46 protein-coding genes and 6 pseudogenes (2 of these 52 cut by a window edge) are annotated in these 57,671 nt (G+C 61.3%); 36 read left to right on the top strand and 16 right to left on the bottom strand.

Going from position 1 to position 57,671, the window contains the following annotated elements; translation table 11 throughout:
• Positions 1-2,530, top strand: the 3' portion of a protein-coding gene (gene dnaE, locus ACOYW1_RS12565; protein ID WP_482423058.1) for a DNA polymerase III subunit alpha. It extends 1,022 nt beyond the left edge of the window; 2,530 of the gene's 3,552 nt are visible here — the last part of the coding sequence; the start codon falls outside the window, past its left edge; its stop codon occupies positions 2,528-2,530.
• A 110-nt stretch (positions 2,531-2,640) separates the two neighbouring features.
• On the opposite strand, the gene ACOYW1_RS12560 is transcribed toward dnaE, so the two are convergent.
• From ACOYW1_RS12560 to ACOYW1_RS12535, 6 genes are all read right to left on the bottom strand, one after another.
• Positions 2,641-4,119 (bottom strand): hypothetical protein, encoded by a 1,479-nt coding sequence (locus ACOYW1_RS12560; RefSeq protein WP_482423057.1) that lies wholly within the window; start codon positions 4,117-4,119, stop codon positions 2,641-2,643.
• Between the two features lies 1 nt (position 4,120).
• A complete protein-coding gene (locus ACOYW1_RS12555; protein ID WP_482423056.1) occupies positions 4,121-5,827 on the bottom strand; it encodes a hypothetical protein in 1,707 nt (568 codons plus the stop codon).
• Positions 5,824-7,908: a hypothetical protein gene (locus ACOYW1_RS12550; protein WP_482423055.1), complete on the bottom strand. Its 2,085-nt coding sequence runs from the start codon at positions 7,906-7,908 to the stop codon at positions 5,824-5,826. The genes ACOYW1_RS12555 and ACOYW1_RS12550 overlap by 4 nt, the downstream gene beginning before the upstream one ends.
• A 70-nt stretch (positions 7,909-7,978) precedes the next feature.
• The gene (locus tag ACOYW1_RS12545; protein ID WP_482423054.1) at positions 7,979-9,313 is read right to left on the bottom strand and encodes a hypothetical protein; all 1,335 of its coding nucleotides are present in this window, start codon (positions 9,311-9,313) and stop codon (positions 7,979-7,981) included.
• Between the two features lie 63 nt (positions 9,314-9,376).
• Positions 9,377-9,838 (bottom strand): hypothetical protein, encoded by a 462-nt coding sequence (locus ACOYW1_RS12540; protein ID WP_482416199.1) that lies wholly within the window; start codon positions 9,836-9,838, stop codon positions 9,377-9,379.
• A 15-nt stretch (positions 9,839-9,853) separates the two neighbouring features.
• A complete protein-coding gene (locus ACOYW1_RS12535; protein WP_482423053.1) occupies positions 9,854-10,495 on the bottom strand; it encodes a MotA/TolQ/ExbB proton channel family protein in 642 nt (213 codons plus the stop codon).
• A 336-nt stretch (positions 10,496-10,831) separates the two neighbouring features.
• On the opposite strand from ACOYW1_RS12535, the gene ACOYW1_RS12530 reads away from it, so the two are divergent.
• The 5 genes and pseudogenes from ACOYW1_RS12530 (at position 10,832) to ACOYW1_RS12510 (ending at position 17,635) form a co-directional block, all read left to right on the top strand.
• Positions 10,832-11,371, top strand: coding sequence for an exodeoxyribonuclease V subunit gamma (locus ACOYW1_RS12530; RefSeq protein WP_482423052.1), 540 nt, complete (start codon positions 10,832-10,834; stop codon positions 11,369-11,371).
• Between the two features lie 37 nt (positions 11,372-11,408).
• Positions 11,409-14,081 (top strand): annotated as a pseudogene (gene recC, locus ACOYW1_RS12525) (exodeoxyribonuclease V subunit gamma); the annotation flags it as partial.
• Positions 14,078-14,989 (top strand): UvrD-helicase domain-containing protein, encoded by a 912-nt coding sequence (locus ACOYW1_RS12520; RefSeq protein WP_482423051.1) that lies wholly within the window; start codon positions 14,078-14,080, stop codon positions 14,987-14,989. The pseudogene recC and the gene ACOYW1_RS12520, both read left to right, overlap by 4 nt.
• On the top strand, positions 14,989-16,971 hold the full coding sequence (locus ACOYW1_RS12515) for a UvrD-helicase domain-containing protein (RefSeq protein WP_482423712.1): 1,983 nt from the start codon (positions 14,989-14,991) through the stop codon (positions 16,969-16,971). The genes ACOYW1_RS12520 and ACOYW1_RS12515 overlap by 1 nt, the downstream gene beginning before the upstream one ends.
• Positions 16,901-17,635, top strand: coding sequence for a PD-(D/E)XK nuclease family protein (locus ACOYW1_RS12510; RefSeq protein ID WP_482423050.1), 735 nt, complete (start codon positions 16,901-16,903; stop codon positions 17,633-17,635). The genes ACOYW1_RS12515 and ACOYW1_RS12510 overlap by 71 nt, the downstream gene beginning before the upstream one ends.
• Positions 17,636-17,657: 22 nt before the next feature.
• Here ACOYW1_RS12510 and ACOYW1_RS12505 read toward each other — a convergent pair whose 3' ends face one another.
• Positions 17,658-18,218, bottom strand: coding sequence for a DUF3334 family protein (locus ACOYW1_RS12505; protein ID WP_482416203.1), 561 nt, complete (start codon positions 18,216-18,218; stop codon positions 17,658-17,660).
• A 104-nt stretch (positions 18,219-18,322) separates the two neighbouring features.
• Between ACOYW1_RS12505 and ACOYW1_RS12500 the strand changes: the two genes are divergently transcribed.
• From ACOYW1_RS12500 to ACOYW1_RS12450, 11 genes and pseudogenes are all read left to right on the top strand, one after another.
• The gene (locus ACOYW1_RS12500; protein WP_482423049.1) at positions 18,323-19,753 is read left to right on the top strand and encodes an AAA family ATPase; all 1,431 of its coding nucleotides are present in this window, start codon (positions 18,323-18,325) and stop codon (positions 19,751-19,753) included.
• Positions 19,740-20,162 (top strand): ATP-binding domain-containing protein, encoded by a 423-nt coding sequence (locus ACOYW1_RS12495; RefSeq protein WP_482423048.1) that lies wholly within the window; start codon positions 19,740-19,742, stop codon positions 20,160-20,162. Before ACOYW1_RS12500 ends, ACOYW1_RS12495 begins: the two co-directional genes overlap by 14 nt.
• Positions 20,159-21,151 carry a hydantoinase/oxoprolinase N-terminal domain-containing protein gene (locus ACOYW1_RS12490; protein WP_482423047.1) on the top strand — a complete coding sequence of 331 codons (993 nt, stop codon included), beginning with the start codon at positions 20,159-20,161 and terminating at the stop codon, positions 21,149-21,151. Before ACOYW1_RS12495 ends, ACOYW1_RS12490 begins: the two co-directional genes overlap by 4 nt.
• A 7-nt stretch (positions 21,152-21,158) precedes the next feature.
• Complete coding sequence (locus tag ACOYW1_RS12485) at positions 21,159-22,142, top strand: hydantoinase/oxoprolinase family protein (protein ID WP_482423711.1); 984 nt, start codon at positions 21,159-21,161, stop codon at positions 22,140-22,142.
• A gap of 12 nt (positions 22,143-22,154) precedes the next feature.
• Complete coding sequence (locus tag ACOYW1_RS12480; protein WP_482423046.1) at positions 22,155-22,298, top strand: hypothetical protein; 144 nt, start codon at positions 22,155-22,157, stop codon at positions 22,296-22,298.
• Between the two features lie 37 nt (positions 22,299-22,335).
• Positions 22,336-22,641, top strand: a complete 306-nt coding sequence (locus ACOYW1_RS12475; protein ID WP_482423045.1) for a hydantoinase B/oxoprolinase family protein — start codon at positions 22,336-22,338, stop codon at positions 22,639-22,641.
• Positions 22,638-23,920: pseudogene (locus ACOYW1_RS12470) on the top strand (hydantoinase B/oxoprolinase family protein). The gene ACOYW1_RS12475 and the pseudogene ACOYW1_RS12470 overlap by 4 nt, the downstream one beginning before the upstream one ends.
• Before the next feature lie 110 nt (positions 23,921-24,030).
• Positions 24,031-25,575 (top strand): acetolactate synthase large subunit, encoded by a 1,545-nt coding sequence (locus ACOYW1_RS12465; protein ID WP_482423044.1) that lies wholly within the window; start codon positions 24,031-24,033, stop codon positions 25,573-25,575.
• 61 nt (positions 25,576-25,636) lie between these two features.
• On the top strand, positions 25,637-26,380 hold the full coding sequence (locus tag ACOYW1_RS12460; protein WP_482423043.1) for a dienelactone hydrolase family protein: 744 nt from the start codon (positions 25,637-25,639) through the stop codon (positions 26,378-26,380).
• Between the two features lie 157 nt (positions 26,381-26,537).
• The gene (locus tag ACOYW1_RS12455) at positions 26,538-27,122 is read left to right on the top strand and encodes a cache domain-containing protein (RefSeq protein WP_482423042.1); all 585 of its coding nucleotides are present in this window, start codon (positions 26,538-26,540) and stop codon (positions 27,120-27,122) included.
• 40 nt (positions 27,123-27,162) lie between these two features.
• Positions 27,163-28,251, top strand: a complete 1,089-nt coding sequence (locus ACOYW1_RS12450) for a methyl-accepting chemotaxis protein (protein ID WP_482423041.1) — start codon at positions 27,163-27,165, stop codon at positions 28,249-28,251.
• A gap of 232 nt (positions 28,252-28,483) precedes the next feature.
• Here the strand turns inward: ACOYW1_RS12450 and ACOYW1_RS12445 are convergent, their stop codons facing one another.
• The 5 genes and pseudogenes from ACOYW1_RS12445 to ACOYW1_RS12425 all read right to left on the bottom strand — a co-directional run bounded on the left by ACOYW1_RS12445 (position 28,484) and on the right by ACOYW1_RS12425 (position 32,318).
• Entirely contained in the window at positions 28,484-29,272 is a 789-nt protein-coding gene (locus ACOYW1_RS12445; RefSeq protein WP_482423040.1) for an alpha/beta hydrolase, read from the bottom strand.
• Positions 29,273-29,314: 42 nt separating this feature from the next.
• Positions 29,315-31,474: an acetate--CoA ligase family protein gene (locus tag ACOYW1_RS12440; RefSeq protein WP_482416210.1), complete on the bottom strand. Its 2,160-nt coding sequence runs from the start codon at positions 31,472-31,474 to the stop codon at positions 29,315-29,317.
• Between the two features lie 2 nt (positions 31,475-31,476).
• Entirely contained in the window at positions 31,477-31,740 is a 264-nt protein-coding gene (locus ACOYW1_RS12435; RefSeq protein WP_482423039.1) for an enoyl-CoA hydratase/isomerase family protein, read from the bottom strand.
• An 88-nt stretch (positions 31,741-31,828) separates the two neighbouring features.
• A pseudogene (locus ACOYW1_RS12430) lies at positions 31,829-32,128 on the bottom strand (enoyl-CoA hydratase/isomerase family protein); the annotation flags it as partial.
• Positions 32,115-32,318, bottom strand: a complete 204-nt coding sequence (locus tag ACOYW1_RS12425; RefSeq protein ID WP_482423038.1) for an enoyl-CoA hydratase/isomerase family protein — start codon at positions 32,316-32,318, stop codon at positions 32,115-32,117. The pseudogene ACOYW1_RS12430 and the gene ACOYW1_RS12425, both read right to left, overlap by 14 nt.
• A gap of 315 nt (positions 32,319-32,633) precedes the next feature.
• Here ACOYW1_RS12425 and ACOYW1_RS12420 point away from each other — a divergent pair, with 315 nt between their 5' ends.
• Positions 32,634-33,044 carry a hypothetical protein gene (locus ACOYW1_RS12420; RefSeq protein ID WP_482416212.1) on the top strand — a complete coding sequence of 137 codons (411 nt, stop codon included), beginning with the start codon at positions 32,634-32,636 and terminating at the stop codon, positions 33,042-33,044.
• A gap of 121 nt (positions 33,045-33,165) precedes the next feature.
• Here the strand turns inward: ACOYW1_RS12420 and ACOYW1_RS12415 are convergent, their stop codons facing one another.
• Entirely contained in the window at positions 33,166-34,449 is a 1,284-nt protein-coding gene (locus tag ACOYW1_RS12415; protein WP_482423037.1) for a UDP-glucose dehydrogenase family protein, read from the bottom strand.
• 356 nt (positions 34,450-34,805) lie between these two features.
• Between ACOYW1_RS12415 and mfd the strand changes: the two genes are divergently transcribed.
• From mfd to ACOYW1_RS12325, 18 genes and pseudogenes are all read left to right on the top strand, one after another.
• Positions 34,806-38,321: a transcription-repair coupling factor gene (gene mfd, locus ACOYW1_RS12410; protein ID WP_482423036.1), complete on the top strand. Its 3,516-nt coding sequence runs from the start codon at positions 34,806-34,808 to the stop codon at positions 38,319-38,321.
• Positions 38,299-38,583, top strand: coding sequence for a hypothetical protein (locus ACOYW1_RS12405; protein ID WP_482423035.1), 285 nt, complete (start codon positions 38,299-38,301; stop codon positions 38,581-38,583). Before mfd ends, ACOYW1_RS12405 begins: the two co-directional genes overlap by 23 nt.
• Complete coding sequence (locus ACOYW1_RS12400) at positions 38,583-38,972, top strand: hypothetical protein (protein ID WP_482423034.1); 390 nt, start codon at positions 38,583-38,585, stop codon at positions 38,970-38,972. The genes ACOYW1_RS12405 and ACOYW1_RS12400 overlap by 1 nt, the downstream gene beginning before the upstream one ends.
• A 120-nt stretch (positions 38,973-39,092) precedes the next feature.
• Complete coding sequence (locus ACOYW1_RS12395) at positions 39,093-39,776, top strand: SurA N-terminal domain-containing protein (protein WP_482416216.1); 684 nt, start codon at positions 39,093-39,095, stop codon at positions 39,774-39,776.
• A gap of 35 nt (positions 39,777-39,811) precedes the next feature.
• Positions 39,812-39,922: pseudogene (locus tag ACOYW1_RS12390) on the top strand (hypothetical protein); the annotation flags it as partial.
• A gap of 25 nt (positions 39,923-39,947) precedes the next feature.
• Complete coding sequence (locus ACOYW1_RS12385; protein WP_482423900.1) at positions 39,948-40,193, top strand: hypothetical protein; 246 nt, start codon at positions 39,948-39,950, stop codon at positions 40,191-40,193.
• A gap of 61 nt (positions 40,194-40,254) precedes the next feature.
• Positions 40,255-40,521, top strand: a complete 267-nt coding sequence (locus tag ACOYW1_RS12380; protein ID WP_180144811.1) for a RodZ domain-containing protein — start codon at positions 40,255-40,257, stop codon at positions 40,519-40,521.
• A gap of 269 nt (positions 40,522-40,790) precedes the next feature.
• Positions 40,791-42,155 (top strand): magnesium transporter, encoded by a 1,365-nt coding sequence (mgtE, locus tag ACOYW1_RS12375; RefSeq protein ID WP_482416218.1) that lies wholly within the window; start codon positions 40,791-40,793, stop codon positions 42,153-42,155.
• A gap of 6 nt (positions 42,156-42,161) precedes the next feature.
• Positions 42,162-42,650 (top strand): annotated as a pseudogene (gene recO / locus ACOYW1_RS12370) (DNA repair protein RecO); the annotation flags it as partial.
• Between the two features lie 100 nt (positions 42,651-42,750).
• On the top strand, positions 42,751-42,942 hold the full coding sequence (locus ACOYW1_RS12365; protein WP_482423710.1) for a DNA repair protein RecO C-terminal domain-containing protein: 192 nt from the start codon (positions 42,751-42,753) through the stop codon (positions 42,940-42,942).
• Between the two features lie 13 nt (positions 42,943-42,955).
• Positions 42,956-44,026 (top strand): GHMP family kinase ATP-binding protein, encoded by a 1,071-nt coding sequence (locus ACOYW1_RS12360; protein WP_482423033.1) that lies wholly within the window; start codon positions 42,956-42,958, stop codon positions 44,024-44,026.
• A 419-nt stretch (positions 44,027-44,445) separates the two neighbouring features.
• Complete coding sequence (gene glyQ, locus ACOYW1_RS12355) at positions 44,446-45,324, top strand: glycine--tRNA ligase subunit alpha (protein ID WP_180144824.1); 879 nt, start codon at positions 44,446-44,448, stop codon at positions 45,322-45,324.
• Positions 45,325-45,404: 80 nt separating this feature from the next.
• Positions 45,405-47,471: a glycine--tRNA ligase subunit beta gene (gene glyS, locus ACOYW1_RS12350; protein ID WP_482423032.1), complete on the top strand. Its 2,067-nt coding sequence runs from the start codon at positions 45,405-45,407 to the stop codon at positions 47,469-47,471.
• Between the two features lie 139 nt (positions 47,472-47,610).
• Positions 47,611-47,871, top strand: coding sequence for a hypothetical protein (locus ACOYW1_RS12345; protein WP_482416222.1), 261 nt, complete (start codon positions 47,611-47,613; stop codon positions 47,869-47,871).
• A 303-nt stretch (positions 47,872-48,174) separates the two neighbouring features.
• Complete coding sequence (locus ACOYW1_RS12340) at positions 48,175-48,906, top strand: nucleoside phosphorylase (protein WP_482416223.1); 732 nt, start codon at positions 48,175-48,177, stop codon at positions 48,904-48,906.
• A gap of 102 nt (positions 48,907-49,008) precedes the next feature.
• Entirely contained in the window at positions 49,009-50,847 is a 1,839-nt protein-coding gene (locus ACOYW1_RS12335) for a BRCT domain-containing protein (protein WP_482423031.1), read from the top strand.
• 225 nt (positions 50,848-51,072) lie between these two features.
• The gene (locus ACOYW1_RS12330) at positions 51,073-53,307 is read left to right on the top strand and encodes a dynamin family protein (protein WP_482423030.1); all 2,235 of its coding nucleotides are present in this window, start codon (positions 51,073-51,075) and stop codon (positions 53,305-53,307) included.
• 498 nt (positions 53,308-53,805) lie between these two features.
• On the top strand, positions 53,806-54,300 hold the full coding sequence (locus ACOYW1_RS12325; RefSeq protein ID WP_482423029.1) for a GNAT family N-acetyltransferase: 495 nt from the start codon (positions 53,806-53,808) through the stop codon (positions 54,298-54,300).
• Positions 54,301-54,376: 76 nt separating this feature from the next.
• Here the strand turns inward: ACOYW1_RS12325 and panF are convergent.
• The 3 genes and pseudogenes from panF to ACOYW1_RS12310 form a co-directional block, all read right to left on the bottom strand.
• Positions 54,377-55,712, bottom strand: a pseudogene (gene panF / locus ACOYW1_RS12320) (sodium/pantothenate symporter).
• Positions 55,713-55,861: 149 nt separating this feature from the next.
• Positions 55,862-56,149 (bottom strand): YhdT family protein, encoded by a 288-nt coding sequence (locus tag ACOYW1_RS12315; RefSeq protein ID WP_482416228.1) that lies wholly within the window; start codon positions 56,147-56,149, stop codon positions 55,862-55,864.
• Between the two features lie 570 nt (positions 56,150-56,719).
• Positions 56,720-57,671: the 3' portion of a hypothetical protein gene (locus tag ACOYW1_RS12310; RefSeq protein WP_482423028.1), read on the bottom strand. 644 nt of this gene lie beyond the right edge of the window; the window shows 952 of its 1,596 coding nt (coding positions 645-1,596); its start codon lies off the right edge, out of view; its stop codon occupies positions 56,720-56,722.

Genomic DNA, 57,671 nt, shown 5'->3' with positions numbered 1-57,671 from the left:
TACCATCATCACCATGGGTTTTCCGGGGTATTTCCTCATCGTGGCCGACTTTATCCAGTACGGAAAGGACAACGGGATTCCCGTGGGACCGGGCAGGGGCTCGGCCGCGGGCAGTATCGTGGCCTATGCCATGAACATTACCGACCTGGACCCCATTGAGCACGGGTTGATCTTCGAGCGATTCCTCAACCCTTCCCGAATCAGCATGCCGGATATCGACGTGGACTTCTGTATCCGTGGCCGGGAGAAGGTGTTCAACTATGTGGTTGGCCGTTACGGGGGCGGCGATTACGTGGCCCAGATCATCACCTTCGGGACCCTTAAGAGCAAGGCGGTGATCCGGGACGTGGGCCGAGCCCTCAATATTCCCCTGGGCGAGGTGGACCGCATCGCCAAGCTGGTGCCCGAAACCCTGGGGATCACCCTGGACAAGGCCCTCATCGAGGAGCCCGAGCTCAAGGAGCTTGTGGACTCCAGGCCCGATTACACCGAGCTGATGAACGTCTGCAAGGTCCTGGAAGGCCTCACCCGCCACGCCTCCACCCACGCAGCCGGCGTGGTGGTTTCGGACAAGCCCCTGGTGGAGTACCTGCCGCTGTTCAAGGGAAGAAACGACGAAACCATCACCCAGTTCGACATGAAGCGGGTGGAGCAGATCGGCCTCGTCAAGTTCGACTTCCTGGGCCTTCGAAACCTCACGGTCATCGACGACTGCCTGGGCATGATCGAAAAGCAGGGCATTGAGCGCCCCGACATGATCAACATCGATTTTGCGGACAAGGCCACCTTTGACCTGCTCTCCAGCGGCAACACCACGGGCGTTTTCCAGCTTGAAAGCTCGGGTATGAAGGACCTTCTCGTGCGGCTCAAGCCTGAAAAGTTCAGTGACATCACCGCCCTGGTGGCCCTGTATCGCCCTGGGCCCCTGGACTCCGGTATGGTGGATGCCTACGTCAACCGTAAGCACGGTCGCGAACCGGTGGAGTACCTGCTCCCCGGCCTTGACGGCATCCTGGAGGAGACCTACGGGGTTATCCTCTACCAGGAACAGGTCATGAAGATCGCCGGTGTCATTGCCAACTACACCATGGCCGACGCAGACGGCCTGCGAAAGGCCATGGGCAAGAAAATTGCCGCGGCCATGGCAGAGCACCGCACCCTGTTTATGAAGGGGGCCCTTGAAAACGGCCACCCGGAGGAGACGGCCGGTGAGCTCTTCGACCTCATGGAAAAGTTCGGCGGCTACGGCTTCAACAAATCCCACAGTGCCGCCTACGCCCTGGTGTGCTACCAGACCGCCTGGCTCAAGACCCACTTTCCCGTGGAGTTCATGGCCGGCCTTCTGACCAGTGAAATCGGTAACGCCGAGGGTATCGTCAAGTTCATTGCCGAGTGCAAGAACAACCACATTGAGGTGCTGCCACCGGACATCAACGAGAGCCAGGGCGTCTTCTCCGTTCTGGACGGAAAGATCCGTTTCGGCCTCACTGCGGTGAAAGGCGTGGGGGAAGGCCCCATTGAGGTAATTCTTGAAGAACGTGAGGCAAATGGTCAGTTTTCCACGATTTTTGAGTTTTGTGAGAGGGTGGATCTTCGCAAGGTGAACAAGCGGGTCCTGGAAGCGCTGATCAAGAGCGGTGCCCTGGACTCCACGGGCGCCACCCGAAGCCAGCTCACCGCGGCCATGGAAGACGCCCTGGACCACGGCGCCCGGGTTCAGAAAGAGAAAAAAGATCCCCAGCTCAGCCTCTTTGGCGACCCCTCCCAGGGCGGGGCACGCATCAACGTGCCGGTGCTGCCCGACATGCCGGAGTGGGAAGAGCGCCACCGCCTCACCCTGGAAAAGGAGGTGCTGGGCTTTTACATCTCCGGCCACCCCCTGCACCAGTACGAAGAGGTGATGAAGAGCTACGCCACCCTCACCGGCCTCAACAAGGAGAACGCGGTGGAGGGCTCTGCGGTCCGTTTCGGGGGCATGATCACCATGGTCAAGGTGATCCGCACCAAAAAAGGGGACCAGATGGCCTTTATCACCATAGAGGACCTCTACAGCGATATCGAGGTGGTGGTCTTTCCCTCCACCTTTACCGATGTCCGGGAGTTTTTGCACGCCGACTCCATTGTGATGGTGGAGGGCGTGGCCCAGGTGAAGGAGAACAACGTCACCATTGCGGCCGAGCGCCTGGTGCGCATGGACCAGGTGATCGGGCTCTGGACCGGGGGCATTGCCCTGCACCTGGACGCAGGGGAGATCCAGATGGAGCTGATCCCCCGCATTGACGCCGTGCTCAAGCGCTACCCCGGCCCCAGTACGGTGACCGTCCACCTGCTGCTTCGCGGCCACTCGGTGACCACCATCGAGCTTCCCGACTACGCCGGGGTGACGGTCTCTCCTCAGATTATCGATGACCTCAAGGCCCTGGTGGGTGACAAGAGGGTCCGCACCGTGGCCATGCCTCCCAAATTGAAAGAACGGAAAAAACCGGCCTGGATGAACCGGAAAAAGGCCAATGGAAACGGGAACGGATAGACATCGGCGCGGGTGCGCTGCAAAGAAAAAGTGATCGGGGATACAACGCAAACGGGTCCCGGGGCAAGATGCCCCGGGACCCGTTTTGGTTTCAGGCGAATTTGTGTTTTTTATCGCTTACCCGAGGCGCAGCCCCTGCCGATGTGGATCTCCGAGGCGTCGTCGCGGGTGATGTTTCGGGAGGTGCCGTACATACGCGTGTTCATGCGGATGTAATCGAGGGTGTCTTCGTAAAAGCTGAGCTCGTGGTTGTAGACCTTCACCTCGGTGACCGCCTTGTCCGGGTTCTGCTTGGCGCAGTGCTGGCCCTTGTAGCAGGGGACCAGCTCGATGAGGCCAAGGTATTCTCCCCCCTCGAAGAGCCGGTAGGTGCCGTAGCGTATGGGGCTCCCCGGCCTCAGCTCCCCGTTGGCCGGGACATTGCCGTAATAGGTCATGGCGTCGCTCTCCTCGGCGTCCACCGCCTTGGGGCTTTCCACCCGGGAGATGTAGAGCTCTTTTTCTTCGGTGGTGCTGTCCGTGATGTTTTCTTTCTCTTCGAGCTTCAGGGTCCTGAAATCGGTGCGGGTAAAGCCTGTATACCGGCAGAGGCGCTCCAGGCCCAGGGTGGTGTTGTCCGGGGACGCATAGCCCAGGATGGCGTCGTCCTTCAATGCCATGCCGTATTGCCCCTTGATGATGGGAAGCCTGTAGACCTGCTCCCGGCCGCTGGTGTTGTCGATGCCCTGGCTGAAGGCGTCGTTGTACTTTATCCGGTTGAAGAACCGGATGATCTCGCTGAAGTGGATGACGCCGCTTTCCCCGTCTCCCAGTTCAAGGAAGGCGTTGTCGTAGTAGCTCAGGAAGGTGAGGTTGAAGGGGTTGCCGCCGTCGTACTCGTCCACCTTGAGGTAGGCGTTGATGCTGTCGAGGTCCGAGGGGAAAAAGTAGGTCATGCGGATCTCCACCACCTCCAGGTTGGCGCTGATGAGCTGTTGCAGGCGCTTGAGCTCCTGGGTGAGGGCAAAGGGCTGCTTTTTCCCTTCGATGTCCATGAGGGGGATGGTGAACTCCCTGGTGATGATGTCCTCGTTGGTGGTCAGGGCGTGGCTCATGGCAAAATCCCCGGTGCGCATGTAGGCGTAGGCGAGAATCTGGTAAATCTTGGCCTCCAGGTCCCGGACCCGGGTCTGGCCGTGGTTGGACTTGTTGGCCGTGGTGTCCGCATAGCTGATGAACTCTTCGTAGAGGGCGTCGAGCTGACCCTCAAAATACTCAAGCTCCCGGATGTAACGCTGGATCATGGATTTGGAGACGGGTTTGCCGGTGCTGATGTCGGACCAGAACCTGGGGTAGTCGCGGTTGATAAACAGCTCGATCCCCTCAAGGAAGATCCGGCAGTCGTCATAGATGCTGGTGAGGTAGTTGGCCTTGAGCTCTTCCATGGTGGAAGACTCCGCGGCTCGCACGGCAGGGGCGTGGAGTCCGGTGGTCAGCAGGGCGCATGCAAGGCACAGGCATCCCATGAGGCGAGCGATGGGGTGTCGACCGGTGCGGGCTCGACGGGGCGTGGCGGGGTGGTTGGGGTGATCAAGGGTTCGTCGTGTCATGCTAACTCCTGTTCTGCTGTAATGTCGTCTCAATGATGCGATCGGCACGATACTCCCGGGGGGTCGAGGCATCGGGGCTCGTGGGGTATTTTTTCTGGTAGTAGAGGAAGAGCTTCAGGAACTGCTGGGATTCCGGCATGCCCCGGAAGGCCTCGACGTTCCCTCCCTGCCCGTTGAGGGAGAGCTTTTTGCACAGGGTCAAAAAGGCCTTTCGGGAGTGGTAGATGGCCCGTGCTTCGCTCCGGTCTTCGTGGGCACCGGCGTAATACTCCGCCAGGCACCGGTGAAACACCGAGGCATAGCGCCAGTAGGAGTTTGCCGACGAGGTGAGGGACTCTACCAGGGTGCCCTCCATGTCGGCATACCTGGCCGAGTTGTCCGTGAGGCCGGAGAGCCTTTTCTTCTCCAGGATATTGGCAACAAGGTAGGCCATGGTGAACCGTGCGGAGTCTCCGATGAATCGGTCCCCGTCATCGGGCCCGGGGATCCGCATGCCCATGAGGCCGTACTGGTAGAGGATGTCCTCCATGAGCCGGAGGTTGCCGGTCTCCACCCCCAGGAGAATCAGCTCGTTGTAGATGGTTTTGCGGAAGGTGATGTTGTATCGGACCTGCTGGGCTGCCCGGTCGTAGTACTGCTGGTAGAGGGTGAAGAGCTCTGCCTTGGAGGCGGGCAATGTGCCGTTGCGCAGCACGGCAAAGCCCCGCCTGGCCAGGTAGAGGCTCACCAGAAACCGGGTGTTGCCCGAGTCTTTGCTGGCCTCTTCCACGTACCGCTCGTACGGGGTTCCCCCACGGATGCCTGCGGTCTTGCTCAGTTCGCAGAGTCGGCTCAGCAGGGTACGGGTGCGGGTGTGGGTAAGGGGGTCGAGCTTCTGGTCGTACCGAAGGCTTCGACCCAGGAAGTGGTATCGCAGGTAGAGCTCGTACAACGAGAAGAGCTGTTCCGCCGACGGGACATACACCCGCTCCCTGCTTTTCCGGTGGTAGCGCTTCCAGAGGGTTTCCAGCCAGTGCCAGGTCTTGGCATCGCAGGTCAGGTTGATGGGCTCCGGTGAGTCCGACCCGATCCAGCCGCCTGCCATGCGTTCCTCTTCAATCATCATGGCCAGGAAGTGGACGTTCAGGTAAGACTCGGGATTTCCCCGGACCCTGAAGGTGACGTCGTCCGCCACCCGGTGGGACGTCATGGCCTTGTCGGACTCCTTTTTTTCGAGGAAGGGGGAGAGGTAGTGGCGGCTCAGCATAAGGTACTGACGCAGCTCGGTGTCGGTGACGGGGATGCTCTGGTCCGGGAGCCGTTTGGTGTCGCTGAAACCGTATTTGATCTTCTGGTAGTGGAGGTAGAGGAGAAAATATTCGTAGGCGATGTCGAAGCGGAGTCGCTGAAGCCGCTCTCCGTCCTTGGAGGCTTCAAACTCCTCGGTGAGGCCGTCGATGCGCTTGACCATGGTTTCGATGTCGTCCACCGGGAGAAAGGGACCCTCTTCGGGGGTGGCGGCCAGGGTGTTTACCAGGTCCATGTCCTTCCGGCTCAGGGCCGTGATGCCGGTATTGGCCGGGAGGGGGTGCCGGGGCACGGCGTGGAGCAGGCTGATGCTGCGGCCACGGGTCTTGAACTCTTCCATGAAATCAGCGCCTGCAGGGCAGCTCCACAGCAGCACCAGGAGGATCGTCGCCGCAAGGCGTGGTCGTCCCTTTGTCATCATAACAGATACCCTTCCGGATTCCTTGAATCCTGCATCCGGTTGTAAAGGTCCACGTCCTCCGGGGGCAGGAGAAGCAGGATCTTTTTGCCGAGTTGTTTTGCGATGGATTGATAGTACTCGTATTGCCGCTCGTAATCGTCCACCTCCGTGGCGTCGGCGGAGAGGGCCCCGGGCAGGGTGCCGGAGATGAAGCCTTCCCGCCTTGCCGCCTCGATGTAATAGGTGCGGGCCAGGTCAAAGCTCTGGGCCGCCACCTTCAGGGCCCGGGTGCGGAGCCGGGGGGTGGCCAGGTAGGTGTCGGCGATGATGCGGTAGATGTCGTAGCGGTTGTCTTCCCTGTGTGCCAGGGCCGAGCCAAGCCTGTACCGTTCGGAGCGGATCAGCTCCTCCATCTCCCGCTCGTGGAGGGTGATGAGGCTTACCTTGCCCTGGGCGGCCAGCTCCCGGAAAAGCAGGGTGTAGGCGTTCAGGAGGTTGACGTGGTTGACCCGCAGCTCCGGCGCCTTGACAAAGGCGGCGGTGAAGTCGTGGAGGCAGCTCCTGGAGGCGTTGGCAAGGGGGAGCCTGGCCTCGGAGAGGGCGTCACCGTAGACTTCTGCCTGGAGAAACTCAAAGGTGTAGTCGATCTCACCCCGGTACCGGTGGAAGGTGTGATTGATGCTGGTGGCTTTGTACTCCCCGCCGTAGATCTCTTCTCCGCCGAAGATCTTGACCAGATCGTTGAACACAATATCGATTCTGGACTTGGCCTCGTAGTAGAGGGGCTGGACCTGTGTGTCGAAGAGGGTCCGGCGCTCCCGGCTGCTGAGCTCCTCCCATCCGGCCACGTAGCCCTTCATGGCCGCCAGGGGCTCACGGCAGGCGTAGAGATTGTAGAAGATCCAGCCGGTGGGGCAGACATTGAGCTCGTCGAGGATTTTCTTGTAGGTGGTGCGGTCTTCCACCTTGATGCCCTGCTCGATCTGCTTGAGGAGCCAGCTCTTCATGGCCGAGAGCACCACCAGGTCCACCTCGCGGTTGTCCATTTTCAGCATGGCCAGGGTCTCGTTGAAGAGTTTTTCCACGCTGAACTGTTTGGTTCCCTTGTTGATAAAGAGCATGAGGGGCAGGACCGTGCGGTGGGAGACCGCCTGCTCGGTCCAGGTCTGGCGAAGGCTGTGGGCAATGACACGGCTGCTGATGGACAGGGGCAGGGTGCGCTTGAACCAGTCGTAGCTGCTCAGGGCGATGTGGGTCTCGATGTTGGTGAAGTAGGCCAGGGTGGCGTCGAGCCAGGCGCTCTCCTCCGGGGTGAAGATGCGCTCCCAGGGAGACTCCTTGGCTGCAAGGCCCCTTCTACGGAGGTTGTCGAGTTCCGTGCACACCTTCACCGTGGTCTCAAGGCCCCTGATCTGTTCCTGGGTGAAGGGAGGGGCGCCATCCGGGTCCTTGGAGAGGTATGCCACGGCACCGTTTATGGCCCGGACCAGGTCTTCCTGGGTGAGGTAGAGGTAATAGTAGAGGGATTTGTAGTAGGGCTCCTCTTTGACAAACAGGGCTCTGTTCGGGTGGTATCCGTTTTCGAAGTACCGGATGAAGCGGGGGCCTTCATCGGCCCGGTTCAGCACGCAGGTCTCAAGGTAGATGGCGTTGTATCCGGTGAGGTTGAGCTTGTCGTCGAAGTAAATATTGGAGAAGGGCTTCTCCCTGAGGCCGCTGTACCGGCTCAGCCGGGCTGACGCCTGGCGCGCGACGGCGATGTCCAGGTGGCCGTCTGCCTGGATCCCCAGGTGGCTCTCCAGGGTCTCCAGAAGAGACGTTCGTTCCTTGGGGGACAGGTCGTCTTTCATGTAAAGGCGACCCACCGACGCGATCCAGAGCATCTGCCCGTTGTCGTTGGAGACCGAAATCTTGGGGCTGGTCGCGGGGGGCGGCTCCTCTTCCATCTCCATGCCCATCTGGCTCTCTGTCATGATGGAGACGGCGGCAAGGGACGGCGGAAAGATCAGCAGGGCGCAGGCAAGCGCCCACAGAAAGGCGACTGTCCGTGCATGGCATAGCCCCGGACGGGGCGGCGGTGTGGTGCGGCATTCAGACATCATGGGTTACATCGTCCTCCGTGGCAGCGACCGCTCAAGGGCGGACACCACCTCAAACGTGGCGTCGTTGGGTTCAAAGCTGAGAAGGGCCGTGGGTGGGGCTCCGTTTCGGATGACCACCGTGCAGGTGTACCCCCTTATGCGGAAGGTGTACGGGCTCTTCTCCGGACTCATGTGGCGGGCTTTCGGGATCTTCTTCCTTGAGGCTCGTGACACGCAGCGAGTGATCAAGGGTGCTCCCCCGGATGGTGACCAGGGCGTGGATATCCGGCGCTTCGACTGCGGAGGGCGTCGGGACCGGCCCTGTGGGCAGGCTTTCCGGAAGCGCGGTCAGGGACGGGCGCCGGGGGCGCGACTCTCCCTGGGTCGGCGTGGTACCTGCGGAGGCGGACGCCAGGGGCAAGGCTGCCGGGCCCTGTGTCGGCGCAGGAGAAAGCCCCTTGAGGGCTGTACCCTGGCGTGGCCCCGGGGCCTCCATGGATGTCGGCGGGGCTGCGCTGTGGGCCGACGGGGCGGACAGCTGGCTCAGGACGGGCGCAGGGCCGGAGCGTCTGGGTGTTCCCCCAAGGGCCGGGGATGGTGTTTTGGATCGGCCCATGGGCATTGCGGCAGGTTCATCTGAGAGGGCCAGGGGCGTGAACCGCTTTTGAGGGAGCGCCTCCGGGATCGCTGCAGGGGCCTCGTGAGCCGGTTTCGTGATGACCGGGGACAGGGCTGCCTTGGGCTCTGGAACGGCTTTGTGGGGACGTTGCGGCGCGGGGTCCCGAAGGGGCTGCCGGGGGGCCCGGGCAGAGAGGGGCAGGGGCTGCGGCTGCGCAGTGGAGAGTACAGGGGCTGCTTTTCGCTTCAATTCTCTGGTCACCGGTTGCATTGACCGTGGTGACGGGGTGTGTGGGGCCGGGAGAGCAGGGGCCGGTTTCATCCGAGCTGGGGGCCGCGCCTCGGTCAGGGGCCGGGGTGCAGGTTCCGGGATGGCAAGGGCTTTGGGGGGAGGGGCCAGGGGCATCTTGGGTGGCGGTACCAGCAGGCGGGGTTTTGCCTTTGCGGGTGGGGGCGGCTCCTTGGGGAGGGCCACAGGAGGCTCCAGGATGCGTTTGAGCTCTTTTTTTCTTGGCTCGGCACGTTTTTTTGCCGCGTCTTTCACCACCTTGATGAAGCTGATCTTTTTTTCCACCGTGGGTTCGGGCAGGGGCTCTGTGCGTGGGATGACGATGATGGTTCGGGAACGGGTCAGGGAGAGGGGCTCGTTGAAGAGGAGCTTGTGCACGGCAAAACAGGTCAGGGAGAGCAGCAGGAGCATCAGCGAGGGGCTCACGAGCCATTCGCGGCGAGCACCACGGGCGACGGTCCCCGGCATGGTGATGCGGGCGGAGCCGTAACCGTAATATTGCATGGGAATGGTGCGCATGACGAATTCCGTCCCCTCTTTTCCTGATCTTTGTTTTTCTGATCTTTTTTTTCGGTCCGGGCTCTATGGCATCCCGGAGATTTTTCGGACAGTGACGCGTTTGCCGTGGTCGTCGTAGATTTTTTCGATGAGGGACATGGCCATCAAGGTGTCCTTGCTCAGGGAAAACTGGTCCGGAACCAGCATGGGGCGGTTCTTCCCTTCACGGAGCATCTGGGTCAGGCGATCGCTCAGGTCCTGGGCGTTCAACGTGTGTTCATCGGCGTGGAGCACGCCGTCCACCACCGTCACCAGTTGAAACGGCGTGGTTTCGGGGATGGTGGGCTTGAGGACACGGATCTGGTACGACACCCGGGGCTGGTCCAGGCTGGAAATGGTTTGGGCATCCACCACCTTGGGGATGGTCATCTCGCCGATGTGAACGGGGTTCCTGCCGATGGTGGAGGCCTGGGTAAAGGCGATGAGGAGCAGAAAGGCCAGGTCGGCAAAGGAGAAGAGCCAGATTTTTGAATCGTCGTATCTCATGGTGCTCGCCGGATGTTATGGGGTGGTGGCCGCGTCTGCGGACAGAGGGGCGTCTTCCGTTGCCGGGGCTGTCATTTCACAAATGGATTGATGGTACCCAAGGGCCCGTTCAATGCGGGAGGTGGCCAGGTTGATGAGGCTTTTTTTGAACACCTCGAGGATCACGAAGCAGGTGAGGGCGATGAGGGTGGTGAAGAGGGCCACTCCGAGTCCGGTGGTGTTGAGGTCGCTGTTGGGATCTCCCTTGGCCAGGAAGATCATGATCATCCCGAAAATGGTGCCGATGAACCCCATGGGGGGGAGCAGGTTGGTGATCATGGTGATTTTGTTGATGTAGCGGGTGTGGTAGGTGTTTTCCATCATCTGGTGGGTGGCGTCGATGAGGAACGAGACCGGGTAGGCCGTGGCCTTATGCTCGTCGTGGGCGGAGCGGAGGGTCTTGACGGCGGCGGTCATCAGGGGGTCGTCGAGGGTTGCGGGGTCCGCCGCCAGGGCCATGAGCTCGTTCTCCTTGATCAGGCGGGCATGGCGATAGGCCAGGACAATCAGCCACAGGGCGTTGAGGAACAGCAGGGTACTGCCGATGTACACCACCCCCTGAACAAGGTCGCTGATGAGGTTGGGGTAGAGTTTGAAGATGTGAACGATAAATTCCATACGGCCTCGGGGTGTGGGTTGTCGGTGGTGCGTAAGCTGCGCTGCGCGTGCCGTGATGCCCTCTTGCGAAGGTGTTGCCGTGTTGTCGGTGTGAAATGTATGTTCTCTGTGTAATCATTGTAAACTCAGGTAAGCAAATTAGGTGATAAGGCCTGTATTGTCAATACTATTTTGGGTTCGAGCCTGCTGTAGCGGGCCTCTCGGCCCGGGTGGCCCCGTAGCGGTAACATGGAGGCGGAGTCAAAATGGCATCTTGCGTCCGTGGGGCGCAAGTGGCATATCAACACAAGGCTTACTTTAACGATGAATTATTGACGGTATCGGAGACCAACGCGCATGGACGCTGGATTGAATCTGTTTACGGGGAATCGCCTGGAAATCCTTGCCATGGGGCTCTCCAAGATCCTGGAAGCCCCCACGGGCAACCCCCTGAAAGAGGACGTGGTGGTGCTTCAGAGCCAGGGCATGGCCCGATGGCTCTCCCTGGCCCTTGCCCGCAACAACGGGATCTGCGCCAATGTGTTCTGGCGGTTTCCCAACGCCTTTCTCCAGGATATGTTTGCCCTGGCCGTGCCGGGCCTTGCGGACACCAGGCGGTTTGACGCCAAGAGCGCGGCCTGGAAGATCATGGGGAACCTCTCTGCGTGGACGGCGCAGCCCGCCTTTGCCCAGGTGGCCCATTTTCTTGGCGGGGACGGCGATGCCCTGAAGCGGTATCAGATCTCCGAACTCCTGGCCGACACCCTGGACCAGTACCTGACCTACCGGCCGGACATGATCAAGGAGTGGGAAAAGGGGGAAGGGGATGATTTCCAGGCGATCCTCTATCGGAGGCTCCTTGAGGACCACTGGATTTTCGCCACCGGGTTCACCTGATGGAAGACTCTGAGGCCTCAGTGAATCTGCTGAAAAAAAAGGTGAAAAAACTCCTGAAAGGGTGTGCGTGTTTGGCATCTCCTCCCTGCCGGAATTTCACATGGAACTCTTCACCGCCCTGTCGGAGGTGTGCCAGGTCAACCTCTTTCTGCTCAACCCCTGCCCCCAGTACTGGGGAGACATCCTCTCCGACTCGGAGCAGCGGCGTCTCAAGGAGAAACAGGGCCTCGACCAGGGGGAGGACGAAACCCTTCTCATGGAGGGGGGCAACCCGCTCCTGGCGTCCATGGGGGGACAGGGACGTGAGTTTTTCGACATGATGGCCGAACGCGGCCTGGAGGAGTTTCCCCTCTTTGTGGAACCCGAAGGGGAGACCCTGCTGGGGGCTGTGCAGTCCGATATCTATCATCTTCAGGATCGCTCCCGGGGTGATGGGGAGCCCTTTGTGCTGGACCCGTCCGACACCTCCCTGAGCATCCACAGCTGTCACAGCCCCCTGCGGGAGGTGGAGGTGCTGCGGGACGCCATTTTGGCCATGATGGATGAGGACCCGGAGCTGAAACCCTCGGACATCCTTGTGATGGCCCCGGACATCAACACCTATGCCCCCGTCATCGAGGCGGTGTTCAGCAGGCGTGTGGAAGGGGGCATCCGTATTCCCTTTTCCATTGCCGACCAGGCCAACGGCAGCGGGGACCGGGCCGTGGAGGCCCTTCTCCTTCTCCTGGACCTTGCCGGGTTCCGGTTTGAGGCAGGGGGTGTTCTGGAGCTTCTGGAGCAGATCGCAGGATCTCGAAGCGCTTTTGCCGTGGACGAAGGGGACCTGGAGCGGGTGGGCAGCTGGATCCGGGAGACCTCGGTCCGCTGGGGCGTGGACGGCTCCCAGCGCGGGGCCGAAGGCTTTTCCCCCTTTGACGGCAACAGCTGGAAGGCTGGCTTTGACCGGCTCTTCACAGGGTATGCCGTGGGGGACGAAGAGGCGGACCTCTATGACGGGATCCTTCCGGCCGGTCCGGTGGAGGGGGAACACGGGGTGCTCCTGGGGCGCCTGAACTGGTTCCTGTCCAGCCTGACAGCCTATGTCAAGGGCCTGGAAACATCCCGGACCGCCCGGGAGTGGGTCGATTTTTTCGAGTGGGTCCTGGGGACCTTTCTCACCGATGACGAGGGGGCCGGAGAAGGGCTCCAGGGGATCCGGGACTGCCTGAACCGCATGGGCGATGCCGCGGAGGAGGCGGAAAACGGAGAACCCGTGGAGTATCCCGTGGTGCGCTTTATCCTCAAGACCGCCCTGGCCGCACCGGACCCGGTATCCGGCTTTATCACCAGCGGTGTCACCTTCTGCGCCATGCTCCCTATGCGGAGCATCCCGTTTCGGGTCATTGCCATCCTGGGCATGGGCCACGGCACCTTTCCGCGCCAGCACAAGGCCCCGGGCTTTGATCTCATCGCCGCCTCCCCGCGCAGGGGGGATCGATCCCGGCGGAAGGACGATCGCTACCTCTTTCTGGAGATCCTCCTTTCGGTGCGCGAGACCCTCTGGGTGAGCTACACCGGCCAGAGCATCCGGGACAACAGCACCCTTCAGCCCTCGGTGCTGCTCTCCGAGCTTCTGGACTACGTGGACGGCATGACCGGCGGGGCGGCCTCGGAGCAGGTTGTGGTGGCCCATCCCCTGCACCCCTTTTCCGGCAGCTGTTTCCAGCCCGGTGATTCCCGGCTGTTTACCTTTGATGCGGCCAGTCGCCGTGTGGCAGGCCGCATGGCCCAGGTACCGGTGCCGCCCCCTCCCTTTGCGCGTCTTGCCGATCCGGACAGCGCCCCTGTTCTGCCCCCGGGGCTCTCCCTTGAGGCCCTGGAGGCATTTCTTGCCCACCCCTGCCGGTATCTCCTTCGGGAGGGGCTCGGCATGGAACTGGGGGGAGGGGAGGAGGCCCCGGAGAGCTGCGAACCCTTTACCCTCACCGGCCTGGATCGGTATCGGGCCGGGACCTTTCTGTTTGAACGGGCCCTGAAGGGGGACGCTTTAGAAAAAGCCCAGGGCGTGGTCTCCGGCATGGGGATCCTTCCCAGGGGGGAAGTGGGGGCCCACCTGCTTCGGGAACTGACCCATGAGGCGGGGGCCGTGGCCGAGGCCGTGGCATCTCTGGTGGATGGAAACGAACCCTGTGTGGAGCGACGGTGGGCTGAAGTTTCCGGTGTCGCTCTGTCGGGCGAGGTGGGGCCCTTTTTTGGGGAGACCCTGGTGGCGGGGCGCTTCGGCAAGGTCCGCAGCAGGGACCTGATCTCCGCCTGGGTGCGACTCCTCATGGCCGCCGAGTCCGGCATGGCCGTGTCCCGTGCCGTTGTGGTGGGGTTGGATCGCAAAACCGGAGGGGCAGAGATCGCCTCCATGGTGGTGCCCCCCAATCCGAGGGCGTGTCTGGAAGACCTTGTCCGGCTCTTTGCCGCAGGGGAGGGGGCGCTCTTGCCCCTGTTCCCCCTTGCCTCCGAAACCTACGCCCGGGAGCTGGCTAAGACCCGGGATGAGGCCAAGGCCATGGCAAAGGCACGTTCCGCGTTTTACGGAAATGCCTTCTCCGTGATGGCAGACCTCAACGATCCTTGGATACGGACGGCGGTGCGGGGACGGGATCCCCTTGCAGAGCCCGCCTTTGCGCGATGTGCTGAACTTCTTTTCCGCCCCATGCTGGAGGCAACCGAACAATGACACATACCCTGGCAACCCTGGACCTTGCAGCCACACCCCTTTCCGGTCGGAACCTCATCGAGGCAAGCGCCGGAACCGGAAAAACCTACACCATCGCCGCCCTGTACCTGCGTCTCGTGGTGGAAGAGAAGATCTCCGTGGACCGCATCCTGGTGGTGACCTTCACCGAAGCCGCCACCCAGGAGCTGGCCGAGCGGATCCGGGGACGGCTGCGCGAGGCCCTCTCTTTCCTGGAAGGGGCGCCCCATGAGGATCCCTTTTACGCTACCCTGTTTTCCGAAAAGGAGGGCCGGGACGAGGCGGCCGGTCGCCTGAGGGCCGCCCTGCGCAACTTTGACGAGGCAGCCATTTTTACCATTCACGGGTTCTGCAGGCGCCTTCTGTCGGACCACGCCTTTGAGACCGGCTCCCCCCTGGACATGGAACTGGTCACCGACCTGAACCATTTGAAACAGCGGGCGGTGGAGGACTACTACAGGCGTATGGTGGAGGGGGCCTCTGCCCTGTACGCGGCGTGGATCAAGGATCGAAAGATCCTGCCCGAAGGACTCCTGGCGTTTCTCTCCTTCAGTACCCCCTTGTCCCGCATCACCTTTCTGCCCGATTCTGAGCCGTTGCCCGTGGCCGATGTCGAAATGCGGTTTGCCGAGCTTCAGCAACGGGCCGCCCTGGTGTGGGAGGAAGAGCAGGAGAGTGCCCTGGCCATCCTGGCCACAGACCCGGCCCTGAACCGGAACAAGTACCGCAAAGGGGTGGACAAAAAGGCGGGGGCTGCGGCCCGTGCCCTTTTTTCCGGCAGTATTCCCTTTGGCGACACAAAGGACCTGGAGAAGCTCTCCCGGGCCACCCTGCAGGCTGCCGCCAAAAAGGGAAAAGCCGTCACTGAGAACCCCCTGTTTTGTCGGTGATGGAGCCCCTGCTGGAAGCCCTGGACGAACTCAAGGCACTCTATGAGGGGAACCTTGTTGCCCACTGCATTGCCCTTGCGCGGTACGTGGACGAGACCATGGACCGGGAAAAGGAGCGGGCCGGGATCATGGGCTTTGACGACCTCCTCTCCCGGGTGGCCGGGGCCCTTGGGGCAGATGGGGGGGAGCGCCTTGCCCGGAGCGTGGGGCAAAACTACGACGCGGCCCTCATCGACGAATTTCAGGACACGGACCCCGAGCAGTACGAGATCTTTGATCAGCTCTTTAAAGAGACCACCCTGTTCATGATCGGCGACCCCAAGCAGGCCATCTACGGGTTCCGGGGGGCCGATATCTTTGCCTATCTGAGGGCAGCCGGAGAAGCGGAAAAAGGGTACACCCTGGATGTGAACTACCGCAGCACCCGGGGCATGGTGCGGGCGGTCAATACCTTCTTCTCCCGGGGTACCTCCCCCTTTCTCTTTGAGCAGATCCACTTTTCTCCGGTGAAAAGCGCAGGGGACGAGGATGAAGAGACCCTGACCATAGACGGATCACCGGTGAGTGCCATGGTGGTCCAGCGGTTCGAGGCAGGGGAGAAACCCCTCTCCAAGGAGGCGGCCCAGAACCTGTGCATCGACCTGTGCGGCTCTGAGATGGTCTCCCTGCTCAGCCTTGGGCGCCAGGGCAGGGCCCGCATCGGTGAGGCCCCCCTCTCCGAAAAGCATGTGGCGGTGATCGTGCGCACCAACGACCAGGCCCGGGCCGTGAAAAATCACCTGACCTCCCTGGGAATCCATGCCGTTCTCTACAGCTCCGGCAACATCTTTGACAGCGAAGAGGCCGAAGAGACCGCCCTGTTCCTTGCCGCCTGTCTCCGGCCCTGGCGTCTCTCCCTCATCAAGGCGGCCCTTGGGACCACCCTCATGGGCCTGGATGCCGACACCCTGGCCGCCCTGGACGAATCCCCCCGGGACCTGGAGCGCTGGAGCGTTCGTTTTGCGGAGTGGCATGCCCTCTGGAAGGAGGACGGGTTCATGGCCATGATCCGGGGCTTCATCAAGGCAGAGGAACCCTATGAGCGCCTTGTGGGCATCACCGAGGGCGAGCGCCGTGTCACCAACATGCAGCACCTCATGGAGCTGTTGCACCGGGAGTCCGTTTCAAGGCGCCTCTCACCGGAGGGTCTCTTGAGGTGGGGGCTGTCCCATGCACTGCCGGCCTCGCCAAGACTGGAGGAGCATCGCTACCACCTGGAGAGCGACCGCACGGCCGTGCAGATCGTCACCATCCACAAGAGCAAGGGCCTGGAGTACGGCGTGGTGTTTTTGCCCTTTCCTTTCATGGGGTACCGGGAGCCCAAGGGCGGGGCGCTCTATCACGGGGAGGAAGGGCGCCTGGTGTACGACGCGGGTTCCGAAGAGCTGGAAGAGCACATGGCCCTGGCCGCCGGGGAATCCCTGGCCGAAGAGCTTCGCCTGCTTTACGTGGCCCTCACCCGGGCAAGGCACCACATGGTGATCCCCTGGGGGCGGGTGAAGGGCATGGAACGCAGCGCCATGGCCCGGCTGCTTCACGCCCCGGAGAGCGCAAGCGCCCCGGAGGCAGCCTCCCTTATCAGCGCCCTGGGCGAACACGAGCTGGCCACCCATCTCCACGAGGTGGCTGCCGCGTCCCAAGGGGCCGTGGATGTCCGACTCTGTGAGCCGGAAGAGGAGGTGCAGACCCTGTCCTTCAAGGAAGACAGCACCGAGCTGGCACCGGCGCGCCGCTTTGAAGGGACCCCGCCGGAACCCCGGGTGGTCACCAGCTTTTCCGGGCTTGCCTCTTCGGGCAGAGAGAGCGGCGAGGCCGATCACGACGCCAGGGCCCACGCAAAACCCGACGACGAGATTCCCCCTGAAGGCATCTTTGCCTTTCCCAAAGGGGCCACGCCGGGCACCTTCATGCCGTTACCCCTCTATTCGAGCCATCCCCTTTGACGCGGACGATGAGGCCAGGAACGCGGCCTGTACCGATCTGCTTACCCGGCACGGGTACGACCCGGAGGACTGGGAAGAGCCTGTCTCCACCATGGTGGCCCAGGTGCTGTCAACACCCCTTGAGTCCTTTGGTACCCCGTTTGTCCTGAGGGAGGTGCCGGCCGGTTCACGTCTCCACGAGATGGAGTTCACCTTTCCCCTGAAACGTGTCAGCGCAGAGGCCTTGAACGAGGTGCTGAACCGCTGGGGTTACGGCTCCTTTGACGACGGGGAGCTCATCATGGAGGGGCTTCGTTTTTCCCCGGTGCAGGGGTACCTCAAAGGGTTTGTGGATTTGATCTTTCAGGTGGGGGAAGGCTTCGGCATCATCGACTGGAAGTCCAACCATCTGGGAAACAGCCCGGAACGCTACGGAAAAGAGGCCCTGGCAAAGGCCATGGGGGAGCATCACTACGGCCTTCAGTATCTTCTCTATACCGTGGCCCTCAACCGCCACCTCGCCCTGAAGCTGGGCGAGGCCTACGATTACGATACCCACATGGCCGGGTCCTGGTACCTGTTTCTACGCGGGGTAGACGGAACCGGCAACGGGGTCTTTTTTGATCGGCCCGAAGAAGGGTGCATCCGGGAACTCGATGAGCTGCTCATTGAATGCCAGGCCTGAGAAACAAGCCTCCGGCGCCTCCTTATGACGACGGGCGCTTGAAATCCGGAAGGCGGGTGAATTGGGTCTGTTCAAGGGCCAGCTCGGCCTGGAAGCGGTCGTTGTCGATGGAGAAGGCCAGGCGCCGGTTTTCGTGGTAGTCCGCGTCGATGGTGAGGGTGATGGCGCTGGTGAGAGCCAGGACCTTGGGCTGACCCCGAAGGATGGAGAGGCCGAATTCGGTTTCGACGAGGCGGGTGAAGTCACCCACCACCTGGTTGAAGATCTCACCGATGCTGTCCGTCACCTCGTTGGAGGTGAAGTCCTTGACGAGATCTCCTTCGGGAATGCCCATGGAGGTCATGTAGCTTCGGTAGAGCTTGACGGCGGTGCGGTCGTTGAAATTAAAGACAATAAGTCCGTTGAAGTCACCGCTGAGCTGGACAAAGCAGCTGATGTCGGGCCGCATGATGAGCTTGGGGATGGTCTGGAGGGTTCCTGCGCATGCAATGGATTTGCGAGTGCTGATCTCCAGCACATGGGACACCGCTTCGGAGAGGACGGCGGCGATGATGTCGATGGACGATGATTCTTCAAGCTTCATGATTATGCCTGTCGTACTGATGGGTTAAGAATGTTTACCGGCCTGTTCGGCCAGGCGGCCGCATGCCGTGGCGCAGTTTACCACAACGGGGAAGAGATGATCCAATGAATTTAAAGCAGGAGTCCATGGGACAGGTGGAAGAAGAACCGGGCGGGGTCTCGGGCTGGGAGTCATGGACGGAGCAGGGCTTTTCCCTGACGGATGTGAGTTTTGCGTCGTTTCTGGCGAAAAAACACGGGCAGGATCAGGCCGTTTTCCTGGCTGCGGCCCTGGTGAGCCGGGAGTGCCGTCACGGGCATGTCTGTGTGGATTTGAACTGGTTTGCAGGGGTTGACGTTGCCGGGTGCACCTGGGAGAAGGACGGCGCGGCCTGGGGAGCCCATCTCCGTGCCCTGGGCGCAGCCGGTGGGGAGGATGATGAGACCCTTCTCGTTCTGGACGGGCGGGATCGGCTCTACCTGCGACGGTATCACCGGTTCCAGCAGGCCGTGGCCCGGTATATGGCCATGGAAACCCGGCTGGATGAGCCCGGGCGTGAGGAGATCGCCGCCCTTACAGAGGGACTGGATTGCTATTTTCCGGGGCCTTCCGACGGCGAGCCCGACCGGCAGAAGCTGGCGGCGGCCGTGGCCCTGGTGACACGGTTCTGCGTGATCTCCGGCGGACCGGGAACAGGAAAGACCACCACCGTCACCAAGATCCTGGCCCTGCTCGTGGAGCAGCACCGGAGGCGATTCAGCGGCGCCCCGGTCATTGCCCTGGCAGCGCCCACGGGCAAAGCCGCCGCCCGTCTCATGGAATCCGTGGCAGGGGCTGTGGACCGGCTTGGGTTGAGTGACGCGGTCAAAGCTGCCCTTCCCAGGGAAGCGGCCACCATCCACAGGCTCCTGGGCAGCCTGGGGCGCGGCAGTCGGGAGCTTTTTCGCAGCGGGGAGACCCTGCCATGCGATATCCTGGTGGTGGACGAGGCTTCCATGGTGGACCTGCCCCTCATAGGGCGGCTCGTTCGCTCACTGGCCCCCTCCACCCGGTTGATCCTCATGGGGGACCGGGACCAGCTGGCGTCTGTGGAGGCAGGTTCGGTCATGGGGGATCTTTGCTACGGAAAAAAGGGAGACACGGTCTCCGAAGCCCAGGGCAAGGTTCTCACCGAACTCACGGGCCGTCGCCTCTCCACCGGGCATAAGCCTCCCCTTGATGCCGGTGGCCCACCCTTGGCCAACTTACAGCTTGGGGCCTGCCCGGCGTACCGGCCAGGCCGCGGGCGCAGCCAACCGGGGGGATGCAAAGGCTCTGGCGGGTATCACCGCCCAGGGGTTTTGCCTGTGCGGCCCCTCCATGGGGAAGGGCGTCGAAGAGTGGCTGGAGGCCGAGGTGCGACGCCACCTGGCCGGGTACGGGCGGCTCAGCGACCCAAGGGAGATGCTGGCAGCCCTGGACCGCTTTCGCATCCTCTGTGCCGTGCGCAAGGGCCTTTCCGGGGTCGGGCGTATCAACCGCCTGGTGGAGCGCTGCCTGGGGTTGGGCGGGGGTGAACTCTGGTACCCGGGCCGTCCGGTGATGGTGACGGAAAACGATTACACCCTGGGGCTTTTTAACGGAGACACCGGGATCACGGTGCGCAGGAACGGAGAGCTGGCCGTGGCCTTTCCGGACGAAAGCGGGGGCATGCGGTATATCCACAGCGCCCGGCTGCCCAGGGTGGAGACGGTGTTTGCCATGACGGTTCACAAGAGCCAGGGCTCGGAGTTCACCCATGTTGTGCTGGTGCTTCCGGAGAGTGATGCTCCGGTGCTGACCCGGGAGCTGGTTTACACGGGCATCACCCGGGCCCGGGAAGAGGTGGCTTTGTGGAGCGCGCCCGAGATTCTTGATAAAGCACTGGGCAGGCGAACCCAGCGGGCCTCGGGGCTCCGGGAGCTGCTCTGGAAAAAGGGGGGATGATGAAAGGGACAGGGTTGTTCCGATTTTCCGTCGATCGCGGTGGGACCTTTACCGATGTGTACGCTGAGGTTCCGGGGGAGCCGGGGTTTCGCGTGATCAAGCTCCTTTCGGAGGACCCTGCCAATTACCCGGACGCCCCCAGGGAGGGTATCCGGCGCATCCTGGAGGAGGTAACGGGCGCCCCGGTTTCGCCTGAGGCTGTTCCCACGGAGGCCATCGAGTGGATCCGCATGGGAACCACCGTGGCCACCAACGCCCTGCTGGAGCGCAAAGGGGCCCCCACGGCCCTTGTGGTGACCCGGGGCTTTCGGGATGTCCTGCAGATCGGAAATCAGGATCGCCCGCGTATTTTTGACCTGGAGATCCGCAAACCCGACCTGCTCTACACCGAGGTGGTGGAGGCTGACGAGCGCCTCCGGTTCTTCTCGGACCATGACAAGGGCTCCCCAACGGGTCCCGAAGGACCGGTGGTGACGGCCCGCACCGGGGATCGCCTGGTGGTCCGAACCCCTTTGGATGAGGCCGATATCCGGGCAAAGCTGTCGGCGGTGCGCAGCCGGGGCATCGACTCGCTGGCCGTGGTCCTGCTCCACGCCTACGCCTGGCCCGACCACGAAGAGAGGATTGGGGCCATTGCCCGGGAGCTGGGCTTTTCCCAGGTCTCCCTCTCTTCGTCTGTGATGCCCCGCATCAAGCTGGTGCCCCGGGGCGACACCACCCTGGTGGATGCCTATCTGACGCCGCATATCCGCTACTATCTCCATGGGTTCAAAAAGGGGTTTAAAGGGACGCTTAAAGGCGAAACCTGCCTCTTCATGCAGTCCGACGGGGGGCTCACCTCCGCCGACAGCTTCACCGGCAGCAGGGCCATCCTCTCGGGTCCGGCGGGCGGGGTGGTGGGATACGCCATGACCACCGGCAGGGAAGAGGAGAACCAGCCGGTTCTGGACTTGAAGTGGGAGCACCTGGGCGTCTCCCGTAGGCAGTGACTACGACCTGACCTTTGAGACCGAAACCGCAGGGGTGCGCATCCAGGCACCCCAGCTCAATATCCGCACCGTGGCCGCAGGGGGCGGAAGCCGTCTCTTTTTTGAGGACGGGATGTTCTTGGTGGGGCCGGAGTCCGCAGGGGCCCATCCCGGCCCGGTCTGTTACCGCAAAAACGGGTACGCCACGGTGACCGACGCCAACCTGGTGCTGGGGCGCATCCAGCCGGAACACTTTCCCCGCATCTTCGGAGAGACCGAAGACCTGCCCCTGGATCGGGAGGCGTCCATTCATGCCTCCCCAAACTTACAGGGATTCGGGTCAACGCCTTTTATGCGGCCAAGGGACAGCCCGCCCTCTCCGTGGAGGAGGTGGCATTCGGGTCGGTCCGGTAGCGAAAGCAGGGTGATGGTGCGCCCCATCCGCGAGATCTCCGTCATGCGGGGCTTTTACATCAAAGATCATGTGCTGGCGGCCTTTGGCGGGGCAGGGCCCCAGCACGCCTGCGCCGTGGCACGGGCCCTGGGGATGTCCCGGGTGTTTGTGCATCGCTTTTCCAGCGTGCTCTCCGCCTACGGCATGGGCATGGCCGATGTGGTGACGGAAAAACAGACTCCCGTATCAGCCGAGGCTACGTCCGAAAACCTGGCGCGCCTGGACAGGGACCTGGATCGCCTGGAGGAGGAGGCGGCAAAAGAACTCGCGGCAAAAGGGTTTTCACCACGTCAGATTCAGTGCACCCGGTACCTTAACCTGCGCTACCAGGGCACGGACACGGCCTTGATGGTGGCGTGTCCTGGTGATGGCGATTATGTTTCTGCTTTTCTGGAACGTTACAGCCGAGAGTTCGGGTTTACCCTCAAGGACCGAAAGATCGTGGTGGACGACCTGAGGGTGCGGGCCAGGGGCAAGGTCCGCGGCGCCCGCAGGCACCCCATGGCACCGGCCGGGGCCCGCTATCCCCTTTTGAACCGGGTGACCTGTGGTTTTTGATCTTGGGACCCGGTGGCACCCCGCTTTACCGACTGGATGACCTCGGCCCGGGCACGTCTCTTCTGGGGCCCCGCCCTTATTGTCCATGAGACCACCACCATCGTGGTGGAGCCGGGGTGCACGGCAAGGGTTTCCCCTTATCAGATGGTCGATTGACGTCGGAGTCGATGACCTCCCGCCCACTGATACCTCCGTGGATCCCGTGCGTCTGTCCATCTTCAGCAACCTGTTCATGTCCATCGCCGAGCAGATGGGGCGCATGCTCCAGAAGACGGCGGTCTCCACCAACATCAAGGAGCGCCTCGACTTCTCCTGTGCCCTTTTCGGCCCCCACGGGGAGTTGGTGGCCAATGCCCCCCATCTTCCCGTGCATCTGGGGGCCATGAGCGAGGCGGTGAAGGCCCAGATCCGCATGCGGGGAAAAGATCTCAAGGAAGGGGACGTGCTGGTGAGCAACGACCCCGGGGCCGGAGGCGGGCGCCCTCGGACATCACGGTGATCACACCGGTTTTTCGTGAAGGGGAGATTATCTTCTGGGTGGCTTCCCGGGGCCACCACGCCGACATCGGCGGCATCTCGCCGGGGTCCATGCCTCCCCACTCTAAGACCCTTGGGGAGGAGGGGGCCCGCATTACCTCTTTCAAGCTGGTGGAAAACGGGGTGTTTCAAGAAGAGGGGATCCGTGAGCTGCTCATGGCTCCGGCAAAGGCCCAAAGGGAACCCGGGTCTCCGCCCGCTTCCGGGACCCGGCTCCTGGCCGACAACCTGTCGGACTTAAGGGCCCAGGTGGCGGCCAACCAGAAAGGCATCGCCCTGGTTCTGGAGATGGTGGACCATGATGGCCTGCACGTGGTTCAGGCGTACATGGCCCACGTGCAGAGCGCCGCCGAGGAAGCGGTGCGGCAGCGGCTGAAGGAGCTCTCCTTGAAAAACGGCATGGCCGAGGTGGATACGGTGCGTGCCACGGACCACCTCGACGACGGCTCCCCCATCTCCCTTGCCCTCACCATCGACAGGCGTGAGGGTAGCGCCCGCTTTGATTTTACCGGCACAGGCCCGGAGGTGTGGGGCAACGTCAACGCCCCAAAGGCCGTCACCACCTCGGCCATTCTCTACTGCCTGCGCTGCCTCATCCAAAAAGACCTGCCCCTGAACCACGGGTGCCTGGTGCCCATCGAAATCCATATCCCCGAGGGGTCTCTCCTTGCCCCCTCACCGGATGCCGCGGTGGTGGGGGGCAACGTCCTCACCTCCCAGCGCATCACCGACGTGGTCCTCAAGGCCTTTGGCACGGCCGCCGCTTCCCAGGGCTGCATGAACAACCTCACCTTCGGCAACGAGACCTTTGGCTACTACGAAACCATCGGGGGCGGCGCCGGGGCCGGGCCCACCTGGGACGGTCAGTCCGGGGTCCACACCCACATGACCAACACCCGCATCACCGACCCCGAGATCCTTGAGCGTCGATACCCCGTGCTCCTGCGTGAGTTCTCCATTCGAAAGGGCTCCGGCGGTGAGGGCGTCCATCAGGGAGGCGACGGCCTCATCCGGGACCTGGAGTTCCTTGCTCCTTCTGGACGCTGCCATCCTCCGAACGTCGCGTTTTTCAGCCTTACGGCCTCAAGGGCGGAGAGCCCGGCAAGCCCGGTCAAAATCTTTTGATCCGCACCGATGGCTCCCCCTTGAACCTCGGGTCAAAAAATCAGGTGCATCTTGCCCCGGGCCAGCGCCTTCGCATTCTCACACCGGGCGGCGGCGGATATGGCGATGCCAAGTAAAACGCATCGCAGGATTGCATTGTTATTCCGGGATGTATGCTTATCTTCCCTGAAGGACCTGTTGAAGGGGAAACCTGTTGACGGAAGAACCCATACCCACGGGAGGGACCATGCGAGCCGCAGACCTTGTCTTCAGCGCGGCGGGAGCCGCAGGGATACGCTACAGCTTTGTGAACCCGGGGACCACGGAGATGCCCCTGGTGGAGGCCTTTGATCGGGTAAAGGGGGTGAGGCCGGTCCTCTGCCCCTTTGAGGGCGTGGCCACCGGTGCTGCCGACGGGTATGCGCGCATGGCCGGGGTGCCGGGCCTCACCGTGCTGCACCTGGGCCCGGGATACGCCAACGGCATGGCCAACCTGCATAACGCCCGGCGGGCAAGAAGCCCCGTCATCAATATCATCGGCGAACACACCACGGCCCACAGACCCTTTGATCCGCCCCTTGCCATGCCCATCGAGGCCCTGGCCGCCGCCCTTCCGGGCCATGTGCGCACCGTGCTCGAAGCCGCGGATGCGGGCACGGCCTTTGCCGAATGCTACGGGGCAGCCACCCGCGGGCTCATCTCCCACCTTGTTTTTGCCCATGACCTTCAGTCCGCGGACGTGGAAGGGGACCTGTCCATGCTGTCCGCGGCAAGGCGAGAGACCGTGCCGCTGGAGACTGTTGCGGCTGTTGCCCGTACCCTGAACCGCGCAGAAAAACCAGCCCTTCTTCTGGGGGGCCAGGCCCTGGGTGGTGAGGGGCTGCGCCTGGCCGCCCAGGTGGCCGAAGCCTGCGGGGCGGATCTATTCCATGAAACCTTTGCCGCCCGCATCGAACGGGGGGCGGGCATGCCCAGCCCCATACGGCTTCCGTATTTCCCGGAATCGGCACGGGATGCGCTGGCGCCCTATGATCTGGTGGTGCTGGTGGGGGCTCCCTCTCCCGTGGGCTTTTTCGGGTACCCGGGGGTGAGCGGTCGTCTGGTGGAGGAGGCCCGGGAGAGCACGCTTTGCAAACCAGAAGCGGATGTGGGCCGCGCTCTCCAGGACCTGGCCGATGCCCTGGGCCTCTCCGCGGATTCCCCCCTGTGTCCTGTGCCCGAGTACCGCCTGCCGGACCTTCCCAAGGGGCCGTTGACCCTGGAAACCCTTGGGCAGGCCTTTGCCGCCCTTCAGCCCGAGGAGGCGGTTGTGGTGGACGAGGGGATCACCTCGGGTTTCTTCTACCATCCCCTGGCGGCAAACGTCTCCCCCCACACCACCCTCACCATTACCGGAGGCGCCATCGGCTGCGGCATCCCCATGGCCATCGGCGCGGCCCTGGCCTGCCCGGATCGTCCCGTCCTGAACCTCCAGGCCGACGGGAGCGCCCTGTTCACCGTCCAGGGGCTCTGGACCCAGGCCCGGGAGAACCTCAACATCAAAACCGTGATCTGCTCCAACAAGAGTTACGACATCCTTAAGCTGGAGGTGGCCCGGGCGGGCAACACCGATCCAGGACCCATGACCCAGAGCCTGACGGACCTGTCGCGACCCGACATCGGCTGGACGGAGATTGCCCGTGGGTTCGGGGTGCCCGCCCTGTCGGTTCGAACCGCCGAAGCGTTCGTGGCAGCCCTGCAGACGGCCCTGAAAGAGCCGGGCCCTTTTCTTGTAGAGGCGGTTCTTGGCTAACCCAACGGTCTCATGGCTTAAAAGTCCCTGGTATTTTGTCGGGGGTAAATTGGAGGCGCGAATGATGCGTTACCTTGTGTGTGTGTTTGCGGCCCTCGTGGTCTCTGCATCGGCATTTGCCGACAGCGGGAAGTCGGTTCGCTACCAGGTGAACGGGCAGGATTACGAAGGGTATTATGTGTCACCGGAAAAGGGCGCCCCCCTTGTTCTGCTGCTCCACGACTGGGACGGGTTGACTGCGTATGAGGTGACCCGTGCCCGCATGCTGGCAGAGGAGGGGTATGCCGTCTTTGCGGCGGACCTTTTTGGGGCGGGGATCCGTCCCACCAAGGTGCAGGATCGAAGGGAGCACACCGGCGAGCTTTACAAAGACCGGGGTAAAATGCGGGCCCTGATGAACGGGGCTTTGGATAAAGCCGCTTCCCTGGGGGCGAACGCCGGAAACGCGGTGGCGGCAGGGTACTGCTTTGGCGGTGCCGCGGTTCTGGAGCTGGCGCGTTCCGGTGCAGACCTCAAGGGGTTTGTCCTGTTCCATGGAGGGCTCTCCACCCCTGAGGGACAGGATTACAGCCGGGTCAGAGGAGAGATCCTCGTGATGCACGGCACCGCCGATGACGCCATCCCCATGGACTCCTTTGCCGAATTGGCGGAGAGCCTTGAAGGGGCCGGGGTTGCCCATGAGATGGTGACCTACGGGGGCGCACCCCATGCCTTTACCGTGTTTGACAGCAAGCGGTACCGGCCCGAAGCGGACCGGAGGTCATGGGAGCGGTTCCTGACGTTTCTCCGGCTGAAAACCCTTTGACCCAAAGCCCCTGAACGCCTTTAACGACGGGGATCCTCACCATAGCCTCACATGGCCCTTACAAAATCCTCACACGGGCTCCGTATACCGTTCTTCAACCTTGAACGTATTGGGAGACAACGGGATTTTTTTGAACGGGTCTGTGAAGGAGGATGTGGTGAGTATTGCAAAGAAGAACCTCGCGCTGGTGACGGTGTGCCTGACGGTGTTTGCCGTGGTCACGGTGCTGATCACGACGGCGTCCCTCAGGGAGCGCAGTCGCACGGAGATGGCATCGTTCCGGCTGCAGATGCTGGAAGAGCGCAAAGGGCGGATCCAGGACCTTGTCCTGTCTGCCCTTTCGATTTTTGAGACCGCCAATTTTTACGAAGATGCCCTGCGGGCCCTTTCGGCAACGCGGTTCGGCAACGAAGGGATAGAGAGTTTCGGTATCATGGACCGCAGCGGCATGGTCATGATGCACCCTTCGGATACCTCCCTGGAGCTCATGCAGATCGAGGAGATGGGTGACCCCTTGTGGTCGGCGTTTCGGGAGAAGACCGAGGCGCTGCTCCAAAGCCGGGGCGAGGGGTTCATCGAGCACACCTGGCTCCATCCGGTCACGGGTGCACAGGTACGAAAACTCTCCTATGTCAGGCTCTACGAACCCTGGGGGTGGGTCCTGCACACCGGGATTTACCTGGATGAGATCGATGCCATGGTCCGGGAAAAGGAGGCGGGGGTGGCCGCGGCCCTGCGGTAGCGAAACGCTGGGGCTCCTGCTATCGGCGGCCGCGTGCCTTTTGCTCACCGGGCTTGTGAGCGGGTGGCTTTCGCGGCGACTGGTGCGCCCCCTGCGGCAGGTGACCCAGACCCTGGAAGGGCTGGCCTCGGGCAAGGCGGACCTGACCACCCGGCTTTCTGCCACGACCCGGGACGAGGTGGGAGGGCTTGTGGGGCATGTCAACGCCATCATGGACCGGTTCCAGCATGTGTTTGCCTCCATTGCGGACAACGCAGAGCACCTTGGCGGCGCCTCGGAAGGGTTGATCCGGCTGTCCGGGTGCATGGCCCGGGATGCGGCCTCAGCGAGCGGTCACTCCCTTCTGCTCAGTGATGTCTCTGCTACCTTGGACAGGGAGATGCGGTTGGTGGGGGAGGTCATGGACGGGGCACGTCGGGACGGTCTTTCTGTTTTCAAATCGGTTGAGGGCATGGCCGAAGCCATTGGCGGGATCTCCGAAGAGACAGCAGAGGCCCGGCAGGAGGCAGAAACCGCGGCCGGGCGCATGGGAGATGCGGTGCGGGAGGCCCAACGTCTCGGTGAAGGTGCAACGGCCATCGGTGAGATCACAGAAACCATCAACGATATTTCCGACCAGACACACCTGCTTGCCCTCAACGCCACCATCGAGGCGGCCCGTGCAGGTGACGCAGGCAGGGGATTTGCCGTGGTGGCAGGTGAGATCAAGGGCCTTGCCGCCCAGACAGCGGTCTCTACACGTGAGATCGGTGAGAAAATAACCCGGATTCAGGAGGCGGTCTGCTCCACGGTGACGTCCATGGAGGAGGCCACCCTTCAGATCGGCCTGATTCGGTCCCGCATTCAGGGGATCGACAACGCCGTGGCCTGCCAGACAGCGAACGGGCAGGAGGTCTCCAGGTACCTGAAAAAAGCCACCGACGACCTGGCCGAGGGCGCTCGGGCCGTGGCCGTCACCACGGGCGTCGCAGGTGACATGGGGGATGCGGTTCACGGCAACAAGGCCCTTTCCGAACAGATAACGGCAAGCAGCGGCAATGTGGCGCAGAGCGCCCGGGTGCTTGAGGGGCTTTCCAGGACCCTCGGCGAGCTGACCTCGGGGTTTGCCGTTTCCGGTCATTCTCAATGAACCCTTCATCCCAAGGGAAACGAAGGGGGCAGGGGCAGCGCATTTAATCGAACCGCGGCGGGTCGCTTTTTGAAAAAGCTTCGCAAAAACATTCCGGTAATTAAACCGGTAATTAAAAAAGAAGAGGGGGCTATGCCCTGTGGGGATGAATCCACAAAAAATAAAACCTGTTTGTCTAACTTTTTAAACGTTTGGCCCCCAGGGCCGCCGGAGGCAAACCTGGGGGGCTGGGTCAGGTCATGAGGCGACGAGAGAGGCGGGCCAGGCTCTCCAGGTAGTCGCGGAATCCCACGTAGAAGATGTCGTTGTGCCCGGCGTGCCGGATCCCTAAGAACTGTTTTTCCGAGGAAGGCGAGGCCGCAAAGAGGTCTTCCCCTTCGTGGAAGGGGATGATGCTGTCTTCGTGGGCATGGATGATGAGCAGCGGCCCTGGGTAGGTGCTGATCTTGGTCAGGTTGGCGGGGCCTTCGGATTCGTCGGGCAGCTCCACCCAGTGGGGCAGGCCGATGGTGCGCAGCAGGGGGCCGAGGCGGGCAAAGCCGCTTTCGATGACCAGGGCACGGATCGTGTCGGGAAAGGCCGCGGCCAGTTCCATGGCCGGGGCGCTGCCCAGGGATCGTCCCATGGCCACCATGGGGCCTGTGTACCCTTTTTTGATGAGCCATGGGTTTACAAAGGCAAAGGTTGCCCTGGCGTCGGCCAGCATATGGGCCACGGACGGTTCGCCCCGGGAGAGGCCGTAGCCTCGGTATTCTGCGATAACCAGATTGAATCCGCACCCGGTGAGGTGGGCGGCTGCCTCATCGTAATCCGAGGCCACCTCTCCGTTGCCGTGGAAGAAGAGGAGGGTGGGGAGCGCCTTGTCCGTCAGGTGGCAGCGGACGGCGAGGCGTTCTCCGTCATGGGAGGGGATGAAAAGATCAAAGCAGCGGTCCGACTCTTCAAGGACGGGCAGGCCGGGGCGGGGATGAAACAGAAGGCTCAGAAATTCCGGGCGGTCAAAGGGGGACGGTTCCGTCATGGCGGTTCTCCTGGTTTGGGGACCATAGGGGGGCTGTCAGCCCTATCCCTTGGGGACCACGGGCTCTTTTTTCAGTATCATACGGGCGTCGGCGATGTCGATGCCCTGGTCATGGACGATGACGGGGTTCAGGTCCATCTCCTGGATATCCGGGTAGGACTCTATCACCTCCGAGACGGTGAGCAGGAGCTGGCTGAGGGCCTGTTTGTCCAGGGCGGGAGATCCCCTGAATCCGTTGAGGATCGGGGCGGATTTAATTTCGTCGATCATGCGCGAGGCAGCGGTACGTGAAAGGGGCAGCACCCGGAAGGAGACATCCCGCACCACCTCCACCAGGATCCCCCCGATGCCGAACATCACCACCGGGCCGAACTGTCGGTCGATTTTGGTGCCGATGATTACCTCCACCCCCTTTTTCTTCATGCTGGCCACCAGGCACCCTTTGATGACGGCGTCGGGCTTGTACTCCCGTGCGTTGTCGATGATGCGATGGAAGGCGTTGCGAATCTGGTCCTCGTTTTCCAGATTGAGGCGCACCCCGCCGGCGTCGCTTTTGTGGAGGATATCCGGGGAGACGATTTTCAGCACCACGGCCCCGCCGATCTCCTCGGCCAGGCGTACGGCGTCGTCGGCGGTTTTGGCCAAGTGTTCCCGCATGGCCGGAGCGCCGTGGCTGCGCAGGATCTCCTTGGCTTCGTGTTCAAAGAGATAGCGGCGGCCCTCAGCCCGGGCGTTGTGGATGAGCTTGACGGCCTTTTTTTTCGCCTTGGCCCCCCAGTTGAATTCAAAGGTGGTCTTGTATTTGTAGGCGGAGATGTACTGGCCGTAGCGGGAAAGGGCCCCCACGCACCGTGTGGCGATGTCCAGGGATTCGTACACCGGGATGCCGTAGTAGCGCAGGAGCTCCAGGGAGTGGGGTTTCACCGAATTGTAGAGGCTTTGCAGGACAATGGGCTTGCCCGATCTCTGGACCAGTTTGCCCATCTGGTGGGCTGCGTCCTCTTCCAGGAACCGGAGCTTTTCGGCAAACCGGATGGCGTAGCCCCCGAAGAGCCCGGCGATGAGAAGACCGCCCACGTTGGCGTCGTTTAAGATGATCCTGGCGCAGCGTGCAAAGATTTCGGGGTTGGCGTCACTGCCCCCGGCAACATCCACCGGGTTGGATACCGAGGCGTTGTGGGGCAGGATCTCTCGCAGTTTGGCCTGGGACCGCTCTGACAGGGTGGGGATTTCAAGGCCCAGGTCAGTGAGGAGGTCCGAGGCGATGGTGGCGTGCCCGCCCCCGTCGGCCAGGATGGCTACCTTTCTGTTGCGGATGTGCGGCAGGCTGGAGAGGGTCTCGGCCACGGGAAAGAGCTGGTCCGGGTGTTCGATGTTGATGATTCCCGCCCGCTCAAAGGAGGTCCGGGCCACCTCGGAGATGCCTGCCAGCGCCCCGGTATGGGACCCCGCCGATTTTTGCCCTGTGGAGGTCCGGCCGCTTTTCAGCAGGATGATGGGTTTCTGGCGGGAGGTTTTGTAGACCTGCTGGAGAAAGGTGCGGCCGTCCCGCAGCCCCTCCACATAGATGAGGATGGCCTTGGTCTTCTCGTCGTGCCGGAAAAACTCCAGGTATTCGTCGAAATGGATGTCCGACTCATTGCCCACCCCCACATAATAGGAAAAGCCCTTGTGGCTTCGCAGGGTGGCCTCGGTGATGAGGTGAAGGGCGATGTTGCCGCTCTGGGTGAGCAGGGCGATGTCTCCTTTGGGGACGTTGGAGAGTCCCACCAGGTTGAGTCCCGTCCACATGTTGATGATGCCCGAGGTGTTGGGCCCCACCAGTCGCACCTTGTGAGCCCGGGCCGTCTCCAGGATCTCGTCCTCCAGGTGCTTGCCCTGGGGGCCCATCTCGCCGAAGCCCCCTGCAATGATGACGGCACCTGCAATGCCCTTGCGGCCGCATTGGGCCAGGAGACCCGGGACCGTGGAGGCGGGTGTGGTGATGAGGGCCAGGTCCACCGGCTCTTTGATCTCCTCCACATCGGCGTAGCATCTCAGGCCGAGGACGCGGCGTTCCCGTGGGTTGACCGGGTAGATGCCCCCTTCGAACCCGCTCTTCTTCAGGGTGGCCACGGCCTGGTAGCCCCGTTTGGTCTCATCCCGCGACGCGCCGATGACGGCCACGGAGTCTGCGTTGAGTATGCGATGAAGGTCTTCCATGGCTATACCCCCTTGAATATGGGTCGGCGCTTCTCTTTAAAGGCGTCAATGCCCTCCTGCCAGTCCCGGCTCTTCATGCAGGCAATGATGGCCTTGGTCTCTTCGTCGTAGATCTCTTCCAGGGTGAGGGCGGGGGCCCGTTCCATGAGGGATTTGGCAAGGGCCATGGAAAGGGGCGCTTTGTCGGCCATGCGTGCGGCAAGGGCCAGGGCCTCTTCCATCAGGTGATCCTGGGGGACGCTGGCAAGGGCCAGGCCGGTCTCCATGGCCTCGGGGCCCGTGAGAGTTTCTGTGCATGAGCTCCCGGGCCCGTGCAAGGCCCACGATGCGCTCCAGGTGGCGGGTGACACCGCCCCCCACCATGGTGCCGAGGCCGGTTTCGGGAAACCCCAGGGTGGCTGTGTCGGCCATGATGACGAAATCGCAGTTAAGGGCCAGCTCGGTACCTGCCCCCCTGGCCGGCCCGTTGACCGCCGCGATAACGGGCAGGGGAAGGGTTCGGAGTTTGAGGCAGGTGGCATGGGCCAGTTCAATGTAGGCTTTTTTTTCTTCGGCGGTTCGCTGCCCGTCGGCGTGGTGCTTGAGGTCCGCCCCTGCGCAGAAGGCCTCTTTGGGGGGGCGGGGGAAGTGGCGGCTTGAGTTACGGGGGGGCACCGGTGATGATCAGGGCCCGGATGGCGAGGTCTGAAGAGAGAGAGTCCAGGACAGACCCCAGCTCTTCGTACATGCGTTCAATGACGGCGTTCATGCGGTGGGGCCGGTTGAGACGCAGGATGCCGGTGTTGTCCCGGGCTTCGAAGAGCACGGTGGCAGGGGCTATATGAAGCCTCCATACTGGTTTCAACCGACGGAAACGGGCCGGGGAGAGGGATGAAAACCGTGTGTGTGGTGTAATTGACCGATAAATCAAAATTTTACCAAAGGCGTTATCTCTCCGTCAAACAGAACGTTTGCAATTTTCAATCAAACATGCAACCCTTTCCTCCAAAGTTCAGTACTTCACCCGGGATGTCGTTTGACTAATAGACGACGATTCGGGTCCTTGTTTCTGCGGTAGCGTCACGGGTGTCTTCTGGTTTGGTGGGCCCGGTTATTATTGAGTATGCGGGCGGTGGGGCGTCTTTGCGGAGTGGTCATTTTTTCTGATACGGATGGTGTTATGACATGTAAAAAATTGGGGTTGATCCTGCTGCTATTTGCCTGTACTGCCTGCTCCTCACAGGAGTACAGTCACCCCGTGCACTTCGAGACCCTGTTGAACGATCATTCCATTCTCACCTTTGACGTGACGGTGGTCATGAAAAGCGAGAAAGGCTTGGAAGAGTTGAAAAAAAAGCTGTCCCAGGTGGAGTACGGCATGCGCATCGTCTTGACCCAGAGGCGCCCGGATCAGATTGACACCCCCAAGCGCATCAAGAGCGTCATGCGAAAAATCTGCGAATCCCAGATGGCCAACCGGGTGGAGCGGTTTGATGTGACCCAGATGAGGCTCCGGCGATACGTGGGCGGGGCAAAATACGTGGAAGATGGCCCCAAGAGCATCAATCGAAAAGGTCTCACCGGGCAGTAACGAGCCTTGCAGGGGTATGGTTTTTAAGGGCGGGTGCGCTGGTAAACAGCGAACCCGCTCTTTTTGTTTGTCCCTTTAGCGACCGATGCCTTCGTAGTGAAAGCCTTCTGTTTTGAGTTGCTCAGGGGCTATACTGGTTTCGCCCGTCAAAGATAACGGGCTGAGCCATGAGGCGCTTCATGGCCTCAAAGTCCGGCTGGCGAAAGGGCTTCCACTCGGTGACCAGGAGCATGGCGTCCACATCCTTGACAGCGTCGTACTGGTGGTCCGCTAAGATGAGGCTGCCGTTTTGCAGGTGCCCGGCCAGGCAATGTTCGGCCTCTTCCATGGCCACGGGATCGTAGGCCGTCACCGTGGCTCCTGCGGCGATCAGTTGCTCGATGACCACCACAGAAGGGGCCTCCCGCATGTCGTCGGTGCCGGGTTTGAAGGCAAGGCCCCAGATGCCGAAGCGGCGTCCGCTCAGGTCCTCCCCAAAGTGTTCCACCACCTTTTCAAAGAGGCGTTTTTTCTGAAAGGCGTTTCGCGTCTCCACCGCCTTGAGGATCAGGGGCGTAAAGCCCACCTCTCCGGCGGAGCGGATCAGGGCCTGGACATCCTTGGGGAAACAGGACCCGCCGTAGCCGCACCCGGCGTAGATAAAGCTGTAGCCGATGCGGCTGTCCGAGCCGATGCCCTTGCGGACACTTTCCACATCCACGCCCAGTTTTTCGCACATGAAGGCGATCTCGTTCATAAAGGAGATCTTGGTGGCCAGAAGGGAGTTGGCCGCGTATTTGGTCATCTCTGCGTCCCGGATTCCCATGGAGACGATTTTGTCATGGATCCGGGAGAAGGGGGCATAGAGGGTCTTCATGATGGCTTCGGAACGGGGGGAGTCCGTGCCGATCACCACCCGGTCGGGGCGCATGAAGTCCCCCACGGCCGCTCCTTCCTTGAGGAACTCGGGGTTGCTCACCACGTCGAATTCTACTGAGACCCCGCGTTTGTCCAGCTCCTCCTGAACGACTTCACGGACCTTGTCCGCCGTGCCCACCGGAACCGTGGATTTGTCCACGATGACGCCGTACCGGTTGAGATGCTGCCCGATCTCCCGGGCCGCAGCCAGGACGTAGCGGAGGTCGGCGGACCCGTCGTCCCCCGGCGGGGTCCCCACGGCGATAAAAAAGAGGTCGGAGTGGGACATGGCCTCGGCCAGGTCCGTTGTGAAGTTGAGAAGCCCGAGTTTGCTGTTGCTGGTCACCAGGCCTTCGAGACCCGGCTCGTAGATGGGAAGGATCCCTTGGTTGAGGTTGTCGATTTTGGTCTTGTCAACGTCCACGCAGGTGACGTTGTTCCCCATCTCGGAAAAGCAGGCGCCGGTGACCAGGCCTACGTAGCCTGTACCGATGACAGTGATATGCATGGTGATCTCCCGGTTTGGATGGTCCTCATCCGCTTTCAGATTTCAGACAAGGTTGGTCAAACGTTGGGTTGCCATGTCGCCGCCCTGAAGTCCGGGCGTGTTGCCTCATGCTCCGGTATGGCTCAACCTGGGGGAGCTCGCATAAAAGGGTGTTGGGGTATTTCCTGTAGGCTCTGTGCACGCATCCTGCCGGATGCTTCTTTATTGTTTTATCTTCACTTCTCTTTTGAGGCTGAAATAAGGGGAGGGGGAAGAGAACCGGCATCGGTGCGTCCCATCGGCTGTGGCGTTTTGGGGTAGTGTCGTGCCGGCAAGCGCTTTTTGTTTTCAATCCGTAATGTTTCCGTACAGTGAATATGGCTCAAAATCAAGTGGAAAACATCCTGCGTCCTTTCCTGGCGCAACTTCAGGGCAAAGGGACCTCCTCCGTCATCGCCGGGCTGGCCGGGTCTGAAAAAGCCCTGGTCACGGACACCATCTCCCGGCTGGTCCCGGGCCCCCTTGTGGTGGTCCTTCCCACCACAAAGGACGTGGACCTTTTTCTGGGGGACCTCTCCCTGTTTGCCGGGGTGCCCACAGACGACGTGGCCGCCCTGTTCCCCCCTTATAATATCCTGCCCTATAAATCGGTGTCCTATCACGCGGAGACCTCCGCCAAGAGGATCCGGACCCTTTATGCCATGCTGGAAGGCCGCATGCCCAAGATCGTGGTGACCACCGTGGACACCCTGATGCAGCGGCTGATCCCCAAGGAGGAGATGAACGCCTACGCCGATCTCCTCATGGTCAACGAGGAGGTGGATCGCGGGGAACTCATCTCAAACCTGGTGGCAGGGGGCTATGTCCGCACCTCCATTGTGGAGGAGCCCGGGGATTTTTCCGTTCGGGGGGGCATCGTCGATTTCTTCTCACCTTACCATGACGACCCGGTGCGCGTGGAGTTTTTTGGTGATGTGGTGGACTCCATTCGTCTGTTTTCCGCCACCAACCAGAGGCGAAAGGGCTCTCTCATGGAGGCGGTCCTCCTTCCCGCCAGGGAGACCATCCTGCGCCGTGAAAAGCTGGAAGAGGTGGTGGGCAGGATACGAAGGGCTGCCGCAGCCGCGGGTGTTCCCCTCGACGAGGTGAAGGACCTGGTGGGCCGCGTCAAAGAGGAAGAGGGGGGCGCCACGGTGGAGAGTCTCCTCTCCCTGGTCTACCCGTCCCTGGATACGTTTATGGATTACCTGCCCTCCAATGCCCTGATGGTGATCCCGGACCCGGACGGCCTGCGCAGGAGCAGGGATACCTTTCTCCAGAGGGTGGCGGGCAACTACGAGCTGGCGCAGAAGGGGAATCGCCTCACCGTTGAGCCGGAGCAGCTGTTTCTGGGCAAGGAAGAACTGGAAACCCACCTCAAGGCGTGTCGGGTATTGGAATACGCCATGGTGGCCACCGAGTCCATGGATGCCGGTGGAAGCCTTCCCCTTGCCATTTCCGATCACAGCGCCCTCACCGCTGAACTCAAGACCCGCCACACACGGGACGAGTCTCCCTTGCAGCCCCTGGTGGATCGCCTGGAGTCCCTTCGCCGGGAAGGGCATCTCACCTGGATCCTCTGCAGTCGTGAGCCCCAGGTGGAACGGCTCCTGGAGCTGTTGAAACCCTACGGCATTGAGCCGCCCGTGGGAACGTACAACCGGGAGGCGACCCCCCGCGGAGGCGCCCTTCGCATTGCCGTGGGGCATCTGTCCACCGGCTTTTTCTGGGCCGACGCGGGCCTGGCCGTCATCACCGAGGACGAGATCTTCGGAGCCAAGCGGCGGGTGGTGCGCAGTGCCAAGCGGCGGGCCCGGGACGAGCTCCTCTCCCTGGGAGAGTTGAAGGAAGGGGACCTCGTGGTCCACGACGAACACGGTATCGGTCGCTATGTCGGGCTGACCAAGATCGTGGTGGGGCGGATTACCAGCGACTACCTGGCCATCGAATACAAGGACGATGACCGCTTCTACCTGCCCGTGGACCGCATGGGGATGATCCAGAAGTACGTGGGTGTCGAAGGGCACAAGCCCCTTTTGGACCGCATGGGGGGCAAGTCCTGGGACAAGGTCAAGGCCAAGGCCAAGAAAGAGGTGGAGAAGATGGCCGGCGAGCTTCTCAAGCTCTACGCCGAGCGCAAGGTGAAAAAAGGATTCAAGTTTTCCGCCTCCGATGCCTACTTCAACGAGTTTCAGGCCTCCTTTCCCTACGAAGAGACCCGGGATCAGCTCCGGGCCATCGACGATGTCCTGGACGACATGGAGAAAGAGAACTCCATGGACCGCCTGGTCTGCGGGGACGTGGGTTACGGCAAGACCGAAGTGGCCATGCGCGCCGCCTTTAAAGCCGTGGCCGACGGCAAGCAGGTGGCGGTGCTGGTTCCCACCACAGTCCTGGCCGAGCAGCACCTTAAGACGTTTCGGGAGCGGTTCGATCGCTACCCGGTTATCGTGGAGAGCCTCAGCCGCTTCCGCAAGGCTGCGGAGCAGCGCCGCATTGTCGAAGCCCTGGCAGAGGGCAAGGTGGACATCGTTATCGGGACCCATCGCCTCTTTTCCGGAGATGTCGACTTCAAGGACCTGGGCCTTTTGATCATTGATGAGGAGCAGCGGTTCGGGGTCCGCCATAAAGAAAAACTCAAGGGGCTCAAGAGCACCGTGGACGTGCTGGCCCTCTCTGCCACCCCCATCCCCAGGACCCTCCACATGTCCCTTGCGGGCATGCGGGACATCAGCGTCATCTCCACGCCCCCTGAAGAGCGGCAGGCCATCATCAGCTATATCGCCGAATACGACGACGCCATTGTGGGGGAGGCCATCACCCGTGAGCTTGGCCGCCAGGGGCAGGTTTTCTTTGTCCACAACAACGTGGCCTCCATCGAGCGCATGGCCGATCGCATCCGGGACCTGGTGCCTGCGGCCCGGGTTGGGGTGGCCCACGGACAGCAGACCGAGCGGGAGCTGGAGAAGGTGATGTTCGCCTTTGTGGAAAAGCAGATTGACGTGCTGGTGACCACAACCATCATCGAGTCCGGCCTGGACATCCCTTCGGCCAACACCATGATCGTGAACCGGGCCGACCGGTTCGGGCTTTCCCAGCTTTATCAGCTCAGGGGGCGCATCGGCCGCGGGGACGAGCAGGCCTTTGCCTATCTGTTCGTACCCGAGGAGGCCCGTTTGAGCCGGGATGCGGCCAAGCGCATGAAGGTGCTCATGGAGCACACCGACCTGGGGGCCGGATTCCAGATTGCCATGAGCGATCTTCAGATACGGGGCGGGGGCGCTGCCCTGGGTGCCTCCCAGTCCGGGCACATCGCCGCCGTGGGCTACGACATGTTCCTCACCCTCATGGACGAGGCCATCTCCGAACTCAAGGGGCAGCCCAAGGTCCATGCCCTGGAACCCGAGATCAACGTTAATTTCTCCACTTTCTTCCCGGAGGACTACGTCCCGGACATCGAGCAGCGGCTGGTGCTGTACAGGCGCCTTGCCAAGATGCGAGAGCTCCGGGAGATCGCCGATATCAAAGGCGAGATCGTGGACCGTTACGGCAAATTGCCGGAAGAGGCCATGAACGTCCTTTTGAAGATCATGCTGAGGATCGAGGCGGTGAGGGCGGGGGTCAAAAAACTCGAACTGTCCGGCACCCAGCTATCCCTGTCGTTTTCCGATCTTCACCAGAAGGTGCCCCACGCCATCGTGGAGGTGACGGCCAGGGGAGAGGGGCGCTACGAGCTGACGCCGGATCTTCTCTTCCGGGCGACCCTGACCAAGGGAACCAACAGCAGCCTGCTGACGCAGTGCAAGAATATTCTCAAGGAGGTGGCGGCCTATGTTAACCCGTCAGACAATTAAGCGGGGGGTGCTGGCCCTTTCTGTACTTGTTGCTTCAGGGCTTTTTACAGGGTGCACCGGCGGGGCCGGTCAGGACCCGGAAACACCTCTGCTTTCATGCCGGGGGCGGGCCGTGACTGCGGGGGATTACCAGGATGCCCTGAAGCTGGCGCTCCAGGGCTATCCCTATGAAAGCCTTTCCAAGGGGGAAGAGGTGGCGGCCATTCGCAAGGGGGTGCTGCACCAGCTTCAGGAGGAAGCTCTCTGCTGGCGGTCTGCCTGATGAAAAAGGGCATCACCCTTCGGGAGGGGGCCCTGGACGCAGCTGTGGCTGATGCCGGGGCAGGGTACCCCGAGGGGGCATTCGAAAAGGAGTTGACGGATCGCGGGATCTCCTTTGCCCTCTGGAAGCGGCGGCTGGCCAACCGGCTCCTGGCAGAGCAGGTCCTTGCGTCGGAATTCAGGAATGAACGCCTCCTTTCCTATGCTGATTTCCAGGCGGTCCAGGGCGGAACGTCCTCGACATTGAGTGAAGAGGGGTTGGTCAGGCAGGTCAGGCGTTCACGTATGGAAGCAGCCTATCGTGCTTGGCGGCGGAGCGCTCAAGGAAAATATTCAATTGAAGTTAACGGCGAATTGTGGGAAAAGATCCTTGAAGAAGGCAGACCGTAGCGTTCCTTGGTGGGAAAAAACGTCCCGCGGAAATGGGGGGCATTTTGGCTGCAAGTGTTGAATCGCTCTTTATTTCAGGCGATTCGGCGAAGCAGTGTTTAATCGGAGTCGGACGAATTTATGATTAAGTCAACGACCGGACAATGTAAAAAATGGGTGTGGTGTGTGCTCGTGGCTGTTTCAGCCTGTCTTGTGGCAGGGACGGCGGCGGCGAAAAAAGCCGAGGTGATCGATCGCATCGTGGCCGTGGTCAACGATGATGTGGTGACCCTTACGGACCTGAACGAAGAGCTGGCCCCCTATGAAGCAAAGATCCGCCAGATGAATTACCCTCTTGAAAAAGAGATGCAGATGCGGTTCAAACTGCGTGAGGATCTGATCAATCAGCTTGTGGAGAAAAAACTCACCGATCAGCTTGTGGCGAAAAAAGATATCCATATCGGCGAAAAGGAAGTGGACCGGGCCATTGAACGGGTCAAGAGCCTCAACCAGTTCACCGATGAGGCGTTACGGGCCCAGCTCAAAGCCCAGGGCCTGGATTACGAGACCTACCGCAGCGAGATCAGGAACCAGCTGCTGAGGAACCGTCTGGTGAGCTACGAGGTGAAATCAAAAATCGTCATCACCGACGAAGATGTTCAGGAATACTACGACGCCAATAAAAAGGAGCTTGGGAACAAGCCCCTGGAAGAGGCGCTTCACGCATCCATTACCGATCAGTTGTACCAGGACGCCGTGGGCAAGAAATTCGCCCAGTGGCTCAGTGATTTGAAAAAAGAAGCACATATCAAGGTGATTCAGTAATACCGCAGGCCGGCGGCAGTGAAGGAAGGGGGCGCATGGCTGAAAACAAAGATGAGGTTCGGGAACGGCCCCAATTTAACGAATACCTTCGGGATACCCGGTTGCAAAACGGCATCACCATTGAAACGGTGTGCCGCGAAACCAAGCTCTCCCGTCATGTGGTGGAGAGCATTGAGGCGGGAGACCGCAGCGCCCTCCGAGATGCTCAAGAGCTTCCTGCGTTCCATGGCAGAGGCGTGCGGCGCCGACGGGGAAACAGCGGTTTCTCTCTACTTGGAAGCGTACCCTCCGGCTCCGGAGGGTGTCCGCTTCTGCAGCTCCGGGGACCGGAAACGGAACCTGGGGATTCTTTTTGCCCTGCTTTGTCTGGTGACCTTTGTGGTCCTGGGGGTCTCTTTTTTTTTTGACGCCCCCTGACACCGGCGTATCAGAGCAGGCGGAGCCTCCCTCAGAGGCTCGCACCATACCCGAGAAAAAAGTGAAAGAGAAAAGGCGCTCCGAAAAGACCCGTGAGGGGCTCCTTCTGGAGATCCTGTCGGCCGGAAAGGCCCATGTCAAGGTGAGTGCCGACGGCAGTCAGCCCAAGCCCTATGCCATGAGACAGGGGGAGCGCATCTCCATCCGTGCGGTGGAGAGTTTCAATATTCTTCTGGAAGACAAGTGCGCCGTCGCCTTGTTTTACAACGGGCGGCCCGTGGAGATTCCCGGGCCCTGCGGGCGGCCGGTGAACCTCTGGATTCCGTAACAGATCCTTGGAAGGGCCGGGCCACCGCCGCAAAAGCCGGCAGGCACAGGCCGGCTTTTTTGTTTTTACTCCGCCACCTTGAGATGGCGGGAAACCTTTTGACCCCGACACGATCAGGACAACAGCGCCTCTGATCTTGTCGGGCCTTGGAAGCAGGACACGGCAGCCCCGAAGGGCGTTCCCCGATTTGTTTCGTGGGGCCCTTGGGGAGTACCGTGCCCTGTCTGCCGTCAGGGCCGTTGGGGCCCTGTCATGCGGGGAGGATTATCATGAGCGAAGACAGGAACAAAATTCTTGAAGAGACCATCAAGCGGCTTTTGAGGCGTGGGGCCCTCACCAACCTTCAAAAGATCGTCAACAAGACACACGCGGCGGACCTCTCCGTTGTCTTCAGGAACCTTTCGGTCAACAGTCAGCGCAAGCTCTTCGACATGATAGAGGACTACGAACAGAGGGCGGTGCTCCTGAGTGAACTCAGCGAGTACACCTTCACGGACTTTATCGAGACCATCGAGGTGGAAGAGCTTCTGGACGTCTTCGACCACATGCCCGCCGACGACGTGGCCGACCTCATCGCAGACCTGCCCAAAGAGAAGGCCGACGCCGTTCTCGAAAAGATGAAGACCGAGGAGTCCGAAGAGGTTGAGGACCTCCTCAGCTATGACGACGACACCGCGGGCGGGATCATGGTCCCGGACTTTGTGGCCCTTGCCGAAGAGATCACCGCACGGGAGGCCATCGAGTCCCTTCAGAAGGACTTCCCCGATGTAGAGATGCCCTTTTACCTTTACGTCGTGGACGACCATGAACGGCTTGTGGGGGTGGTTTCCCTGCGTCAGCTCGTGGTGGTCAAGCCCGGTACGCCCCTGAAGGACTTCATGACCACGGACATCTTCTCCGTTACCACCGACATGGACCAGGAAGAGGTGGCCAAGATCGTTGCGCGCTACGATATCCTGGCGGTGCCCGTTGTGGACGACAACAATCGCCTCATGGGGATCGTCACCGTGGACGACGTCATCGACATTTTCCGCCAGGAGGCCACCGAGGACATGCTGAAGATGGCCGGTGTGGGCGAGGAGTTCGTGGAGACCCAGTCCATTGTGAGCAGTACCCGCATCCGCCTGCCCTGGCTCTTTGCCAGCTGCATCGGGGGAATTCTTGCCTTTTTCATCATCGGGCACTTTGAAGACACCCTGAAGCAGGTGACCTACCTCGCCGCCTTTCTCCCGGTGATCATGGGGATGGGCGGGAACATCGGCACCCAGTCCTCCACCATTGTGGTGCGGGGCCTTGCCACGGGGCGTCTCGTGGCCGACGACCTGAGGAACGTGGTGTGCAAGGAACTCAGCATCGGCATGATCCTGGGTATCATCTACGGAGGGCTCATCGCCCTTGCCGCCCAGGTGCGGTTCGGCTCGGAGATCAACACCATGATGCTCGCCGTTTCCGTGGGGCTGGCCGTTCTTTCGTCCATGTCCATCGCCGCCCTGGTGGGCTCCCTGGTTCCCATGGTGTTCGGGCGCATCAACATCGACCCGGCCGTTGCCACGGGCCCCTTTGTCACCACCAGCATCGACATTATCAGTGTCTATTGCTATTTTAAGATTGCCACCCAGCTCCTGGGGCTTTAGGCCGGTATGGCTCTCGTCCCCCAGGTGATCATCCGGAAGGCCCGGGCTATTTTGCTCCGCAAGGTGGAGTACGGGGACCACGATGTGGTCCTCACCTTCCTCACCCCGGACAAGGGCAAGGTGAGTGCCTTTGCCAAGAACGCCAAGAAGAGCGTGAAGCGGTTTTCCGGAGTCCTGGAGCTTGCCACCCTCCTGGAGATCGTGGTGCGCCAGGGAAAGGGCCTGCCCTACCTGGAAGAGGCCTCCATTCTGGATCCTTACGAATCCATCCGTACCGACTATCTGCGCTCCGCCTATGCCGGTTACTGGTCCGAGGTGACCATTCAGTGGCTGGAAGAGGATGTGCCTCAGAAGCGCCTCTTTACCCTTTTCGAGTCCGCCCTGGGCGCCCTCAACGACTCCCGGAGATCTCCGGGGAGTGTCAGTGTCCTGTTTCAGATGCTTTTCCTTGATATCGCCGGCTTTGCGCCGTCCCTCGGCCCGTGCGCCGGGTGCGGCGCCTCCATGGAGAATACCGTCCGGGGACCGGGTGCTCTTCGACCTGGATCGCGGGGGCCTGGTCTGCCCGCAGTGCCGGGGCGAGGCCCGCCATCGCATGGCCATCTCCGTGGGGACCCTGAAGCAGCTTCGCTGGGTGCTGGACGAAGGGCTGGAGGGTGCCTTTCGCGTGCGGTTCAGTCCCAACACAGAGCGAGAGGCCCTGGCCCTCATGGAACGGTTCCTGCCACGACACCTGGGGCGAGAACCCAAGAGCCTCTCTTATCTATCCAAAATCCGATCCATGTAAAGGATATCCCGCCATGCCCCATGACACAGGCCGTCCCATCTCTTCAACCGTCGTGACCTCCGCACCCTGCCGGGTGGATATGGGGGGGACCCTTGACCTGGCTACCTTTCATCTTCCGTTGCGGCACCTGGATCCCGTCACCTTCAACCTGGCCCTGGACCTGCGGACGCGGGTTCGCATCGCGCCGTACACCCCCGGGCGGGTGCGCGTCTCCTCCCGGGGCTTTGAACCCGCCGAATTTCCTGCCAGGGAGCTTCCCTTTGATCACCCCATGGGCCTGATGTTCGGCATCGCCGCCTATTTTGATGCTTCAGGGGTGGCCATTGACATCGATTCAGCCTCGCCGCCCCGCAGCGCCCTGGGGGGCTCTTCTGTCGCTGCGGTGGCCCTGTGCGCTGCCTTTCTCATCGCCTTGGAAGGCATGGAGGACGGCCATGCCCTGAAAGAGCGCGCCGCCCGCATTGCGCAATCCGTGGAGAGCGCCGTGGCGGGTGTTGTCTGCGGCATCCAGGACCAGATGGCCGCCGCCTTCGGCGGGGTTTCCCTCTGGCACTGGGACGGGGAGGGGCGGTACCGGCGGACGCAGCTGTGCGACGCCGGGGGCGCGGAGCCGTCGGCTCACATGGCGGTGGCCTATTGCGGCATTCCCCATGATTCCCTGGACGTCAACGGGCGATGGGTCAAAGGGTTTCTGGCCGGGCGCCACAGGGCGGAGTGGGTTCGCATCATCGAGCTGACCCACGCCTTTGCCGAGGCCATGGCCGCGGGCCAGTGGCGACGGGCCGGAGAGCTCATGAACCGCGAGACACGCATCCGTCTGTCCATGACGCCGGATGTGCTGGACGAAACGGGAACGCGCCTGGTGGAAAGCGCTGTGGCCCTGGGTTGCGGCGCCCGCTTCACCGGTGCCGGTGGCGGCGGGTGCCTCTGGGCCGTGGGGGGGGTCGGGGACATGGCAGCCGTGAGGGATGCCTGGGGGGCCATCTGCGCGGAGATTCCCGGTGCAAAGCTCCTGCCGCCTGCCGTGGCATGGCACGGGGTGGCCACCGAGGGGGACGAGGCCTGGGAGGCGCCTGTTTCCTGACAATCCGGGCCGCAGAGGACAGGGGTGTCCGTCTCCTTTGTCAAGCTTTTCAAACCCTTGGCTCCTGTCCGGGTGCAATGAGTTATTTTTTCGTGTTTCCGGGCCCTTGCGAAGGCCCCGGCACGGGGCGGATGCCCTGCGCCTTTTGATTGACTATCGCTATCTTATCATGTAGTTTTCTTTGGTTAAAATAAGATGACCGTGCAGCAAAGGGATGTAATCCGGACGTTTTCCACGCATGTTGTGTTGCGGTGGCGAGGTACCCCATTATATAGCGTGTCGCATCGCGATACCCTGCGCCCTTGCAGGCCATCACAGGATATAAACCTTTACGACCGTGAAAGGGGCGGGGTGTGGGTCCACACCCGTTTTTTAAGGAAGCGTCTTTCCAGGCACCGAGTTATTTGAGGAATCAAAAGATGAATTTTCAGGATGTGATTTTAGCGTTGCAGAAATACTGGGCGGGCACCGGCTGTGTGCTGAGCCAGCCCTTAGACCTTGAAGTGGGGGCCGGGACCTTTCATCCTGCGACCCTTTTGAGGTGCCTCGGGCCCGAGCCCTGGAAGGTTGCCTACGCCCAGGCTTCCCGTCGTCCCACGGATGGTCGCTACGGCGACAACCCCATGCGCCTGCAGCACTACTACCAGTTCCAGGTGCTGATGAAGCCCTCACCCGACAACGTCCAGGAACTTTACCTGAACAGCCTCAAGGTGCTGGGGATCGACCCCATGGACCACGATATCCGTTTTGTGGAGGATGACTGGGAGTCGCCCACCCTGGGGGCGTCCGGCCTTGGCTGGGAGGTGTGGCTCGACGGCATGGAGGTGACCCAGTTTACCTATTTCCAGATGGCGGGCAGCATAGAGGTCAAGCCCGTGTCCGTGGAGCTCACCTACGGCCTGGAGCGCATCTGCATGTACCTGCAGGGCGTGGACAGCGTCTACGACCTTAAGTGGAACGACACCCTCACCTACGGGGATATCTTCCATCAGCAGGAGGTGGAGCAGTCCACCTACAACTTTGAGGTGGCCGACGTGGACATGCTCCTCGACCTCTTCAAGAAGTATGAAAAAGAAGCCGAACGCATCATCGAGCAGGGCATCGTCCTGCCCGCCTACGAGTGCTGCATCAAGTGTTCGCACCTTTTCAACCTCCTCGACGCCCGCGGGGCCATCAGCGTTACAGAGCGAACCGGTTACATCGGCAGGATCCGAAACCTGGCTCGTATCTGCGCCCACGGGTACATCGAGCAGCGGGAGCGTCTCGGTTTCCCCATGCTGAAGAAACAGCAGGGCTGATGAGTTCCCCGTGCGGGCTTCGGCCCGTCCTTACGACAGATTTTGCTGCACCATCATCGCAGCCGACATACAGGTGAGATATGAAGACCTTACTTTTTGAAATTGGAACGGAAGAGATTCCTGCCGGGTATATTCGGCCCGCCCTTGACTTTTTAGCCGCGGCCGTGGCCGACAGGCTGAAAGAGAACCGCATCGACGCCGGGGAGGTGACCACCTACGGCACCCCCCGTCGCCTCACCGTCATGGTTAAAGGCGTGGCCGAGGGCCAGAAAGCCGAGACCACCGAAGTGACCGGGCCCCCTGAGTCCGTGGGCTATGACGCCGACGGCACCCCCAAGATGCCCGCCGTGAAGTTTGCGGAGAAGGTGGGCATCGACGTGTCCGAGATCCAGATCAAGGAGACCAAAAAAGGGCGGTACCTCTGTGCCAGCGTGGCCGAAGAGGTCAAGCCTTCGGTGGAGGTCCTCTCGGAGATCCTTCCCGAGCTGATCCACAAGGTTCCCTTTCCCAAGACCATGCGCTGGGCCGACCTCTCCGTCACCTTTGCGCGCCCCGTCCAGAACATCGTAGCGCTCCTGGGTGAGACGGTGATTCCCTTCTCCTTCGGCAACGTCACCAGCGGAAACGCCTCCTTTGGTCACCGCTTCATGAACCCCGGGCCCGTGGCCATCGATAACCCCGATGCCTACCTGGAGATCCTGGAGAAGGTCAACGTCATCGCAGATTTCGACGCCCGTCGCGTCATGGTGAAGGAGCGGGTAACCGAAGCCGCCAAAGAGGCGGGTGGTGTGCTGCTCCCCGATGAGGAGCTCTTCGACACCGTCACCAACCTCATCGAGTATCCGGTGGTGGTTATCGGGACCTTTGACGAGGACTTCCTTGCCGTGCCTGACGAGGTGCTCATCACCTCCATGCGCGAACACCAGAAGTACTTTGCCGTGGTGGATGAGGCGGGCAAGCTCAAGAACGCCTTCCTTGTGGTGAACAACACCCGCGTCAAGGATCTCTCCCTGGTGCGCCGCGGCCACGAAAAGGTTCTGCGCGCCCGTCTTGCCGATGCGAAATTCTTCTTTGACCAAGACCTCAAAGAGACCCCCGATGCCTGGGTGGAGCGCCTCAAGGGCGTGCTGTTCCAGGCCAAGCTCGGCACCGTTCACGAGAAGGTGGGACGCATCCGTCACCTGGCCGGCGTCCTGGCCCGGGTTGCCGAAGCCTCTGCCGATACCGCGGCCCTCACCACCCGTGCGGCTGAGCTTTGCAAGGCCGACCTCGTCAGCCACATGGTTGTGGAGTTCACCAAGCTCCAGGGTGTCATGGGTCGTGTCTACGCCGAGAGAGCAGGGGAGGACGCGGCCGTGGCCGCCGCCATCCAGGAGCACTACAAGCCCCTCTACTCCGGCGGGGAGCTTCCCCAGACCGAAGAAGGTGCTCTGCTGGCCCTGGCCGACAAGCTCGACACCCTCTGCGGCTGCTTTGCAGCGGGCCTCATCCCCACCGGGGGCGCCGACCCCTATGCCCTGCGCCGTCAGGCCATTGGCATTGCCCAGATCATGGTGAAGATGGGGTACGCCTTTCCCCTGCGCCCCGTGCTGGAAGAGGGCGTTGCCGCCTATGCCGATCGCATCGAGGTCAACACGGACGAGACCGTTGCTGCCATCATCGATTTTTTCCGCGGACGCATCGATCACCTTCTCTTTGAAGAGGGGTACGCCAAAGACGTTGTGGCGTCTGTCACCTCCGTGGGCATCAACGTGGTCCCGGACATCTGGATGCGTGTGAAGGCCCTCTCCGAGCTTAAGGAGAAGGCAGACTTCGAAGCCGTGGCCGCAGCCTTCAAGCGTGTGGTCAACATCATCAAAAAGGCGGACCTTCCCGCGAGACCCCCGCTTTTTGAACACGAGAGCGAAAAAGAGCTCGTTAACGCCTTTGCCGCCACCCGCACCGAGGTGGAAGACGCCCTCAAGGTCGGTGGCTACGACAAGGCTCTCACCGCCGTGGCCGGGCTTCGACCTTCAGTGGACCGGTTCTTTGAAGACGTCATGGTCATGGCCGAAGACCCCGATGTCCGGGCCAACCGCCTGGCCATCCTGGCCGGTATTGCAGGGCTCTTCGGGGATATTGCTGATTTTTCCAAACTCTCTGCTTGATCTCTACAGGCCCCGCGGTACCTTTTTGAAAGGGGCGGACGTACGCCCGTATCGGCCACGGGGCCTTTATCTAAACCACCACCCATCCGGTTTTTGTGCTTAGGCAAAAAGCGGTATACAGAAAAAAATGGAGGAGTCCATGGCTGGATTTGATCCGGAAAAGGATAAGAAACTCAAAGAGTGGCGATGCGAGGACACCGGTCTTCTTGTCTCCATCAACCAGTACGACAAAGGCGAGCCCAAGGTGCAGATCGGCCCCCGAATCCTCAAGAAAAAGGACGGTACCGACCGAGCCCCCGCCAAGGCGGGTCGCCTCTCCATCAGCGATATCAGCTTTCTGTACGATATCATTGACGATATCAAAGACGAGCTGGAAAACAACCTTGACCCCATGGGGTAACGGGTTGTAGGCCTGCCGGTTTGTCGGCGGGCCATTGACTGATTCAGGCGCCCCGTGCCGGGGCGCCGAAAAATGGGTCCCATGACCTATTGCCGCCCTTTTTGCGTTGCCTCCCCCCAATCCGCGCTTCCTGCCGTCGTTTTCCATGGGGCGGGGCACGTGCCGCTGGTTTCCTGCAATATTGCGAATCCGTTAAATAATCTAAGGTGCCGTTCAGCGATCTATTATATAGTGAGACTGAGGCACGTGTCGGATGGACGCCACGTGTGACGGCGTGATCGGAAAATTAAGGAGGATGCAACCATGACAACAGGCATTGTGACCCCCCCGGAAGGGCCGGAGATTCCCGAAAAGGTGGTCCTTGTGGCCACTCAGCCCGATTTTTCCGAATTGATCAGGACCCTGGACGCCAAGGAAGTCAAAGGCGTTCCCATGCCCATGCGGTTGTTTCGCACCGGCAATGTCGCCGTGGCAGGGCCCTTTATGGGGGCACCCCAGGGCGTGATGCTCCTGGAGAACCTCGTGGCCTGGGGCGGTAAGTATTTTCTGTTTACCGGATGGTGCGGGTCCCTGACAGGCAAGCCCGGCATCGGGGAGACACTGCTCCTCACCGGGGCCTTTGTGGATGAGGGGACGTCGCTTCATTACGGGGTGGAGGCTGTGGGACACTGCGTGGCCCCTTCCGCTTCCCAGACCGCCTTTGTCCGGGAGACCCTGGAGAGGGCCGGCACTTCCGTGTCCGAGGGCAAGGCCTGGACCACCGACGCCATGTACCGCGAGACCCCGGAGCGGATCAACCGGTTCAAGGACCTGGGAGCCATCGCCGTGGAGATGGAGGCCTCGGCCTTTTTCACCGCGGCCCGGTACCGCAAGGCCAAGATGTCCGCGCTGATGACGGTCTCGGATGATGTCTCCGGGTTGAGCTGGAACAAGGGCTTCGGGACACCGGCCTTTAAGGAGGGGCGCAAACGGACCCTTGAGGCCGTGAGCCTTATGGCCGGGCAATCAAGCTGGGGGCAACCCCAGGACGGCTGATAAAACGTTCCGTACGCACGGCCTCGTCTCCTTGGAGGCGGGGCCAAAACGACATGATAAAAAATGACTGGCTGACCTGGCCTGCACGATAGAACGGACTCTATGAATGACATTGAACGGCTCGTTGAAGAGCTGAAGCGGTTGAATGCGGCGTATCGAAACGGAGAGCCCCTGGTTTCCGATGCGGAATACGACGAGAAGGTGGAAGCCCTTCGAGCCATGAATCCGGCCCACCCCTACCTCGGGGCCGTGGAACCGGAGACCTTTAACGGCAAGGGAAAGGTGCGACATCCCGTTCCCATGCTCTCCACGGAAAAAGCGTATAAAATCGAAGATCTCGAGCGCTTTGTTAATCGAGTGGATAAAGCGGCCCTGGAGATCGGGCTCTCCTCCGTGAGCTATCAGGTCATGGCCAAACTCGACGGCCTGGCCGGCAGGGACGACGGCACGGAGTTTGCCACCCGCGGCAACGGCTTTGAAGGCTATGAGATCAGCAGCGCCCTGGCCAAGGGAGTGATTCCCGTGGGCGGGCGCGGCAAGGGGCTCGGCGAGATCGTCATGAGCCTCTCTTATTTTGAAGAGAACCTCAAAGACCACTTCGAACATCCCCGCAACATGGTCGTGGGGATCATCACCTCGGATGTCCTCAACGAACACGCCCAGAAAGCCCTGGAAGACAAGGCGGTGCGCTTTGTCCCTTATTCTGAGCTGAATAAATGGACGGGCAGCGGCCCGGAGATGATCGAGTCCATGGATTCCATCCGCGAGGAGGTCCTTGGCGGGATCGATTACCCGGTGGATGGCCTGGTGGCCGAGGTCACGGACGAGGCCCTGCGTACCCACATGGGTGCCACCAGCCACCACCACCGCTGGCAGATCGCCATCAAGACCCGTGGAGAGAGCGCCGTCACCACTGTGGAGAGCGTCACCTGGCAGGTGGGCCGCACCGGCAAGGTCACCCCGGTGATGGAGGTGAGCCCGGTGAAGGTCTCCGGGGCCACCATCCGCCGCGTCACGGCCCACAACCTGGAGCGCCTCCGCTCCGAGAGCGTAGGTCCCGGTGCCGAGATCGAGATCATTCGAAGCGGGGAGGTGATCCCCAAGCTTGAAAAGGTCCTCACCCCGTCCGAGGAGGTCTCCATCCCCGAGACCTGCCCTGTCTGCGACGCTCCCCTTGAAGAAGACGACAAGTTCTTGCTCTGCGTCAATCCCATGTGCAGCGCCAAGGCCGAGCAGCGCATTGTCCACTGGTTCAAGACCCTGGGCAGCGCGGACTGGTTCGGTAAAAAGACGGTGCAGAAGCTGGTGGAGAAGGGGTACGACACCCTGGAGAAGATCTACAAGCTGAAGGCTGTGGAGTTCCAGGCCCTGGGCTTTGGCCCGGTGCAGTCGGAAAACCTCTACAACGCCTTGGGCATCAGCCGTACCGAGCCCGTGGAAGACTGGCGGTTCCTGGCAGCCTTCGGGGTCCGCAGCCTGGGCAAAAGCGAAGCCCGGAACCTTCTTTCCGTGTTTCCCCTTGCCGAGCTTATCGAGAAAACGGGGGATGAGATCCTTGCCGCCGATATCAGGGGGTTTAAAGGGGCCAAGTGTGAAAACATCGGCACGGGCCTTGCCGTCGTCCGTGAGACCATCCGTCACATGTTGGATCTCGGGTTTCAGCTGGAATTCACCCCCCTGGCCTCCGAGGTGGCCGAGTCCGCTTCGGATTCGCCCCTTTCCGGCAAAGGGGTGGTCTTCACCGGTAAGATGGTGCGGGGAAGCCGGGAGGAGATGCAGGAGATGGCCCGAAAGCTCGGGGCCGTGGTGCAGTCCTCGGTTTCGGGCAAGACCGATTTTCTGGTGTGCGGCGCCAATGTGGGCGCCAAGAAGGTTGAAAAAGCCCGGGAAAAAGGGGTGGAGGTTATCGACGAGGACCGGTTCTATGAGCTGGTGTCCTAAAAGTACGGCATCTCATTGTGGCCTCACCCTTGGGCCCCAGATTGCCAAAGCGCTCTCCCTTCGTTCCTTAAGGGGAGGGCTCTCATGACAGGTCCCATCCGAACCAAACAAAATCGGTCCAGGGGTCCAGGGGATAAGGGTGTTCGGGGTCTTTAGCCATCGAAGGCTGTTTTGACCATAGCTGGTGGGCAGTAACAATTATCAATCATGCGGGTTAAGGTGTTTATGAAGCGATACAAGGAGCTGAAAGAGGAGATTCTTAAAGCGGGCCGTGACTTCAGGGCCCTTTTTTCAAAAGCGGCCGGGGCCATGCCCGTGGCTGACGGGACCTTTGATCGGTGGGAGAGAACCCTGGACGGCATCGACCGCCAGATCGGGGACGAGAGTTTCCGCGTGGCCGTGGTGGGGCCCATCAAGTCCGGCAAGAGCACCTTTGTGAACTCGTTGTTCAAGGGGGATTACCTCAAGCGGGGGGCCGGGGTGGTAACCTCCATCGTTACCCGCATCCATTGCGGGGAGACCCTGGCCTCGGAGCTTACCTTCAAAAGCTGGGACGAGATCAACCGGGAGATTGCCCATGCCGCCGAACTCCTGCCGGGCATGGACCTCGCCGTGGAGGAGACGCCCTTTGACCTGCGTAAGGAGGGGCACCGGGCCGCCCTGGCCGAAGGACTCGAAGGGCTTTCCCGGGACATGCTTATCACCGAAGACGCCCGCAACGTCCACACGGTGCTTCTCTCCTCCTACCTCAAAGGGTATGAGCGCATGGAGGGGATGATCCGCCCCGACGCGGTGACCCGCCGCTTTGAAGGGGATGATTTTGCCTCCCACCGGGACTACTCCGGGGATGAGGTGCTGGCCGTCTACTTGAAGGATGTCTGCCTCACCATCGACACTGTCTCCTGGGACCCCTCGGTGGAGATCGCCGATTGCCAGGGGAGCGATTCCCCCAACCCCCTCCACCTTTCCATGATCCAGGATTATCTGGTTTATGCCGACCTGCTGGTGTACGTCATCAGCTCCCGCACCGGCCTTCGCCGGGCCGATATCCGCTTCCTGACCATGATCCGTGAGATGGGCATCGCCGAGAACACCACCTTTGTGGTGAACTGTGACTTTTCCGAGCACGACTCCGTGGAGAACATGGAGGCCATCGTTGCCAAGATCACCGAAGAACTCTCCCTGCTGATCCCGGAGCCCGAGGTTCACACGGTATCGGCCCTGTACCAGCTCCTGACCTCCCTGGAAGAGACCCTCTCCCAGCGAGACCGCATGCGGTTGGAGCAGTGGCGCCTGGACGAGGCCTTCAGCAGCGCGTCGGTCTCCGGCATGGATGGGTTCATCAAGGCCCTGGAGGAGAAGCTCACCCTGCAGAAGTACTTCATTGCCCTGAACAACCATGCCGAGCGCCAGATGGTCATTGCAAGCGGGGTGCAGCAGTGGATCCGCCTCAACCGGGAGATGCTTACCCGGGACCGGGACAGCGCCTCCCGTCTTGTGTCGGGCCTGACCCATCAGCAGGAGAAGATGACCCATGTCAGGACCATGATCCGAAGCACCCTGGACGGGGCCCTGAAAAAAGTGAAGGGCGACCTCTCCGGCAGGGTGGATCGGTTTTTCGATGCCTCCAGAGGGCAGGTGGTGACCGATGTCATGACCCATATCCGGCAGTACGCGCCGGACTACGGGACCTATGCCACACAGGACGAAGACGAGGACGCCTTTATCCGCGCCATGGGGGCTCTGCACCGCGATTTTCGACAGGACATGGATCGGTTCCTGACCGAAGAGATCTCTCCCAAGATCATCGGCCTTGCCAGGGAGCTGGAAGAGTCCCTCATGGCCGATCTTGACAAGATCACCGCCCCCTACGGGCTGATGATCAACGACACCCTGGGAGATTACCGCCAGGCCGTGGAAGAGCTGGGCCTCACCCTGGGGGAGACCGCCCCCTGCAGCCTTCCTTCCATGGACATGGAGACGGCCAGGAAGGTGTCGGGTATCCGTTTTCCTTCGGTGTCGGCTGTCCTGGACTACTCCCTGCGTGTGCGTGCCGAGGCCATGGTGCGGTTCGGGGCCTACACGGTGATCAATTTTGTCCGGAACCTCCTGAACAAAGCGCCCCAGGATCGTGCGGCCATCTGTGAAAAAGCCCTTGCCGACGGCATGAACCGCACGAGAAAAGAGGCACTGGAGTCCATGGGCCAGCACCTTCGGGATTACAAGGAAGCCCTCAAGGAGGGGTACCTCTACAAACTGGCCGACGCTCTGGCCGATCAGCTTTTTGAACGGCACGCCGAAGGGTTCCATGTTTATATCGGACGCCTCGACGAGCTGACCCGCCGCATCGAAGAGACGGGCAAAGACAAAGAGACGGTCCTGGACGCCATGGACGCCATGGAAAAGGACGCGATCCGTCTCTTCAGGCAAGTGGATCAAGTGAAAATGATGGTGGCATAAGAGCTAAAAGCTGGCCTCCGGCGGCCAGGGGATAAATCCCCTGGACCCTAAGTTTGGGAATGCTCTTTCGCCTTCGTTCCTCAGGCTCATCACATTCCCTGACGGGCTTCGCCCGTGCTGAATATGGAAAGGGGCAATCTTCTGCATCAGGGTCTCTTTCGTTCCCAGGCTCTGCCTGGGAATGCGACACGGAGGCTCTGCCTCCAGAATTGAGATCGCCTCATCCTGTAAGCTCCAGTGTCAAGGTGGGGGAAACTTGTAAACTCATTTGTAACTATTCAGCTTATGCCTCCGGCGGTCTTTCAGGGGTCTAAGGTTATAAAAAAACTTAACAAAAAGGTTTGAAACATTCCTTTTAAATGAATTTTGCGTTTAAAGGCGGATGTGATTTGACCCGAGGAACGAGGGGCAAAACGCATCCGCAACCTGCTTTCAAGGTGGCACACCTTGCCGCCGGAGGCATGTGTTTAAATCTTATTTTAAGGAGTATGGATCGACGTGTCCTTGGTTTTTCGAAATGCGCAGTTGAGTGATGTGGATGTGTGTCATCGTATTGAGTCTTCGCGGTACCCGGAAGATGAAGCGGCAAGCAGGGAGAACATCGAAAAGCGGATTGCAGCTTTTGCCGAGGGGTTCCTTGTGGCTGAGCGGCAGGGGGAGGTTATCGGCTTTGTGAACGGCGGGGCCACCTCCAAGGTGGATCTGGCCGATGAGGAGATCAAGGCGATGATCGGCCACGATCCCAAGGGGGAGAACCTGGTGATCATGTCGGTTGTGGTGGATGAGTCCGTGGCCGGAACCGGCGTTGCCGGGCAGCTCATGAGGGCCTATGTGGCCGGGGCCTGGGAGCAGGGACGCAAAAGCATTTTTCTTCTCTGCAAGACCCACCTCATCTCTTTTTACGAAAAATTCGGATTCCGGTGGATCTGCAAGTCAAACTCCACCCACGGTGGTGCCGAGTGGCACGAGATGGCCGCTGAGGTTCCCGCTTAACGAGTACCGATCATTTCGACTGAAAAAAACACCCCGCAAGAGCGCTCTTGCGGGGTGTTTTTGTTTAGTGAGCTTGTCAGTCACCGGTTCCCCAGAAGAGATCCAGGGTGGCTTTGCCCGGTTTGGGGTTGAGGAGGCTCACAAGGACAAAGACGCCCAGGGTGATGGCCAGGACCGGGACAATGACGTGCATGCCTGCCACCCGTTTTATGTAGACGGCAAAGATGAAGTAGGAGGCCACGCCCACGACCATGGAAGCCAAAGCGCCTTCGGCATTGGCCCGTTTCCAGTAGAGGCCGAGGACCAGGGGCCAGAGAAAAGCGGCCTGGAGCCCTCCGAAGGCAAAGAGGTTGAGCCAGACGATGAGGTCCGGCGGGTTGAAGGATGCGCCGAAGACAATGAGTCCCAGAATTGCCGTGGTGTAGACGCTGAGGCGTTTCACCATGGGGCGTCCGGACTCGTCTGCGTCGTCTGTTCCCGGGACCTCTTTTTTAACGTAGGTGATGTAGAGGTCCTTGACGATGGTGGCCGAGGCGAGGATGAGCTGGGAGTCGATGGTGCTCATGATGGCGGCCAGGGGGCCTGCCAGAAAGATACCTGCAAAGACCGGGGGCAGAACCTTGAGGGTGAGGGCAGGCATGATCTTGTCCCCTGCGGTGAGGCCGGGCACGATGACCCTGCCGAAGGCCCCGCACAGGTGCATGCCGAGCATGAGAAAGCCCAGGACAAAGGTGCCCACGATGATGGCACGGTGCATGGCGCGGCTGTCCTTGTAGCCGAAACAGCGAACGGCCGTGTGGGGGATGCCGATGACCCCGAAGCAGACCAGTACCCAGAAGGAGAGGATAAAGGGTTTGCTCAAGAAGCCGTTGGGGCCTGCCGGGGTGATAAGGGCCGGGTCCACGGCCTGGAGAGAGGCCACCAGGTTGGGGATCCCGCCGCCTGCCTTGATGACTCCTGCGAGCAGGGCTGTGGTGCCCACGAGCATCACCACGCCCTGGACGGCGTCGGTGAGGGCCACGGCCCGGAACCCGCCGATGGTGGTGTAGAGAACCACGGTGGAGGCGAAGATGACGAGGCCGGTGTTGTAGGAGAGGCCGGTCATGCCCTCAAAGAGGCGGGCGCCGCCCACGAACTGGGCCACCATGGCTGCGATGAAGAAGATCACCAGGGCCAGGGATCCGAAGATTACCACCCACTGGTTGTCGTAGCGGGCGCGCAGGATGTCGTTGATGGTGACCGCGTTGATGCGCCGTGCGATGATGGCGTATTTTTTTCCCAGCACCGACAGGGAGAGCCAGGCCGCAGGCAGCTGAGAATGGCCAGGTGCCCAAGTCCCGGCCCATTTTATAGGCGACACCGGGGCCTCCCACAAAGCTGCTGGCACTGGTGTAGGTGGCCACCAGGGTCATGGCCAGGACAAAGCCGCCCATCTGGCGACTGCCGATAAAGTATTCCTCCAGGAAGTTGCCGCTCTTGGAGAGAATCCGGTTGGCGTAGGCGGCCAGGAGATAGACCAGGATCAGATAGACCGCAAGGGGGACGATGAGGGCGGGTTGCATCATGCCTCACCCCCTTTGGGCGTGTCGGTTTTTTCCAGGGAGACCTCCCGGAACAGGAACCGCACCATCAGGGCGGCCAGCAAGGCAAACATGAGAAAACCCGCCACGCAGCTGTAGAAAAACCAGGCCGGGAGTCCCAGGACATAGGTATACTCGGAGACGGGCTTGTCCCCGAATCCGTAAGCGGTGGCATACCACCAGATAAAATAGGCCAAGCTCAAGGCAACGGCAATGGCCGCCTCTTTGTTGGCCTGGATAAAGCGTTTGTCTGTTTGGCGTTTCTTCAAAACCCTTCCCCCTTGAAAAATCAGCAGAATAGCTCTCTGTCCGCGTGGCAGATCAACGTCCGGTAAGTCGTCCATTGATCATCCAGCGCGCCCTGCACCATAGGTTGCGCACTATACCATGGAGGGCCGAGGGATGACCACCGGATTTCAAAAATAGAACATCCATTCCTTTTGCCTGTCCGGGGGAGGGGAACATTCGGGAATATGAGGTAGGGTGCACTTGCGCACCGCCGAAGCGCCGCACCGCTCACCAAAGCCGATGAGGTTGGTGGCTTTTTGCATCGTATAAACTAGGGAGAAGGGTGTAGATTCCCCGGGACCATGGTACGCGGGGCGAGACCCTACGGTGCGACGCGTGAATATCGGTGTCGGGGATATGGGGTAGGGTGCCCTTGCGCACCGCCCATCAAATCCGATGCGGTTGGTGGTTTGTTGTACAGGGCTTTCCCTTCGCCAGCCACCACACCAAAAAAGGCCGGGAGATCCCGGGGAGGGATATCCCGGCCCCATTCCACTGGTCAAGGCCGGATTGGGTAGCCGAGGAGGCGGCCTCTTGCAGGGAGGGGGAAGCTAGAAGAAGAACTCCAGTTTGTGGTACAGGGCGTAGGTGTCTTCTGTGGCGGTGCCGCCGCTGCGATCTTCCCAGTAATCCCCTGCCTGGAGGAAGGCTGCTACACCGCTGTAGACGAGGTTGTCCATGATGTTCCAGCTGAAAGTCAGGTCGTATTCGATGCCGTGGTCGTCGTCGACGGTGCCCGGGGTGTCGTCGGCCTTGGAGCTGGCGATGAGGGCGCCCAAGTTTACGGTGTTGTCAAAGCAGGTGTAGTTGACCCCGGCGTACATCATGCGGTAGCCGTCCAGAACCGCGGTGTAAGCGGTGCCGAAGCCGTCGCCGATGAGGTTGCCCAGGCCGTCGCCCAGGGTGGTGTTCATGCCGTGCTCGTCACTGGTGAGGATAAATGCCTTGGCCCAGTCCGAGCCCGGGGCCACGTAGCCCATGTTGATGTAGCTGGCGTCGGTGTAGTCGGCGTCGCCGGTGGTGATGGCGTACCCGGCCTGGAGGGTGAAGTCCGCAATGTCGTAGCGAAGTTCACCGAACCAGGCGTAGCCTTCCACGTCCCGGTGGTAGCTGTTGGCGTCGTATTCTGCCTCGCCGAAGATGTAATCCAGCTCCGTGGTGATGCCCAGGGGCCCGAATTTGCCGTCGAAGTAGGGGGCCAGGAGAAAGACCTTGGCTTCGGTTGTGGCGCCGCGGGGCAGGGCCTGGAGGGCGGCAGCTGCTTGCAGGGCCTCCGATGAGGCCGCGAATGGCGCGGCTTGCTGACCAGTACTTCCCGCTTGCGCAAGTGCATTTGCAGCCAAGGTACCGTATGTTGCGGCCAATGTACCATTACCATCGGTTGCAGCTGCGGTGGCAAGGGCTTGGTAAGTAGCTGCATCGACCCCGAAGCTTTGGGCTTGTGCGACAAGGCTGTCGAACTGAGCCTTGTCTGCCGTGGCCTGCTCGGCTCCCCCGGCATTC

It is taken from the genome of Desulfoluna sp. CYM3A, from assembly GCF_056829965.1.
The sequence above is the reverse complement of the archived record's forward strand: the minus strand, read 5'-3'. Positions and strand labels throughout refer to the sequence as shown.

What these genes read in the sequence shown, in the direction of transcription:
- mgtE (WP_482416218.1), top strand. Translation starts at nt 40,791, where the DNA reads ATGAGCGAAGACAGGAACAAAATTCTTGAAGAGACCATCAAGCGGCTT.
- ACOYW1_RS12330 (WP_482423030.1), top strand. Translation starts at nt 51,073, where the DNA reads ATGAAGCGATACAAGGAGCTGAAAGAGGAGATTCTTAAAGCGGGCCGT.
- ACOYW1_RS12345 (WP_482416222.1), top strand. Translation starts at nt 47,611, where the DNA reads ATGGCTGGATTTGATCCGGAAAAGGATAAGAAACTCAAAGAGTGGCGA.
- ACOYW1_RS12535 (WP_482423053.1), bottom strand. Translation starts at nt 10,495, where the DNA reads ATGGAATTTATCGTTCACATCTTCAAACTCTACCCCAACCTCATCAGC.
- ACOYW1_RS12440 (WP_482416210.1), bottom strand. Translation starts at nt 31,474, where the DNA reads ATGGAAGACCTTCATCGCATACTCAACGCAGACTCCGTGGCCGTCATC.
- ACOYW1_RS12460 (WP_482423043.1), top strand. Translation starts at nt 25,637, where the DNA reads ATGATGCGTTACCTTGTGTGTGTGTTTGCGGCCCTCGTGGTCTCTGCA.
- ACOYW1_RS12515 (WP_482423712.1), top strand. Translation starts at nt 14,989, where the DNA reads ATGGAGCCCCTGCTGGAAGCCCTGGACGAACTCAAGGCACTCTATGAG.
- ACOYW1_RS12420 (WP_482416212.1), top strand. Translation starts at nt 32,634, where the DNA reads ATGACATGTAAAAAATTGGGGTTGATCCTGCTGCTATTTGCCTGTACT.
- ACOYW1_RS12490 (WP_482423047.1), top strand. Translation starts at nt 20,159, where the DNA reads ATGATGAAAGGGACAGGGTTGTTCCGATTTTCCGTCGATCGCGGTGGG.
- ACOYW1_RS12435 (WP_482423039.1), bottom strand. Translation starts at nt 31,740, where the DNA reads ATGGAGACCGGCCTGGCCCTTGCCAGCGTCCCCCAGGATCACCTGATG.
- ACOYW1_RS12405 (WP_482423035.1), top strand. Translation starts at nt 38,299, where the DNA reads ATGTTAACCCGTCAGACAATTAAGCGGGGGGTGCTGGCCCTTTCTGTA.
- ACOYW1_RS12505 (WP_482416203.1), bottom strand. Translation starts at nt 18,218, where the DNA reads ATGAAGCTTGAAGAATCATCGTCCATCGACATCATCGCCGCCGTCCTC.
- mfd (WP_482423036.1), top strand. Translation starts at nt 34,806, where the DNA reads ATGGCTCAAAATCAAGTGGAAAACATCCTGCGTCCTTTCCTGGCGCAA.
- ACOYW1_RS12540 (WP_482416199.1), bottom strand. Translation starts at nt 9,838, where the DNA reads ATGAGATACGACGATTCAAAAATCTGGCTCTTCTCCTTTGCCGACCTG.
- ACOYW1_RS12415 (WP_482423037.1), bottom strand. Translation starts at nt 34,449, where the DNA reads ATGCATATCACTGTCATCGGTACAGGCTACGTAGGCCTGGTCACCGGC.
- ACOYW1_RS12400 (WP_482423034.1), top strand. Translation starts at nt 38,583, where the DNA reads ATGAAAAAGGGCATCACCCTTCGGGAGGGGGCCCTGGACGCAGCTGTG.
- glyQ (WP_180144824.1), top strand. Translation starts at nt 44,446, where the DNA reads ATGAATTTTCAGGATGTGATTTTAGCGTTGCAGAAATACTGGGCGGGC.
- ACOYW1_RS12530 (WP_482423052.1), top strand. Translation starts at nt 10,832, where the DNA reads ATGGACGCTGGATTGAATCTGTTTACGGGGAATCGCCTGGAAATCCTT.
- ACOYW1_RS12500 (WP_482423049.1), top strand. Translation starts at nt 18,323, where the DNA reads ATGAATTTAAAGCAGGAGTCCATGGGACAGGTGGAAGAAGAACCGGGC.
- ACOYW1_RS12445 (WP_482423040.1), bottom strand. Translation starts at nt 29,272, where the DNA reads ATGACGGAACCGTCCCCCTTTGACCGCCCGGAATTTCTGAGCCTTCTG.
- ACOYW1_RS12340 (WP_482416223.1), top strand. Translation starts at nt 48,175, where the DNA reads ATGACAACAGGCATTGTGACCCCCCCGGAAGGGCCGGAGATTCCCGAA.
- ACOYW1_RS12365 (WP_482423710.1), top strand. Translation starts at nt 42,751, where the DNA reads ATGGCCATCTCCGTGGGGACCCTGAAGCAGCTTCGCTGGGTGCTGGAC.
- ACOYW1_RS12465 (WP_482423044.1), top strand. Translation starts at nt 24,031, where the DNA reads ATGCGAGCCGCAGACCTTGTCTTCAGCGCGGCGGGAGCCGCAGGGATA.
- ACOYW1_RS12555 (WP_482423056.1), bottom strand. Translation starts at nt 5,827, where the DNA reads ATGATGACAAAGGGACGACCACGCCTTGCGGCGACGATCCTCCTGGTG.
- ACOYW1_RS12550 (WP_482423055.1), bottom strand. Translation starts at nt 7,908, where the DNA reads ATGATGTCTGAATGCCGCACCACACCGCCGCCCCGTCCGGGGCTATGC.
- ACOYW1_RS12335 (WP_482423031.1), top strand. Translation starts at nt 49,009, where the DNA reads ATGAATGACATTGAACGGCTCGTTGAAGAGCTGAAGCGGTTGAATGCG.
- ACOYW1_RS12360 (WP_482423033.1), top strand. Translation starts at nt 42,956, where the DNA reads ATGCCCCATGACACAGGCCGTCCCATCTCTTCAACCGTCGTGACCTCC.
- ACOYW1_RS12545 (WP_482423054.1), bottom strand. Translation starts at nt 9,313, where the DNA reads ATGCGCACCATTCCCATGCAATATTACGGTTACGGCTCCGCCCGCATC.
- ACOYW1_RS12395 (WP_482416216.1), top strand. Translation starts at nt 39,093, where the DNA reads ATGATTAAGTCAACGACCGGACAATGTAAAAAATGGGTGTGGTGTGTG.
- glyS (WP_482423032.1), top strand. Translation starts at nt 45,405, where the DNA reads ATGAAGACCTTACTTTTTGAAATTGGAACGGAAGAGATTCCTGCCGGG.
- ACOYW1_RS12520 (WP_482423051.1), top strand. Translation starts at nt 14,078, where the DNA reads ATGACACATACCCTGGCAACCCTGGACCTTGCAGCCACACCCCTTTCC.
- ACOYW1_RS12560 (WP_482423057.1), bottom strand. Translation starts at nt 4,119, where the DNA reads ATGACACGACGAACCCTTGATCACCCCAACCACCCCGCCACGCCCCGT.